The sequence below is a fragment of the Gordonia sputi NBRC 100414 genome (assembly GCF_000248055.1).
Classification (GTDB): domain Bacteria; phylum Actinomycetota; class Actinomycetes; order Mycobacteriales; family Mycobacteriaceae; genus Gordonia; species Gordonia sputi.
The window spans coordinates 1-57671 of record NZ_BAFC01000084.1 but is presented as its reverse complement, the minus strand read 5'-3'; the positions used below and the strand labels follow the sequence as shown (position 1 = coordinate 57671).

At 66.1% G+C, this 57671-nt stretch carries 46 protein-coding genes and 1 pseudogene (1 of these 47 running past the window's edge); 21 read left to right on the top strand and 26 right to left on the bottom strand.

The genetic code is table 11. From position 1 onward, the window contains the following. On the top strand, positions 1-562 hold the 3' portion of the coding sequence (locus tag GOSPT_RS14335; RefSeq protein WP_005207066.1) for a class I SAM-dependent methyltransferase. The gene continues 167 nt to the left of window position 1, outside the view; only the last 562 of its 729 coding nucleotides appear in the window; the start codon falls outside the window, past its left edge; the stop codon is at positions 560-562. 19 nt (positions 563-581) lie between these two features. Here GOSPT_RS14335 and GOSPT_RS24560 read toward each other — a convergent pair whose 3' ends face one another. The 8 genes from GOSPT_RS24560 to GOSPT_RS14295 form a co-directional block, all read right to left on the bottom strand. Beyond that, entirely contained in the window at positions 582-1424 is an 843-nt protein-coding gene (locus GOSPT_RS24560; protein ID WP_005207064.1) for a hypothetical protein, read from the bottom strand. 290 nt (positions 1425-1714) lie between these two features. After that, positions 1715-4273: an ABC transporter permease gene (locus GOSPT_RS14325; RefSeq protein ID WP_005207062.1), complete on the bottom strand. Its 2559-nt coding sequence runs from the start codon at positions 4271-4273 to the stop codon at positions 1715-1717. 3 nt (positions 4274-4276) lie between these two features. Beyond that, positions 4277-5185 carry an ABC transporter ATP-binding protein gene (locus GOSPT_RS14320; protein WP_005207060.1) on the bottom strand — a complete coding sequence of 303 codons (909 nt, stop codon included), beginning with the start codon at positions 5183-5185 and terminating at the stop codon, positions 4277-4279. A gap of 100 nt (positions 5186-5285) precedes the next feature. Then, positions 5286-6308 carry an esterase-like activity of phytase family protein gene (locus GOSPT_RS14315; RefSeq protein WP_039856082.1) on the bottom strand — a complete coding sequence of 341 codons (1023 nt, stop codon included), beginning with the start codon at positions 6306-6308 and terminating at the stop codon, positions 5286-5288. Positions 6309-6352: 44 nt separating this feature from the next. Beyond that, positions 6353-8179 carry a phosphoenolpyruvate carboxykinase (GTP) gene (locus GOSPT_RS14310; RefSeq protein ID WP_005207057.1) on the bottom strand — a complete coding sequence of 609 codons (1827 nt, stop codon included), beginning with the start codon at positions 8177-8179 and terminating at the stop codon, positions 6353-6355. A gap of 216 nt (positions 8180-8395) precedes the next feature. Further along, on the bottom strand, positions 8396-8746 hold the full coding sequence (locus GOSPT_RS14305) for a DUF6802 family protein (RefSeq protein WP_005207053.1): 351 nt from the start codon (positions 8744-8746) through the stop codon (positions 8396-8398). Continuing rightward, on the bottom strand, positions 8743-10122 hold the full coding sequence (locus GOSPT_RS14300) for a hypothetical protein (protein WP_005207051.1): 1380 nt from the start codon (positions 10120-10122) through the stop codon (positions 8743-8745). The genes GOSPT_RS14305 and GOSPT_RS14300 overlap by 4 nt, the downstream gene beginning before the upstream one ends. A 1-nt stretch (position 10123) precedes the next feature. Next, entirely contained in the window at positions 10124-11002 is an 879-nt protein-coding gene (locus GOSPT_RS14295; protein WP_005207050.1) for a hypothetical protein, read from the bottom strand. A 115-nt stretch (positions 11003-11117) separates the two neighbouring features. Here GOSPT_RS14295 and trmB point away from each other — a divergent pair, with 115 nt between their 5' ends. From trmB to GOSPT_RS14280, 3 genes are all read left to right on the top strand, one after another. Next, entirely contained in the window at positions 11118-11984 is an 867-nt protein-coding gene (gene trmB, locus GOSPT_RS14290; protein ID WP_245548724.1) for a tRNA (guanosine(46)-N7)-methyltransferase TrmB, read from the top strand. Beyond that, on the top strand, positions 11984-12793 hold the full coding sequence (locus tag GOSPT_RS14285; protein ID WP_005207045.1) for an NYN domain-containing protein: 810 nt from the start codon (positions 11984-11986) through the stop codon (positions 12791-12793). The genes trmB and GOSPT_RS14285 overlap by 1 nt, the downstream gene beginning before the upstream one ends. A gap of 136 nt (positions 12794-12929) precedes the next feature. Beyond that, positions 12930-16100: an MMPL family transporter gene (locus GOSPT_RS14280; protein WP_005207043.1), complete on the top strand. Its 3171-nt coding sequence runs from the start codon at positions 12930-12932 to the stop codon at positions 16098-16100. A 27-nt stretch (positions 16101-16127) separates the two neighbouring features. Here GOSPT_RS14280 and GOSPT_RS14275 read toward each other — a convergent pair whose 3' ends face one another. Genes GOSPT_RS14275 through GOSPT_RS14265 form a run of 3 tightly spaced genes read right to left on the bottom strand, consistent with a single transcriptional unit; the run spans position 16128 to position 19335 of the window. Next, positions 16128-16793: a response regulator gene (locus GOSPT_RS14275; protein ID WP_005207042.1), complete on the bottom strand. Its 666-nt coding sequence runs from the start codon at positions 16791-16793 to the stop codon at positions 16128-16130. Next, positions 16790-17923 (bottom strand): MacS family sensor histidine kinase, encoded by a 1134-nt coding sequence (macS, locus tag GOSPT_RS14270; protein WP_005207041.1) that lies wholly within the window; start codon positions 17921-17923, stop codon positions 16790-16792. Before macS ends, GOSPT_RS14275 begins: the two co-directional genes overlap by 4 nt. Beyond that, positions 17920-19335: an AI-2E family transporter gene (locus GOSPT_RS14265; RefSeq protein WP_141630894.1), complete on the bottom strand. Its 1416-nt coding sequence runs from the start codon at positions 19333-19335 to the stop codon at positions 17920-17922. The genes macS and GOSPT_RS14265 overlap by 4 nt, the downstream gene beginning before the upstream one ends. A 34-nt stretch (positions 19336-19369) precedes the next feature. Here GOSPT_RS14265 and GOSPT_RS14260 point away from each other — a divergent pair, with 34 nt between their 5' ends. Further along, positions 19370-20503 carry a lysylphosphatidylglycerol synthase transmembrane domain-containing protein gene (locus GOSPT_RS14260; RefSeq protein ID WP_039856079.1) on the top strand — a complete coding sequence of 378 codons (1134 nt, stop codon included), beginning with the start codon at positions 19370-19372 and terminating at the stop codon, positions 20501-20503. 68 nt (positions 20504-20571) lie between these two features. Next, entirely contained in the window at positions 20572-21015 is a 444-nt protein-coding gene (locus tag GOSPT_RS14255; protein ID WP_039856078.1) for a DUF3054 domain-containing protein, read from the top strand. Here the strand turns inward: GOSPT_RS14255 and GOSPT_RS14250 are convergent. After that, positions 20991-22925 carry an NTF2-like N-terminal transpeptidase domain-containing protein gene (locus GOSPT_RS14250; protein ID WP_210734984.1) on the bottom strand — a complete coding sequence of 645 codons (1935 nt, stop codon included), beginning with the start codon at positions 22923-22925 and terminating at the stop codon, positions 20991-20993. The two genes, GOSPT_RS14255 and GOSPT_RS14250, sit on opposite strands and share 25 nt — an antisense overlap. Positions 22926-22949: 24 nt before the next feature. On the opposite strand from GOSPT_RS14250, the gene GOSPT_RS14245 reads away from it, so the two are divergent. From GOSPT_RS14245 to GOSPT_RS14215, 7 genes are all read left to right on the top strand, one after another. Beyond that, positions 22950-23735 (top strand): pirin family protein, encoded by a 786-nt coding sequence (locus GOSPT_RS14245; protein WP_005207036.1) that lies wholly within the window; start codon positions 22950-22952, stop codon positions 23733-23735. Between the two features lie 32 nt (positions 23736-23767). Further along, positions 23768-25762: a M13 family metallopeptidase gene (locus GOSPT_RS14240; protein WP_005207035.1), complete on the top strand. Its 1995-nt coding sequence runs from the start codon at positions 23768-23770 to the stop codon at positions 25760-25762. Next, positions 25737-26282 carry a potassium channel family protein gene (locus GOSPT_RS14235; RefSeq protein ID WP_005207034.1) on the top strand — a complete coding sequence of 182 codons (546 nt, stop codon included), beginning with the start codon at positions 25737-25739 and terminating at the stop codon, positions 26280-26282. The genes GOSPT_RS14240 and GOSPT_RS14235 overlap by 26 nt, the downstream gene beginning before the upstream one ends. A 75-nt stretch (positions 26283-26357) precedes the next feature. Then, positions 26358-28514, top strand: a complete 2157-nt coding sequence (locus GOSPT_RS14230; RefSeq protein ID WP_005207033.1) for an MMPL family transporter — start codon at positions 26358-26360, stop codon at positions 28512-28514. 93 nt (positions 28515-28607) lie between these two features. Then, positions 28608-29564, top strand: a complete 957-nt coding sequence (locus GOSPT_RS14225; protein ID WP_005207032.1) for a R2-like ligand-binding oxidase — start codon at positions 28608-28610, stop codon at positions 29562-29564. 48 nt (positions 29565-29612) lie between these two features. Further along, complete coding sequence (locus GOSPT_RS14220) at positions 29613-30470, top strand: alpha/beta fold hydrolase (RefSeq protein WP_005207031.1); 858 nt, start codon at positions 29613-29615, stop codon at positions 30468-30470. A 522-nt stretch (positions 30471-30992) separates the two neighbouring features. Further along, the gene (locus tag GOSPT_RS14215; protein WP_005207030.1) at positions 30993-31709 is read left to right on the top strand and encodes a slipin family protein; all 717 of its coding nucleotides are present in this window, start codon (positions 30993-30995) and stop codon (positions 31707-31709) included. Positions 31710-31734: 25 nt separating this feature from the next. Here the strand turns inward: GOSPT_RS14215 and GOSPT_RS14210 are convergent, their stop codons facing one another. The 3 genes from GOSPT_RS14210 to GOSPT_RS14200 all read right to left on the bottom strand — a co-directional run bounded on the left by GOSPT_RS14210 (position 31735) and on the right by GOSPT_RS14200 (position 36993). Further along, a complete protein-coding gene (locus tag GOSPT_RS14210; RefSeq protein ID WP_005207028.1) occupies positions 31735-33342 on the bottom strand; it encodes an HNH endonuclease signature motif containing protein in 1608 nt (535 codons plus the stop codon). A 243-nt stretch (positions 33343-33585) separates the two neighbouring features. Then, positions 33586-35757 (bottom strand): 3-hydroxyacyl-CoA dehydrogenase NAD-binding domain-containing protein, encoded by a 2172-nt coding sequence (locus tag GOSPT_RS14205; protein WP_005207025.1) that lies wholly within the window; start codon positions 35755-35757, stop codon positions 33586-33588. Between the two features lie 24 nt (positions 35758-35781). Further along, positions 35782-36993, bottom strand: coding sequence for an acetyl-CoA C-acetyltransferase (locus GOSPT_RS14200; RefSeq protein ID WP_039856095.1), 1212 nt, complete (start codon positions 36991-36993; stop codon positions 35782-35784). Positions 36994-37119: 126 nt separating this feature from the next. Here GOSPT_RS14200 and GOSPT_RS14195 point away from each other — a divergent pair, with 126 nt between their 5' ends. Beyond that, complete coding sequence (locus GOSPT_RS14195; RefSeq protein WP_005207021.1) at positions 37120-38292, top strand: TetR/AcrR family transcriptional regulator; 1173 nt, start codon at positions 37120-37122, stop codon at positions 38290-38292. A 60-nt stretch (positions 38293-38352) separates the two neighbouring features. Next, positions 38353-39387: an adenylate/guanylate cyclase domain-containing protein gene (locus GOSPT_RS24340; RefSeq protein WP_005207020.1), complete on the top strand. Its 1035-nt coding sequence runs from the start codon at positions 38353-38355 to the stop codon at positions 39385-39387. On the opposite strand, the pseudogene GOSPT_RS14185 reads toward GOSPT_RS24340, so the two are convergent. The 4 genes and pseudogenes from GOSPT_RS14185 to GOSPT_RS14170 form a co-directional block, all read right to left on the bottom strand. Continuing rightward, positions 39369-40439: pseudogene (locus tag GOSPT_RS14185) on the bottom strand (sulfate/molybdate ABC transporter ATP-binding protein); the annotation flags it as partial. The gene GOSPT_RS24340 and the pseudogene GOSPT_RS14185 overlap by 19 nt on opposite strands. Further along, on the bottom strand, positions 40436-41218 hold the full coding sequence (locus tag GOSPT_RS14180; RefSeq protein ID WP_005207016.1) for an ABC transporter permease: 783 nt from the start codon (positions 41216-41218) through the stop codon (positions 40436-40438). The pseudogene GOSPT_RS14185 and the gene GOSPT_RS14180, both read right to left, overlap by 4 nt. Before the next feature lie 7 nt (positions 41219-41225). Further along, complete coding sequence (modA, locus tag GOSPT_RS14175; RefSeq protein ID WP_051993914.1) at positions 41226-42047, bottom strand: molybdate ABC transporter substrate-binding protein; 822 nt, start codon at positions 42045-42047, stop codon at positions 41226-41228. A gap of 32 nt (positions 42048-42079) precedes the next feature. Then, complete coding sequence (locus tag GOSPT_RS14170; RefSeq protein ID WP_005207009.1) at positions 42080-42484, bottom strand: TOBE domain-containing protein; 405 nt, start codon at positions 42482-42484, stop codon at positions 42080-42082. A gap of 170 nt (positions 42485-42654) precedes the next feature. Here GOSPT_RS14170 and GOSPT_RS14165 point away from each other — a divergent pair, with 170 nt between their 5' ends. Further along, positions 42655-43716: an ATP-binding cassette domain-containing protein gene (locus GOSPT_RS14165; RefSeq protein ID WP_005207008.1), complete on the top strand. Its 1062-nt coding sequence runs from the start codon at positions 42655-42657 to the stop codon at positions 43714-43716. Beyond that, positions 43713-44561, top strand: a complete 849-nt coding sequence (locus GOSPT_RS14160; protein ID WP_039856075.1) for an ABC transporter permease — start codon at positions 43713-43715, stop codon at positions 44559-44561. Before GOSPT_RS14165 ends, GOSPT_RS14160 begins: the two co-directional genes overlap by 4 nt. A gap of 46 nt (positions 44562-44607) precedes the next feature. Here GOSPT_RS14160 and GOSPT_RS14155 read toward each other — a convergent pair whose 3' ends face one another. Next, complete coding sequence (locus GOSPT_RS14155; RefSeq protein ID WP_051993912.1) at positions 44608-45924, bottom strand: ROK family protein; 1317 nt, start codon at positions 45922-45924, stop codon at positions 44608-44610. Between the two features lie 555 nt (positions 45925-46479). Between GOSPT_RS14155 and GOSPT_RS14150 the strand changes: the two genes are divergently transcribed. Next, positions 46480-47535 carry a sigma-70 family RNA polymerase sigma factor gene (locus tag GOSPT_RS14150; RefSeq protein ID WP_005207005.1) on the top strand — a complete coding sequence of 352 codons (1056 nt, stop codon included), beginning with the start codon at positions 46480-46482 and terminating at the stop codon, positions 47533-47535. Between the two features lie 415 nt (positions 47536-47950). Here GOSPT_RS14150 and GOSPT_RS14145 read toward each other — a convergent pair whose 3' ends face one another. Next, the gene (locus GOSPT_RS14145; RefSeq protein WP_005207004.1) at positions 47951-48370 is read right to left on the bottom strand and encodes a VOC family protein; all 420 of its coding nucleotides are present in this window, start codon (positions 48368-48370) and stop codon (positions 47951-47953) included. Between the two features lie 63 nt (positions 48371-48433). On the opposite strand from GOSPT_RS14145, the gene GOSPT_RS14140 reads away from it, so the two are divergent. Further along, positions 48434-49180, top strand: coding sequence for a histidine phosphatase family protein (locus GOSPT_RS14140; RefSeq protein ID WP_005207003.1), 747 nt, complete (start codon positions 48434-48436; stop codon positions 49178-49180). Positions 49181-49208: 28 nt separating this feature from the next. Here the strand turns inward: GOSPT_RS14140 and GOSPT_RS14135 are convergent, their stop codons facing one another. From GOSPT_RS14135 to GOSPT_RS14120, 4 genes are all read right to left on the bottom strand, one after another. Beyond that, positions 49209-50222 (bottom strand): phosphotransferase family protein, encoded by a 1014-nt coding sequence (locus GOSPT_RS14135; protein ID WP_005207002.1) that lies wholly within the window; start codon positions 50220-50222, stop codon positions 49209-49211. After that, positions 50219-51442 (bottom strand): acyl-CoA dehydrogenase family protein, encoded by a 1224-nt coding sequence (locus GOSPT_RS14130; RefSeq protein ID WP_005207001.1) that lies wholly within the window; start codon positions 51440-51442, stop codon positions 50219-50221. Before GOSPT_RS14130 ends, GOSPT_RS14135 begins: the two co-directional genes overlap by 4 nt. A gap of 137 nt (positions 51443-51579) precedes the next feature. Next, a complete protein-coding gene (locus GOSPT_RS14125) occupies positions 51580-52230 on the bottom strand; it encodes a TetR/AcrR family transcriptional regulator (protein WP_005207000.1) in 651 nt (216 codons plus the stop codon). A 4-nt stretch (positions 52231-52234) separates the two neighbouring features. After that, positions 52235-52867, bottom strand: a complete 633-nt coding sequence (locus GOSPT_RS14120; RefSeq protein ID WP_005206999.1) for a TetR/AcrR family transcriptional regulator — start codon at positions 52865-52867, stop codon at positions 52235-52237. A gap of 65 nt (positions 52868-52932) precedes the next feature. On the opposite strand from GOSPT_RS14120, the gene GOSPT_RS14115 reads away from it, so the two are divergent. Further along, a complete protein-coding gene (locus GOSPT_RS14115; protein ID WP_005206998.1) occupies positions 52933-53781 on the top strand; it encodes an oxygenase MpaB family protein in 849 nt (282 codons plus the stop codon). 15 nt (positions 53782-53796) lie between these two features. Here GOSPT_RS14115 and GOSPT_RS14110 read toward each other — a convergent pair whose 3' ends face one another. Beyond that, positions 53797-55083, bottom strand: a complete 1287-nt coding sequence (locus tag GOSPT_RS14110; RefSeq protein WP_005206997.1) for an alpha-hydroxy-acid oxidizing protein — start codon at positions 55081-55083, stop codon at positions 53797-53799. A 125-nt stretch (positions 55084-55208) separates the two neighbouring features. On the opposite strand from GOSPT_RS14110, the gene GOSPT_RS14105 reads away from it, so the two are divergent. Then, on the top strand, positions 55209-57449 hold the full coding sequence (locus tag GOSPT_RS14105; RefSeq protein WP_005206996.1) for an MMPL family transporter: 2241 nt from the start codon (positions 55209-55211) through the stop codon (positions 57447-57449). The last annotated feature ends 222 nt before the right edge of the window (positions 57450-57671 follow it).

The window sequence follows — 57671 nt, the reverse complement described above, 5'->3', positions numbered from 1 at the left end:
TCCCGGCTACTTCGCCGATGCGTTTCGCCAGCGCGGGGCGTCGTATCTGTCGGTGGAGCCCGACCCGTCCGAAATGCATGCGGGCGGTCTCGAACATCGCGGATCGGTGCGGGCGTCGGGCCAGCAGATGCCCTTCGCCGACGGCTCCGTCGACATCTGCATCTCGTCGAACGTCGTCGAGCACACGCCTGCGCCATGGGAGATGGCCGATGAGATGCTGCGGGTGACACGTCCCGGCGGCATCGTGATCATCAGCTACACGCTCTGGTGGGGTCCGTTCGGTGGACACGAGATGGGTCTGCGGCACTACTTCGGCGGCGCGAGGGCCGCGCGCTGGTACACGCGGCGCCACGGCCATCCGCCGAAGAACCTGTTCGGCACATCGCTGTTCGCCGTGACCGCAGACGACGGTCTGCGGTGGGCCCGCTCCCGACGTGGCCGCGCACGGCTCGTCGCCGCCTTCCCGCGCTACCTGCCGAGCTGGGCGTGGTGGGTGCTGCGCGTGCCGCTGGTGCGCGAGGTGGCCGCCACGAATCTGGTGCTGGTGCTCGAGCCGCGCTGAGGCCGATGCGTGCCGGGGCTCAGAGCCCCGCTGCGCAGCGCAGTGTGCCGCCGTTGCTGGTCGCCGAGGCGAGCAGTTCCTCACCGCGAAGGATGTTGCAGGTCACCGGGCCACGCACGACGACTGCGGTGAGTTCGGCATTGTCCCCGGTGACGGTGGCCTGCCGCGACCAGGGAGTGCCGGTCGCCGCGACGATCTCGTAGTCGTTGCCCTTGCGGAACCGCAGTGCGACGACGTCGCCGTTGCCGGTGATCTGGTAGGTCACGGCCCCTGCTGCGGGCGCGGGCGTCGTCGTGGTGGTGGTCTCCTCGGTGGTGGTTTCCTCGGTCGTCGTGGTGGGCGTCGTGGTCACCGTGGTGGTCGCGGGCGCTGTGGTCGCGACCGTGTCGCCGTCGCCTCCCGAACTGCGGATGATCGCGTAGGCGACGACGGCGATCAGCGCGATGACCGCGATGATCGCCACCACCAGGATCGCGGTGCGCTTGCCCCCGCCTGACGAGTCGGGGTCCTGTCCCGGCTGCTGCTCGTTCCCGTAGCCCTGCTGGTCGTAGCCCTGGTTGTCGTAGCCCTGCTGGCCGTACTCCTGGTTGCCGTACCCCTGCTGCCCGTAGCCCTGATCTGGATAACCCTGGTCTGGGTAGCCCTGCTCCCCGTACCCGTACTGCTGCTGGTCCCCGTACGGCTGCTGGTCCCCGTACGGCTGCTGGTCTCCGTACGGCTGGTTGGCGTAGGGATCGTGCTGTGAGTACGCCTCGGTGCGCGCCGTCGGGTCGCCGCCACCCGAGGGGTCCTCGCTGGGATCAAATGCCCGGGTCTCCGGGTGCTCGGCCGGGTCGTTCGGGTCCTCGGGTGGTCGCGTCATGGCGCCGATTGTGCCAAACGGGCCGTCGCCACACGTGGGACTGGTCCAAGACCTCTCGGTGTGGACAAGACCGCGGTGCGCATCTCCGGCGGTGGCGTAGCCGTTCGTCGCCCAGTGGTCATCGGGCCAAGGGTGGGCCGGTCCGCACGACAGGTCGATCCGTATGACAATCGGCACCGATTTCGGGCGCAACTGTCATACGGATCGCTGGACACTCGAGCACTCACGTATTCGAGCGCTCCCCCCTGTTGCCCGGTGGCACTACCCGCTCGCCACTATCGGCTCGACGCTCACGCCTCGGCGATCGCCTCGAGTGGTCGGGTGCGGGCGGCGCGGTTGGCGGGCCACAGCGCGGCGAGCACTCCGACGACGCCCGCGCCGATGAGCGTCACGACGATGAGCGTCCACGGCAGGACCGGATCGCCGAGGCCCCAGCGCGCCAGCGTGCGCACCAGCGCCCATCCGACGACCACGCCGATCACCACACCGACGAGCGCACCGTAGATGGCGATGAACACCGACTCGAGGTAGATGCTGCGTCGAACCTGACCGCGCACCATGCCGACCGCGCGGAGCATCCCGATCTCGCGGCGCCGCTCCACCACCGACAGCGCCAGCGTGTTGACGATGCCGAGGATCGCGATGACCAACGCCAACCCGAGCATCGCGTACAGGACGCCGAGCATCTGGTCGATCTGCTGCGACAGACTGCTCTTGAACTGTTCACGATCTTGCACCTGCACGGTGAGGAACGAATTGGTCGCGTTCTCGAGATCTGTTCGGAGCGTTGATGAGTCGACGCCGGGCTTGGCCTTGACGAATACTCCGAAGCTCATCCGCGCGGGCTCCGGCATCAATGACTCGTAGACCTTGCTGCCGACCAGCCACGGCTGCAACGATTCGTTGTCGGCGTACACCCCGTCGACCCGAGCGGGAACCTTGTCGCCGAGCGACGAGGTGAAAGTGACTGTGTCACCACGCTTCCAGCCCTTGTCGTTGCTCGTTCGCTGACTGACGAACATCCCGTTGTCCGGGAGTTGATCCGACGCGCCGTCGAGCATGTCGATGTTGGCGACGGTGCTGATCTGGCCGCCGAGTGGTGCGTAACCACTGGACTTGGTGTCGCCGATCCTCGCCTGCACCACACCGAGGCTCACCGAATCCTCAACGCCCTTCACACCTTTCACGGCCTCGGCGACCGCAGGCGAGATCGGCAGATTGTTGGTGCCGGTCACGATGTAGTCAGCGGTGATTCCCGTATCGACCGCGGTGTCGACGGTGCCCTTGAATGATGTTCCGAGCGTGCCGATCACGGCCACCAGGATCAGACCGAGCGTCAGCGCGAAGGCCGTCGCGGAGCTGCGTCGTGGATTGCGCATCGCGTTGGTCCGGGCCAGGTAGCCGATCGACCCGAAGGGTGCGCCGATGACTCGTCCGAGCACACCGACCACCGGCTGCAGTAGGGCTGGGCCCGCGAGCACGGCCGCCAGAATCGCGGCACCCGCGCCCACACCGACGATGATCGCACGCAGCATGCCCTCCCCCATGGCGCCCCACACGATCGCGACAACGGCGATCACACCGAACACCACTCCTGCGATCGTGCGGTTGCGCAACGACGACGCACGCTCGGCGTCGCTCGCTCGCATGGCTTCGACGGGTGGCACCCGAGCAGCACGCACGGCGGGAACCCACGCGCTGACCATCGTCACCACAACGCCGACGAACAGTGCGGCGAGCACCGCCCACACACTCACGTTGAGCGACGCCTGCGGCAGCCCCGACGTCGACGACGTGATCGCCTTGAGTGCAGCCGCGAGCCCGATGCCGACGCCGAGACCGACGAGTCCACCGATCACCCCGACGATGAACGCCTCGAACAGCACCGACCGCGACACCTGACGCTCGGTGGCACCCACCGCCCGGAGCAGTGCGAGCTCCCGATTACGTTGCGCCACAATCATCGAGAACGTGTTGTAGATGATGAAGGTGCCGACCACCAGGCCGATGGCGGCGAAGGCGAGCAGGATGCCGGTGAAGATCGTGAGGAACTGGTTGACGCGGTCCTTCTCGTCCTGGCGCACCTGATCTCCGGTACGAACCTTGAACGAATCCGACGCGAGGAGGTTCTTGACCCGATCGCGTAGTTCGGTGTCGCTGACGCCGCTGACCGCGGACATGTCGACCGTCGCGACGTGCTCACCGTCGGAGAGCAGTTGGCTTGCCGCGCTACGTTCGAACTGCACGTTCACGTACCCGCCGGTGTCGCCCTTGAGCTGACTGATACCGACGACCGTGACGTCCATCGGTTGACTCGAACCCTGTCCGACAACCACTTTCGTGGTCGACCCGACTTTGAGGTCGCCCTTCTCCGCCGCCGATTGGTTGAGCACCACCTCCTGGTAGCCGGTGGGTGCACGTCCGCCCGGCAGCAGTTTTCCGTCGTCGGGAGACAGCGACTCGTTCGGCGGAATGTACGCGGAGCCCAAGCTCGGCGCACCGCCGGTTTGCAGCGCCTTGCCGCGCGAATCGGCGATGGTCACCAAGCCCGTGTAGTTCGTCGACAGCTTGTCGACGCCGAGCTCCTTCTTCTGCGAGGTCAATTGTTCGACAACAGAATTCGGCACGCCGGCGGAGTTCGAATCCTCCGGGGTCACCTCGACGGACACACCTGGCGCCGCGTTGTCGAAGATCGAGTTGAACGCCTGCGAGATGGTCGACGTGAACACGATCGACCCCGCGACGAACGCGGTACCCAACACGATCGAGAAGACCGTCAGCGCGAGTCGCAGTTTGTGCGCACCCAGATTGCGCAGCGATACCTTCCGCATCACCGAGGAGGAGGCCATGTGTCAGCCCGCCTGCGTCGAATCCGCGTCGGACCCGGCGTCCGCAGCGTGCCGGCCGACGCCGGATTCTGGTGCGACAGAGCCGGATTCGTGCTTGCCGAGCTCTGCACCGCCAGTCGCATCAGCAGTCGCGCCAGCAGTCACACCGGCATCCGAGCCGGAATCGTCTGCGGGAAGGTCGTCGAGGTTCTTCATCATCTCGAACACGTCGTCCGCCGAAGGTCGAGGGAGCTCGCGGACGATCTTGCCGTCGGCGAGAAAGACGACGCGGTCGGCGTACGACGCCGCCCGCGGGTCGTGCGTCACGATGACGACGGTCTGACCGAACTCGTCGGTGGCCGCGCGCAGGATGGACAACACCTCGCCCGACGATCGGGAGTCGAGGTTTCCGGTCGGTTCGTCGCCGAAGATGATCGCAGGCCTGCCGACGAGTGCACGCGCACACGCGACGCGCTGTTGTTGTCCGCCGGAGAGCTCGCTGGGAAGGTGGTCGAGCCGGTCGCCGATACCGAGTCGGCTGATCACCGTGTCGTACCAGTCCTGGTCGACCTTGCGCCCCGCGATGTCCGACGGCAGCGTGATGTTCTCCGCGGCGGTCAAGGTCGGTACGAGGTTGAACGACTGGAACACGAATCCGATCCGGTCGCGTCGCAGAATGGTCATCTTCTTGTCGGACAGACCAGTCAGATCGGTGTCGCCGATGTGGACACGACCGCTGGTCGCGACGTCGAGTCCTGCGAGGCAATGCATCAGGGTCGACTTGCCCGACCCGGATGGCCCCATGATGGCGGTGAACTCGCCGGACCGAAATGACAACGTGACGCCACGCAGTGCGTGGACCTCCGTATCACCTGATCCGTAGGTTTTGACGAGGTCCTCGGCGCTCGCGCTTGCGCCCTGCTCTGATGTCATGGCTCAACGGTGCCATAGATTGATCGCATTGCCATCGGGTGATTCCCCCACTGCGACCACCCCGGCGCCCCTGAGATCTCAGGGTTGCCCCTGCGACGCGTCAGCGGGGCAGTTGGACCTCGAACGAGTGCACCCTGGTCGGCCCTGCGAAGGCGTTGTTCGTCACGACGAACAGGGTGCGCGTGCGGAAGTTCTGCCAGGGCAGATCGGGCTGCCAGTTACCCCATGCCATCGCCGACATGTTGCCCGTCGCGAGTCGGGGCGTGCCGTCGGTGTTGAAGATCGACTGCTTGGGCACCGCCTTCTCGGCACCCGAGAGGTTGGCTCGCCCGCCGACCTGATCGGCGCCACGCGTGGTGGCCCAGTAGATCGCCGTGCTGCGGCCCTTGCCACGCTCGAGCACGAGGAAGTCGGTGTTGTTGACCGCGATGACGTCGGCCGCGCTCTTACCCGGATCGGTGCGATACACGAACTCGGAGTTGGTCTTCCCGAACGTCAACAACCGCGCCGACGTTGCGGGATCCTGGCGGAGACCGCCTGCGGTGATCACACTGATCTGTCCGCGTGGCCCAACAGCGACGCCGGTGAGTCCACGCTGGCCGGCAAGCCCCGACTTCTTCGACGGCCGCCAGGCCGCGGGCAGACCGAGGTCACGAATGTACGTGCCGACCGGTCCTGCACTCTGCAGACGCACGAACTGATGGTCGCCACCACTGACGACGACGTAGCCGCCGCTGGTGGAGCGGATTCCCTCGTACTGCGCCGAACCCGGCAGCGGCGGGATGTTGCCCGGACCCAGCAGTACACCTCCGCCGTCGATTCCGGGATTCGACGTGAAGCCCGCGACGCCCGACGTGTAGCTGAACTGGCTCGTGAAGAAGCGTGCGGGACCGCCTCGACCGACGTCGGTCGAGATCATCGCGAAGCGGTTGGCGCCGATCCGATCGATACCCGAGATCGCTCCGAATGTCGGGACACCGTTGATGTAGGCCGTGTCGGTGTACCGGGCGATGAACGGCGTCGCCGAATGCGCCGTTCCGGCAGACATACCGGAGATACCGAGTAGAACGGACGTACCCAAAAGCGCAGAGACGATCGTTGCCCCCCACGAGCGAAGACTCATAGAGGGCAACGATACCTCAGTTACGGATGGGGCAGAAGGTGAGATCAGCCCAAGCGCTGCTTGAGGGCGTCGAGCTCGTCCTGCAGGCTCGTCGGGAGCTTCTCGCCGACGAACGCGAACAGTTCCTCGATCAGCGGCAGCTCGCGCCGCCACTCGTCGGGATCGACCGCGAGGGCAGCCTCGAGATCCTCTGCGGGCACGTCGAGTCCGGTGACGTCGATCTCCTCGGGCTTCGCGACGATGCCGACCGGCGTCTGCACGCCTTCGTTCTCGCCCTCGATGCGTCCGATGATCCACTTCAGGACGCGACTGTTCTCACCGAATCCCGGCCACAGGAAGCGGCCGTCGTCGCCACGACGGAACCAGTTGACGTAGAAGACCTTCGGGAGCTTCGACGCATCGGCGTTCTTGCCCAGGTTGATCCAGTGCTGGAAGTAGTCGCCGACGTGGTAGCCCATGAACGGCAGCATGGCCATCGGGTCGCGGCGGACGGTGCCCACCTTGCCCTCGGCGGCTGCGGTCTGCTCGGAGCCGACAGTGGCACCCATGAAGACGCCGTTCTGCCAGTCGCGGGCCTCGGTCACCAGGGGAACCGTGGTCTTGCGACGACCGCCGAACAGGATCGCCGAGATCGGCACACCCTGGGGGTCGTCCCACTCCTCGGCCAGCGAGGGGCACTGCGAGATCGGTGTGCAGTAGCGCGAATTCGGGTGTGCGGCAGGCTCATCCGAGTCCGGCGTCCAGCTACGTCCCAGCCAGTCGGTCAGGTGCGCAGGCTTCTCGCCGCCGATTCCCTCCCACCAGATGTCACCGTCGTCGGTCTCGGCGACGTTGGTGTACAGGGTGTTTCCGGCGTCGATGGTCTTCATCGCGTTCGGGTTGGAATCCAGGCTGGTGCCCGGTGCCACACCGAAGAAGCCGAACTCGGGGTTGATCGCGTAGAGACGACCGTCGTCGCCGAAGCGCATCCAGGCGATGTCGTCGCCGACGGTCTCGGCCTTCCAGCCCGGGATGGTCGGCTGGATCATGGCCAGGTTGGTCTTGCCACACGCACTCGGGAACGCAGCGGCCACGAAGTAGACCTCGTTCTCCGGGCTGGTCAGCTTCAGGATCAGCATGTGCTCGGCCATCCAGCCCTCGTCACGCGCGATCACCGATGCGATCCGCAGCGCGTAGCACTTCTTGCCCAGCAGCGCGTTGCCGCCGTAACCCGATCCGTACGACAGGATCTCGCGGGTCTCGGGGAAGTGGGTGATGTACTTGTTCGGGTTGCACGGCCATGCGACATCTTCTTGACCGGGCTCCAGCGGAGCGCCGACCGAGTGCAGACCCTTGACGAAGAAGCCGTCGTCGCCGAGTAGGCGCAGCACCTCGGGACCCACGCGCGTCATGATCTTCATCGACAACACGACGTAGGCGGAGTCGGTCAGTTCGACGCCGAGCTTCGGGTCGTCGGAGCCGAGCGGGCCCATGCAGAACGGGATGACGTACATCGTGCGGCCGCGCATGCTGCCGCGGAAGAGGGGCGTGAGGGTGGCGCGCATCTCGTCGGGTGCGACCCAGTTGTTCGTGGGGCCCGCATCCTCTTCACGCTCGGAGCAGATGAAGGTGCGCGACTCGACGCGCGCGACGTCGGCGGGATCGGACTTGGCCAGGTAGGAATTGGGCTTGTGCTCTTCGTTCAGCTTGAGCAGCGTGCCGGACTCGACGAGTTCTGCGGTGAGACGATCCCACTCCTCGTCACTGCCGTCGGACCACACCACGCGGTCGGGCTGAGTGAGCTCGGCGACCTCGGCCACCCATGCCAACAGCGCTTCGTGTTTTGTCGGAGCGGTGCCGGGTTCCAGGCCCGGAATCGTGGCGGCGGTCATATTTCCTCCTCCGAGGTGGCGACCCGCATTGGCCGCCCCGTGTGGGTTGCTTATCCCCAGGATACTGTGACCGAGCGTGCGCTAGGGCCTGGGGCTACGAGATGCGGTATAGGCCACATTCGCACACGTCAGAGGGGGTTGCAAGGTGACCCATGTCGGATTTCCGAGGACATGCAACCCACCACCACCAGGACTTTCTGCTCTATGCGAACCCACTCACTCGAGTCGACCCGAGTCCGTGGCAACCCAGATGCCGGTGTTGCGGTCGAGTGTTTGGGAGGCAAACGAGCCGTCGGAGCCCACCTGTGTGATGCGATCGACCTGACCGTCGTGGTCACTGTCGGTGTACACCGTCAGGCCTCCGGGACCACTGCGAGTCAACGAATCGGCCACTCCGTCGGCGTCGGTGTCGACGTCGGCGGGGCCGAGATCCCAGATGCGGCCGTCGTCGTGCATCAGCAGGTTGTCGGCGGGCGAACCGGGCTGCGCACCCGGGTCGGTGGAGTCGCCCCAGTCCCGGTGCTCCTCACCGGATACGTCTCCGAAGTCGAACGAGTCGATGTTCACTGCCTACCCCCACTGACTGCCCCGCCCGCTGCGCGGAGCTCTTTGAGACGTTGATCGATCTCGGCGATCTCGTCGGCGATTCGACGACCCTGGCGATCGTATGCGCGCAGCACCTGGCCGCCGATGCGTGATTCCGCCTCGGTGAGCTGCATGGCGACGCGACGCTCGACCCGGGCGCGGACGTCGGCGAGCACGTCGTTGACCCAGGTACGCACCTGCGCGCGCGTGGTTGCCGCGCGTCGCATCCGGATCACCCACACCGCCACCGCGAGTCCGAGGAGCAGCGCCGCGGGCATGCTGATCCACTGCAGCGTGTGCACCGATGCCAGCGGCGCGACCGCGAGCCTGCCGATTCCGATACCCGTCGACGCACCGATCAACAGCACCATCGCGTCCTCGCCGGTTCGTCGGCCCGACGACAGATCGCGGCGGGCGACGATCGGCTCGTCGTCGCGGTGTGCGGGCGGATCGTCGACGTCGAGTCCGACGAGAGTCGACGACGCGACGGCGTCGAGTCGGGTGTGGGTGATGGCGTCCAGGTCGGTGACGAGACGTCCGATCTCGCGGTCGAGCCAGGCGGCGTCGACCTCGACGTCGGAGCCGGTCGTCGAGGTGCCGCGGTGTTCGGCGCGCGCGACGAGCGCACGGACCCGCGCCGCGATGTCGGCGCTGCTCTGCGCACGCACGCGGACGATTCCCGCGCGAAGCGACGCCAACCGGTCGGCCCGTCCCCTGTCCCTGAGCGCCAACAACCGTGCGCGACGGATCGCCAGGGCGTCGGGGTCGACGCGGTCGCCGGAATCCACAGCGGCCGGGGTCGGTGGTTGCGGGGCGGTTGCTTGCTGGGTGCGTGCTTGCGGGTTGCGTGCAGGGGGTTCAGCGTTCGGTGTCGCGAACCAGTCGACCAGATCGCCGATGCCCGACTCGCCCACGGCACCCGCGAGCGCCGCAGCCGCCGACACCGCGAAGACCGGTAGCGCTCCGGCGGGATCGAGTTCTGACCGATATCCGCGCACGATCCGCGGCCAATCCCAGAACGACTCGATGCGGTCGCAGACCAGCGCAACGTGCCCCACCATCGAGGTCAGCTCCCGCAGCGCGGCGACGTCCTCATCGTCGACGACCGCCGATGCCGGGTCGATGACCAGCACCGCAGCATGCGTGCGCGCATTGTCGCGGTCCGGATCGAACGCTACGACGTCGATGGTCGGACCCTCCTTCGACGCCGCGACCGCCCGACACGCCTCCACCAGAGGCTCGACGTCGACACCCTCGGCGGCAGCCACGGCCACCCGATACAGCGGAATCACACCCGGGGTCGGAATCACACCCGCCGCCGAATCGGCGGCGTCGAGCGTCGACAACTCGGAACCCACGTCACACACCTCCCGTGCACAGGAGGCGTTCGACGCTGTCACGGTCGGCGCCGGCCGCAGCGGCCAGCTCGAGCGATGCGCGTACCTGCGCACCCCGATGCGCGACGACCGCGGGCATGCACGCCGCGAACGCCTCCCGCAGAGCGTCGAATCCGCTCGTCGCCCGCAGATACCCGGTGAGCGTCGACGCGCTGCCGGCCGCGGGATCGGCGACGGCCACAAGGCTCAGCGCACGCGCGACACCGGCCGCGTCGAGGCGTCGAAGCAGGTCGGCGCGCATCTGCGACTGCGCAGGCCGTGCGGGCGCGAGAAAGTGGCCGGACATCGACGGCATCACCTCATCGTCGGCGACAAGTTGGCGGAGGAACTCGAACTCGTCGTCGGACACCGTGGCGCACGCCGACAACTGCGAGACCGCGACGACGGGCCTGCCGAGCGACTCACTCGCGGCGCGGACGAGCCCGGCCACGGCATCGGCTGCGCCGGAAACGGCATCGGCTGCGCCGGAAACGGCATCGGCTGCGAGCGTGTCGGCCTTCCCGAGGACGACGACGGTCCGTTCGCGTGGCGAGGCGCCGAGCATCTCGTGGTCGGCACGTCGTGGCGCTCCGGCGAGCACATGCACTCGCAGATCGGCGCCGGCGAGCACGCCGGACCCACGCTCGGCCACGAATGCCGCGACACCGAAGCGCTCAGACAACGCACGCGCCATCGTGTCGCGACCCACCCCACGACGACCGACCACCGCAACCGACAGCGGCTGCACGTAGCGCCGGGCGGCGGCGTCGAGCGTGGCAAAAGCGGGCGAATCGGGCGCGACGAGCTGCCCGATCGATCCCGACGACAGTGCGAGCGCGAGCGGACCCGTTGGATCGATCACGCACTCACCCCCGCTCAAGACCGGCCCATCTTCCCTGGTGGAAGGGTAGTCGCAGTTGGGCGAGGTGGCGCAGCAGATTGCACAAGCGGGTGTCGAGGTGTGCATGACCGACCCGATGGGCCACGATGGACCGGTGAACTCCTCCCCCGGACCGGCCAACGGCCAAGGCGACGCGTCACGCCTCTACCCACGCGTGACCAGCTTCCGCTTCCGCCGCGGCTCGCTGACGCCGGGCCAACAGCGCAACTGGGAGACGCTGTGGCCGGTGCTTGGCCGCGACCTGGCCACCGACCCGGCCCAGACCCCGGAACCACCCATCGACTTCGACGCCCTCTTCGGGCGCGAGGCACCCCGGGTCCTCGAGATCGGCAGCGGAACCGGCATCTCGACGGCCGCGATGGCCGCGGACGAACCCGACGTCGACGTGATCGCCGTCGAGGTCTACAAGCCGGGCCTTGCACAGCTCGTCGGTCTCGTCGACCGCGCAGGCCTGACCAATGTGCGCATGATCCGCGGCGACGGCGTCGTCGTGTTGCGTGAGCTCATCCCCTCCGAATCGCTCACCGCGATCCGACTCTTCTTTCCCGATCCCTGGCCCAAATCGCGCCATCACAAGCGTCGATTCGTCCAACGGGGCACCATCGAACTCATGGCTGACCGACTCCGGCCCGGCGGCGTGCTGCACATCGCGACCGACCATGCCGACTACGCGGAGTGGATCGCCGAGATCCTCGCGACCCAGAACCCCGAGCGCGTCCACGTCGTACCCGCGACGACGGGGGTTCCGATCTCCCTCGAACGTCCGACCACCAAGTTCGAGGGTCGCGCAGAGCGCGAGGGCCGCGAGGTCAACGAGTTCGTGTACGTCCGACCCCGCGAGAAGGGGACGGCAGACGCCCCAGACAACCCCGAAACCCCTGAAGCTCCAGAAACCCCGGACAACCCCGAAGCTCCAGACACCCCGACAGGCGGCGAAGGCTGATGACCGACACCCGTGGATCGGCCGCACGCTTCGCCGACACGATCTCCGGACAGAGCGGCGCGCAGCGCGTCCTCCTGGTCTGGGACGCCCCCAACATGGACATGGGCCTCGGGTCCATCCTCGGCGGACGACCGACGGCGGCGCACCGACCGCGGTTCGACGCACTCGGCCGCTGGTTGCTGCAGCGCACCGCCGACATCTCTGCACAGGCAGCGGTCGCGGCCTACGATCACTCCGTCGGCGATGACGCCACCGATGCCTACGGCGATAGCGATGACGACGACAGCAGCGGTGACGACAGCAGCGACGACAACAGTGATGTCGACGACATTTCGACGACGGCCGACGCCGCGGTCCAGATCGAACCCGAGGCGACGGTCTTCACCAATATCGTGCCTGGTAGCGCCGACGTCGTGCGGCCGTGGGTCGACGCGTTGCGCAACGTCGGGTACGCGGTTTTCGCCAAGCCGAAACTGTCCGAGGACAGCGATGTGGACCCCGACATGCTCGACCACATCGAACTTCGCAGGCACACTGTTGGGTTAGCCGGGCTGATCGTCGCCTCCGCGGATGGTCAGGCGTTCCGGGATCCGCTGGTCGAGATCGCCGCCGAAGGCGTTCCGGTCACGGTCATCGGTTTCCGCGAACACGTGAGCTGGGCGCTCTCCACGGATGGGCTCGAGTTCGTCGATCTCGAGGAGATTCCCGGCGTCTTCCGGGAGCCACTGCCCCGCATCGGGCTCGACTCACTGCCGGACGACGGAGCGTGGCTCACCCCGTTCCGCCCGCTGCGCGCGCTTCTCCGCTGAGAGAGCGCCCGTCAGCTCGGGGCGGAAACCCCAGCACCCAGCCCCTAGCCTCATTGCCAAACCTCAGCAAGCACTCAGGCACCACTGAAACAATCTCGGCAACTATCTCGGCGAGATTTTCTCGAAAGGAGTCGGCGTGTTCGGAGCCATCGGCACATTCGTCTTCCGGATGCGCTTTGCCGTCATTGCGGTGTTGGTCGCCATCATGGGCGGCCTCGGCCTCTACGGACTCGGGCTCGGCAATCACCTGTCGCAGAGCGGCTGGTTCGATCCGACAGCCCAGTCGTCGAAGGGTTCGGTCGTCGCCGACACCGCCTTCGGCCGCGACCACCGCTCCGACGTCATCCTCCTCATCACCCCGCCCGCAGGCACGCTGGTCGACGACAAGCAGTTCGGAAGCAAGGTCGAGCAGGTCGTCGACGATCTTCTGAGGCAACATCCCGATGTGGTGCAGCGCGCCGCGGCCGCTCCCGATTCAACCGATAAGCAGGCCTACGAGAACGCGCTACGCAACAACCAGGAGATCATCGACCCCTTCTATCTGAAGGACGACACGGTCGCGCAGAAGGCCGCGCAGGACACCATCAGGTCACGGACGTTCACCGCCGACAAGAAGCAGGCCTTCATCAGTATCGGCGTCGCGGGCAACGACGACACCTCGGTACTCGCGAACTACAAGAAGATCGAACCGTTCCTGCAGGGCGTCGTCGACGATCCCGGTAAGTACGGACTCGAGGGCACCCGATTCCAACTCGCAGGCCTGCAACCCGTCGCCGGTGCGATGGCCAGCGGTATGGACGACGACATCCGACGCGCCGAGGTGATCGCACTCCCGCTCGTCGCGGTGATGCTGTTCTTCATCTTCGGCGGTGTCATCGCCGCCTGTCTCCCGGTGTTCATCGGTGGTCTGACGATCGCGGGCTCGCTGGGCATCATGAACATCATCGCCCAGCTCACCGAGCTGAATATCTTCGCGCAATCGGTGGTCACGCTGATCGGCCTCGGTATCGCGATCGACTACGGCCTGTTCATCGTCAGCAGATTCAGAGAAGAACTCGCCGAGGGTTACAGCACCAAGGCCGCGGTACGAAGAACCGTGATGACCGCGGGACAAACCGTGGTCTTTTCGGCGACGATCATCGTCGCCGCCATCGCCTGTCTGCTGATGATGCCGCAGGGCTTCTTGAAGTCCGTCGCGTACGGCGCGATCTTCTCGGTGTCGTTGGCCGCGATCCTCTCGATCACCGTGCTGCCGGCCATCCTGAGCATCCTCGGACCGAAGATCGACGCCTTCGGGTTGCCGTTCCTCCGACGCACGAAGACCAAGGCGGAGATCGAGAACGGTTTCTGGGGCCGCCTGTCGGGGTGGGTCATGCGCCATCCCATCGCCACCGCGGTGCCGACCGTCCTGATCCTGCTGGTCCTCACCATCCCGATCGGCGGCATCAAGTTCGGCGGCATCAGCGAGGCTTATCTGCCGCCGAACAATCCGAGCCGTGTCGCCCAGGAGGACTTCGACAAGGCGTTCCCGAAGGAACGCACCGAAGAGATCAAGCTCGTCATCTCCTACGACGTCAACGACCCCGACAGCGGCGCCAAGATCCAGCAGATTGCCGACGAAGCCAACAAGATCCCCGGCTTCACCAAGCAGTTCAGCCCCTCGGCCGACGACGGCGCGCTCACCGGAACCTACGGCTTCAACGGTCCGCAGGTCATCCAGATGTCGGCGGGTCTGGTCAACCGCGATACCGCGGGCGAGGCCGTCAAGGACCTGCGTGCCATCGACAAACCCGCGGGCATCAAGATGTGGGTGGCGGGAACTCCCGCACTCGTGCAGGACTCCATCGATGCCCTGCTCACCCGACTGCCGCTCATGGCGATCCTGCTCGTCCTGGTCACCGGGCTGTTGATGTTCCTCGCCTTCGGTTCCGTGGTGCTGCCGATCAAGGCCGCTCTGATGTCGGCGTTGGGCCTCGGCGCGACGCTGGGCATCCTGACGTGGATCTTCGTCGACGGCCACGGCGCGTCGATCGCCAACTTCACGCCGGGACCGTTGTTCGCCGCTGTCCTGGTGCTGATCATCGCGATTGTGTTCGGCCTGTCGACGGACTACGAGATATTCCTGTTGTCCCGCATGGTCGAAGCGAGACAGAAGGGCGCGAGCACCACGGAAGCGATTCGCGTCGGTACCGCGCACACCGGTCGGATCATCACGGCCGCCGCGGCGATCCTCATCGTCGTGACGGGCGCGTTCGGACTGTCCGAGATCGTGATGATGAAGTACATCGCCTACGGCATGATCGCGGCGCTCATCCTCGACGCCACCATCATCCGTATGCTGCTCGTCCCGTCGACGATGAAGCTGCTCGGTGACGACTGCTGGTGGGCACCGCGGTGGATGAAGACCGTCCAACGCAAGATCGGCCTCGGCGAAACGATCCTCGACGACGAGCCCGGCGCGAAGCTCGTCGGTGCAGGTGCCGGTGCCGGCACGCAGGGTATGCGTGCGGGCACGCTGATCGCCGAGGTACCGACGACCGCCATGCGAGCGGCTCCGCGTGCTGCCGCGACGGTCTCGGCGGGTGCGGCCACACGCTCCACACGCGCAGGGTCGGCACCCCGCCCGACTGCACCCCGGTCGGGCCCCACGCCCCAGCCGACACAGCGTCGTGCTGCGCAACCACCTGCCCAACCCCCGGCAGCCCAACCTCCCGCTGCCCAGCACCCAGCCGCCCAGCACCCAGCCGCGCGCACCCGGCCGTCGCAGCCGCCGTCGGATCGACGCCCCGCGCTGCGCGATCAACGTCCCGCCCAGACGCTCGACGAGATCGAGCCGGTACGTACTGCGCGCTCGACTCGCCCGTCGGCACCGCGACGTCAGAAGTCCGACCGTCCCGACACGGGCGGATGGATGCTCGGCGAAGGCGGCATCCGCCTGAACCAGCCACAGACCGGCGCCGCGGGCCCGTCGCCGCTGGGTCGACGCCCCGACCTCGACAAGACCGGCAAGCGTCCGCTCGTCGCGTCGCTGTCACCGGAGCAGGCGAGGGCGTCGCAACGGCGCGCACCCGAGGGTTCACAGTCGCCGATGGAGCGTGGACTCTCGCCCGACGCGGCACGCCGAGCGCAGCAACCCGTCGCACCGAGCGAGGATCACGAGACCCGCACCCCACCGCCGCGGCGTCAGCGGACCGACGACGGACCGAGTCGATCGTCGGATCGGCACGCGCGCGCAGACGAGAATCCCGGCGAGAACCGCCAGATCAGCGTGCAGGAGTTGTTGCGCCGCAGCCGTTCCGGCGAGTAGCGGTCAGCGCCCCGGTGGCCGTACCGCTCACTCGTCGATGCCGTGCTCTATCGCGTATCGCGTGAGTTCGACGCGGTTGCCGAGTTGCAGTTTGCGCAACGTCGACTGCACGTGATTCTCGACGGTCCGGTGACTCAGCGTCAGTTTGCGCGCAATCTGCTTGGCGCTCATACCCTTTGCGACGTAGCGCAGTACCTCGGTTTCGCGCTCGGTGAGCACGGGGGTCTGCGGCGCGCGGTCGGGTTCGGAGGACATACGGCGGAACTCGCCGAGTACGAGACCCGCTAGCCCCGGCGTGAAGACCGCCTGGCCCGCCGCGGTCGCCCGCACCGCCTCGATCAGTTCCTCCTTCGACGCACTCTTCACCAGATATCCACTCGCACCGGCCTTTACGGCGTCGAGTACGTCGTCGCGCTCGTCTGATGCCGACAGGACCAACACTCGCGTCCTCGGCGAGACCTCGAGCACCGACGCGGTCGCCTCCGCCCCGTTGCCGTCGGGCAGCTGCATGTCCATGAGGACGACGTCGGGTTGCACCGCACCGGCACGACGCCCCGCGGCCCCGACAGAATCGGCAGTTGCCACGACCTCGAACCCCTCATCGGAGAGGTCGCGCGCGACGCCATCCCGCCACATCGGATGGTCGTCGACGACCATCACCCGCAGTTGGTCGCCGTCCTGTGTCTCGCTCATCTCTTCTCCCGTGTCACCGGTACCGTCAGTTCCCATTCCGTGCCGATCCCCTCGTCGGAGTCGAGTAGTGCTCTGCCACCGAGGGATTCGATTCTCCCGATAATCGACTGTGCGACGCCGAGCCTGCCCTGACGACGCGCCTCGTCGAGCCGACCCGCGGCGATACCGACACCGTCGTCGCGGACACTCACGACAACGGCGTCGTCGAGGTCTTCGAGGAGCACATACGCACGCGCACCCGGTCCCGCGTGATGCGCGACGTTGTCGAGTGCGTTGATCACCGCCGCACTGATCTCGCGCGCCGTCGTCGCGTCGATCTCCACCGGGTCGGCGGGCGCGCTCACCGCCACAGCCTCTCCCCCGGCCGCGCGCAGCAATGCGGTCAGATCCGCGGTCCCACAGTCAGATTCGGCCCCGACATCGACGTCGGCGATCAGACGACGCAGCGCCACCTCCTGAGTTGCCGCGAGGTCGGCGAGTTGCGCTGTGGGACCACCGATCTCACGGCCGCGCTTGGAGATGAACGACAGCACCTGGAGCACACCGTCGTGCACCTCGCGGGACAGTCGTTCGCGTTCACTTGCGGCCGCTGCCACGCGCGCCGCCGCGGCCAATTCCGCCTGCGCCCGACGGGCATTGACCGCCGCGAGTCCCACCGCGACACCGGCAGCCATCATCACGATGATCGTCGCGTTGCGGCCGAAGTTCAGATCGAGCCAGCCCTTGACGAAAGCGCTTGTGCCGCCGACGACCAGACCCGCGATGAGGCCGACGATCGGCCCGGCGAGTAGTGCCGCCGAGATCACCGAGTTGGTCGCCCACAGCGTCGTCGGCCATGTCTGGTTGTTCAGTGCCCACGACTCACTGGCGACGTACGACGTCGACAACATCAGCGCGCAGGCGATCACCAGCTCAGCGCCGACCCAGTACCAATTACGGCCGAAGCCAACGTAATACGCGATACCGCAGGCAACGGTCCACACGGTGAGGAATCCGAACAACACCCACGTCACGCCCGGGTGCAGCAGGTCGTCGTCGATCGCGATCCGAAACCCGAGCGCGTAGAGGTACGACAACAGTCGCAACACCTGCGCGCCGCGCCAGAGCGGCGTGACCGGATCACTTCTCATGACGACTCGTCGGGGTCCTTCTTGGGCGCGGTGTCGCCGGCCGTTGTGTCGTCCGCCGCAGTGTCATCGCCCGTGCTGTCATCGGTCGCGGCGTCATCGGTCACGTCCACGTCGGCACCATCGCCGTCGAGTCCCCGCTCGACGTCGGCCTCGGCGTCGGCTTTCGAGACCCCGACACCCTCCTCGACCGCCACGCCCGCCGATGCGGCCGCGGCGTCGAGATCTCGGTTGTCCCAATGAGGTTCGTCGGGCTCGGCGTAATGATATGAACCTTCCCCACTCGAGATCGGTAGGTTGCGGTGACCGGCGAGATATCGCACGGCGGTGTTCGCGAAGGCGATGATCGGCACGGCGAAGAGGCCGCCGATGATCCCGGCCCCGACGATGCCCGCGGCGATCGCGAGGATCACCGCGACCGGATGCAGCCGCACCGACCTGCCGAGCAGGAAGGGTTGCAGCACATGACCTTCGAGTTGCATCACGCCGATGAGGAGCGCCAACACGATGACCGCGGTCAGCCAGCCCTGTGTCACCAACGCGATCACGACGGCGAGCGAGCCACTGATGAGCGCGCCCACGATCGGGATGAACGAGAAGAGGAAGACCACCGTCGCCAACGGAAGTGCCAGCGGAACCCGCAGGATCGCCAACCCGACGCCGATACACACGGCATCGACGAACGCGACGATCACGGTCGCACGCACGTACCCCACGAGGGTGCCGAAGCCCGCGACACCCGCGGCTGCGACCCGACCTCGGGTCTTGCGCGGGATCAGACGGCAGCAGAACTCCCAGATCTGACCGCCGCCGTAGAGAAAGAAGATCGTGAGGAACACCGTCAGCAGCGCGCCGGTGACCAGTTCGGTCGCCGTCGTCGCGGTCGCAACGGCACCGCCTGCGAGCTTGGCCTGGTTGTGCTCCATCAGGTTGATGACGTTCGACCCGAGGTTGCGCACCTGTGATTCGTCGACGTCGAGCGGACCGTCGACCAACCACTCTCGCGTGCGATCGATGGTGACCGTGATCTCGGCGGTCAGCGCGGGGAATCCGTGGACGAACGCCCGACCGACGAAGGTCAGCACCGTCGCGACAATTCCCAGCGCGACCAGCAGCATGATGACCACGGCCAGCGACCTCGGCAGTCCCTTGCGGTCGAGCCAATCGACGCCGGGAACGAGGAAGGCCGAGACCAGGATCGCCAACGCAACCGGAACGAACACCTCGTCGAACTCGAGAAACAGACGCCCGAGCACATAGACGGCGAAGACGATCAGCAGGAGTCGCCACACCCACTCGGCTGTGGCACGAACAAACGGGTGCACCTTGGAGCGGTCGAGCTCGGCCAGCGATCTCACAGACACCCCCGCCTCGGAATCTTCGGGATACTCGTCGGGTCGGGCGGCATGGTCCACGGGAGTCACACTAGCTGTCGTTACCCTTAGCCGTATGACGTCGGATACACCGGCGGTCCACGGTACCGTCCCTCGCTCTCGCTTCTGGTGGGTTCGGTGGATCCTGACGGTCGTCGTGGTGGCCATTCTGGCGGTCGAGGTCGTGCTGATCTGGCCGAAACTCGAGGAAGCAGCCCACCGGATCGGCGATCTCGACTGGGTGTGGCTCGTCGCGTGCGTCGTCGCGGCCCTGCTCTCGATGGACAGTTTCGCGCAGGTACAGCGAGCGCTACTGCGGTCGGCGGGTGTCCGTGTCTCCGAGTGGAAGTCACTGTCGGTGGTCCTCGCCGCGAACTCGGTCAGCCAGACGCTGCCGGGCGGTCAGGTACTCGCACCCGCTTTCACCTACCGCGAGACACGCAAGTGGGGCGCCACGCCCGTCGTCGCGTCGTGGCAGGTGGTCATGTCCGGGCTGCTCGCCGGTGTCGGACTCGCAGTGCTCGGATTCGGTGGCGCACTGCTCGCGGGCGCCAAGACCAGCCCGTTCTCGGTGGTCTTCTCTGCGGTTGGGTTCATCGCGGTGGCCGTTGTCCTGCAGTACCTCGCCAGCCATCCGGAGTCGCTGCAGTCCACCGGCGAACGCATCCTCGGCTGGATCAACCAGGTGCGCAGCAAGCCGTCGGATCACGGGGTGTCGCGGCTCTTGGAGACACTCGAACAGTTGCGCGCGGTCCAACTCACCCGTCGCGACACGAGCGTCGCCTTCGCGTGGAGCCTGTTCAACTGGATCGCCGACGTCGCGTGCCTGATGTTCGCGTGCTGGGCGGTCGGAGCTCATCCGAGCGTCTCCGGACTGATGGTCGCCTACGCGGCGGGCAAGGCCGTCGGTACCGCGATTCCGCTGCTCCCCGGCGGGATCGGAGTGGTCGACGCGGTGCTCGTCCCAGCACTGACCAGCGCGGGGATGCCTGCCGCCGACGCACTGACCGCAGTACTCGTCTACCGCCTCATCAGCTATGTGTTGGTCGCAGTGATCGGGTGGATCGTCGTGTTCTTCCTCTTCCGGTCGCGAATCCGTACCGACGACTCCATCGGCGAAGAGATCGATCGCGACGTCGAGTCGGGCGATTTCGACCCGGACGCGGCTCCAGAGCGGAGACAATACGGACCCGAACCGCCCCCTGACTGACATTTCATGTCTGTCGCCCGCCACCCGCAGCACGTCATCGACGATCGGTGGCGCTACCGTTGATACCCATGTCGAAGTCTGACGTGAGCGATCCGACCAGCAGTCGGCACACCACGACGTTCCCGCTGGCCGCGGCAGCGCTGTGCGATCTCGTGGCCGTCGTCGTGTTCGTGCTGATCGGCAGGGCGAACCACCACGACGGCTTCGCGCTGGTCGGAGTGCTGCAGACCCTCTGGCCGTTCCTTGTCGGCGCGGCCGCCGGCTGGTCGATCGCCTACGTCTATTCACATGTCGGGTCGAGCGAGTGGTTCGGCAGCGACTTCCGGCCCGCACGCATCGTTCCGACCGGTCTGACGATCTGGATCTGCACCGTCGCGATCGGCATGGTGCTGCGCTACCTGCTGCACCAGGGCGTCGCGCTGAGCTTCATCATCGTTGCGACCATCGCCCTCGGCCTGTTCATGCTGGGCTGGCGCGCGGTCGTCGCCTACGCGATGCGGAAGTACTTCTGAGCGACCTGTAGCGCAGCCGTCCCCGACTTCTCACCCTCCGTGTAGATCACGATGACCTTGCCGCCCTGAATGCCGATGAACCAGCCGGGACCCTGCGGCCCATTGGTTCCGACCAGCGCTTTCAGGCCGGGCGCGCGAGTGAGGTCACTGGCGTCGCCGGTCTTGGCCGTTGTCGTCATCGCCGCGAGGATCGGCGCGCTCACCGACGTGTCGATCGCCCCGAGCGAACCGCCGTCGACCTTGGTCGTGGCACCCGAGATGACCGCGGGAGCAACAGAACTCTGAGTGCCCGCGTCAGCCCGCGCCATCGACACGCCGAGCGCAGCCATGTTCAGCATGGTCGCCGTTGCCGACTGTGGCCGGTAGTCGATCGTCGCGACACCCGGCTTCGGAGAGGTCGGAGTCGACGCGCCCGGAACCGTGAACGTGACGCCGAGTCCCAGTCGGTCGAGCGCCGTGTCCGACGACTCGTTGTTCGACTTCTGCGAAGACGTGGCCTTGTCGACGGCCGAGAACACGGGATCGAGCGTCGCACCGACCGGATACTGCTGGTCGACGCTGTTGCCACGCTCGGCCGCGTAGTCGTTCTGCGCCAGACCGAGAATCCGACCCGACCCGGCGTCGAGCGCCATGATGGTCGCCGGTTGTCCGACCTCGACTGCCGCATCACCGAGAGTCAACTGCACCTGCTGGTTGATCGACGTCGCGACGTCGGGACCCGGAGGCCCCTGCTCACCCGCGAGCTTGCGCGGCGCGAGACCGGGACCCACCATCTGGACCTGCCATCCGGCGGTCGCATCGACAATCGCCTGCCAGTAGTTGGTCAGTGCGGGTTCCAGCGGCGACGAGAGTCGACGGTCGGCCATCACGAGCATGCCGGTCTTGTTGACCGACACTCCTGGAACCGCGGCCGGATCGCTGGTCATCACGCCCATGTCGGGATCGCGCAGGGTCACCGCGATGATCGGCTTGCCCGGTGCTGCCGCCAGCTTCGCGTTGATGACCTCCGGCGTGATCAACGGCGCGATCGGTGCCAGTGTCCGCGACAGTGCGCGCACCGACGCTCCCAGGTCCTTGGTCTTGGCCGGGTCGAGAACGATCTCGTTGACCGGCGCCAACACCATGAAGGGCTTGCCGGACACGCTGTTGACCGTCGGAGCGGGCCGCGCGTCGGTCCGGACCTCACGAAGGTTGCCGCCGACGGGCATTCCCTGGGCCAGGAGTGCGGGATCCCAGGTGATCTTCCAACCGGAACTCAGGTGTCGGGCAGTGCCCGACGTCGCCGACTCGAACGAGCGGTCCTTGTCCCACCGCCAGGTGGTCTTGAGGTTGAACGACGCCGTGCCGTCGCTGTACTCCTCCGGCTTGTCGACGTCGACGTCAATCGACTGGGGATTCATCGCTGTGACGGTCTGCGTCAGAGCGTCTGCGGCCTGACCGGGAGCCGTCGTAAACGACGCCGCTGCGGTTGCGTCTTTCCTGCTCAATGCCTGCGCGAACTCGCCGACCGCCGCCGCGGCACCGGTGTCGGGACCACTGGAGAGCATGCGCCAGGTGACAAAACCGCCAGCACCGACGAGGACTACGCAGGCAACAAGAGCTACCCACCGCAAGCAATACTTCATAGTCCCATTCTTCACTCTAGTCACACGAGTCACATCACTGACCTGCTTGCGGTCCGAACTCGGACTAGTCACGATCTCGTCTCGGTCCCCGTCAGCCTCTCCGTCGGTCTTACGGTCGGCCTTCCGATCGGAAGCCTCGACCAGGGACTTTGCGGCGGCAGAGTCGATGAGTTTTTCGCCGTCGGAGTCGTCGCCACGCGAAGCGGAGTCGACGAGGAGGTCTGAACCCTCTGCCACGCCGGAGTCGACCTCAGCTGCAGCGCGGTGGCGGCCTGAACTCCGCATCAGACGCGATGCCCATAATGGGTCATGGTCTTCACGGTGTTCCGAGCCGGAGTCCGGGAGGTGACGTCGACCGATTGGTTGACCTCCCGTCACTCGTTCTCATTCGGCGATCACTACGATCCATCAAACACCCATCATGGACTTCTCATTGCATGCAATGAAGAAGTTTTACTACCCGGACATGGATTCGATGCGCACCATCATTCGGATTCCGAAATCGTCACGTGGGTGGTCTCCGGCACGTTGGTGCACACCGATTCCGCGGGTCACACCGGCGTCGTCTATCCCGGTCTCGCCCAGCGCATGAGCGCCGGTTCCGGCATCGACCACACCGAACGCAACGATCCGTGGCCCGACCTGCGCGGATCTGGTTCTGCGCCGGTTCACTACGTCCAGATGTGGGTGGTTCCCGACGAGTACGGAATCACGCCGTCGTACGAGCAGCGCGACATCTCCGCAGCACTCACCGAGGGCGATCTCGTCGCCGTCGCGTCAGGCGACCCCGCTGCCGAAGCCGCGATCACGATCAGCAACCGTGCCGCGACGCTGTTCGCCGCCCGTATCGCGCCGGGCACCTCGGTCAGCATCCCCGACGCCCGATTCACGCACGTCCTCGTCGTCGACGGCCGGGCCGTGCTGTCGGCGTCAGACCAGCCCGATGACACAGACCATCCCGGCGACATCGCACTCACCGCGGGTGACGCTGCGCGCGGCGTCGACACCTCTGGAGCGACGCTGCGCACGGATGCGGGAGACGGGCCGGCCGAGGTTTTGATCTGGGCGATGAACAAAGCGCTCGGAGAGCCCTAACTCAACTGAAGGTCGCGCGGCGGCGTGACAGGATGGACGTCGTGACTGCTTCGAAGACCGATTCCCTTCCTTCCGGCATCGACCTCGAGTGGGTCGACGATGCCGTCCGCGTCCAGGACGACCTGTTCTCCCACGTCAACGGCAAGTGGCTCGATACCCACGAGATCCCCGACGACCGTTCGGTCGACGGAGCGTTCCACGTGTTGCGTGATCGTGCCGAAGAGAACGTCCGCGACATCATCACCGCATGTGCCAAGGCCGATCCGCCGAGCGGCTCCGACGCCCAGAAGATCGGTGATCTCTTCGGGTCGTTCATGGACACCGATCACATCGAGGCACTCGGGATCGGTCCGATCCGCGGTGAGATCGAAGCCATCGAAGCGGTCACGTCGACCGACGAACTCTCCGGCCGCATCGGCCGTCTGCAGCGGCACGGCGTCGGCGGACTCTTCGGTTTCTACGTCGACACCGACGCCAAGCAATCCGATCGATACCTCGTGCACGTGGTGCAGTCGGGCCTCGGACTGCCCGACGAGTCGTACTACCGCGACGACAACCACGCGGAAACCCGTGAGGCATACCGAGATCACGTCTCACGCATGTTCGCGCTCGCAGGCTACGACGACGCGGATGCGCGCGCGACCACGGTCCTCAACCTCGAGACCGCCATCGCGGGCCATCACTGGGACGTGGTTCGACGACGCGACGCCGACCTCACCTACAACCTCTTCTCGCTCGGCGAGTTCGATTCGCTCGCTTCGGGTTTCAACATCCACGAGTGGTTCGGTGGCCTCGGGACCGTCGGAGACGTCACCTTCGCGGAGGTCGTGGTCGGTCAGCCGTCGTTCATCGACGACGTCACCACGCTGTTCGCCGAGTCGCCGATCGAACACTGGAAGACGTGGCTGACCTGGCGACTGCTGCACTCGGCAGCGTCGTACCTGTCGTCAGATTTCGTCGACGAGAACTTCGCTTTCTACGGCCGCACCCTCACGGGCGCCGAGACCATTCGCGACCGCTGGAAGCGCGGCGTCGGATTCGTCGAGGGCGCAATGGGATTCGCCGTCGGCAAGCTCTACGTCGAGGAGCACTTCCCACCCGAGGCCAAGGCCCGGATGGACGAGCTCATCGCCAACCTCGTTGCGGCGTACCGCCAGAACATCTCCGACCTCCCGTGGATGACACCGTCGACCCGCGAGCGCGCGCTGGTCAAGCTCGACAAGTTCACCCCCAAGATCGGGTACCCGGCGCAGTGGCGTGACTACAGCGCCCTGTCCGTCGACCGGGGTGACCTCATCGGAAACTATGCGCGCGCAGCATCATTCGAGAACGAGCGGGAGTTCTCGAAGATCGGCTCCCCCGTCGACCGCGACGAGTGGTTCATGACGCCGCAGACGGTCAACGCCTACTACAACCCCGGCATGAACGAGATCGTCTTTCCCGCAGCGATTCTGCAGCCGCCGTTCTTCGATCCCGACGCCGACGACGCCGCCAACTACGGCGGGATCGGCGCGGTGATCGGCCACGAGATCGGACACGGATTCGACGACCAGGGCGCCAAGTACGACGGCGACGGCAACCTCGTCGACTGGTGGAGCGATGCCGATCGCACCGAATTTTCCAAGCGCACAAAGGCATTGATCGAACAGTACGGCGAGTTCACCCCTGAAGGACTCGACGACAAGTACAAGGTCAACGGCGAGTTCACGATCGGTGAGAACATCGGCGACCTCGGCGGGCTGTCGATCGCACTCGTCGCCTACCGCCTCGCCACCGAGGGCACCGAGCCCCCGGTCATCGACGAATTGACCGGCATCCAGCGTGTGTTCTACAGCTGGGCGCAGATCTGGCGCACCAAGACCCGCGACGCCGAGGCGATTCGTCGACTCTCCATCGATCCCCACTCCCCGCCCGAATTCCGTTGCAACGGTGTCGTTCGCAACATCGACGCCTTCTACGACGCGTTCGACGTCGCCGAGGGCGACGAGTTGTTCCTGCCCGATGTGGACCGTGTCCGCATCTGGTAAGTCCCCGAGTTCCGGCGGCAACTCGGCGATCAGTGGCCCACGCCTCGCGAGCGCACTGCTGCGTCCGGCGCTCGCGGGGTTGGTGCTGCTCGTCGGCTATTTCCTGCTGCCGATCAACCAGGAGAACGACGCCAAGTTCATCGGCCTTGTCGTGGGGGCACTGCTGCTGATCGCGTTCTGCGGCTGGGAGATTCGACATTTCATCCGGTCTCCGTATCCGGTCGCGACAGCCGTCGAGATGATCGCAGCACTCGCAACGTTCTACATCGTCGCCTTCGCCACCACGTACTTCCTGCTCTCCGAGTACGGCACCGACAGCTTCAATCTCCGACTCACGCGGGTCGACGCGCTCTACTTCAGCCTGACGGTGTTCACGACCACCGGCTTCGGCGACATCGCCGCGGCGTCGCAACCAGCGCGCATCGTCGTGTCGATCCAGATGGCGAGCAGCTTCGCCCTGATCGGCCTCGGCATCCGCCTTGTCACGCTGCTCGTCTCGACGAAGCGCTCGTCCGACTGAGCCGTCTCGTCCAGCTGAGCCGCTCGAGTCCCTGACTCAGCCGGGCATTTCGGGCAGCATGCCAAGATAGACGGCATGGCCAGCCCGCGGCGGACCGCGTCGTCGACCTCTCGTCTCCGCTGGCTCATCCCAGCACTCGGCATCCTCGCCTGGATCGTCGTCGGCTCGTTCACCGGACCGTTCGCGGGCAAACTCGCGTCGGTCTCCACCAACGACAACACCGCGTTCCTGCCGGCCTCTGCCGAGTCGACCCGCGTCAACGACGAACTCGCGAAGTTCCAGGACACCAGCTACATCCCCGCGATCGTCGTCGCCGAACGCTCGTCGGGATTCACCGACGCCGACGCGGCGTACCTGACCGACACCATCACACCGCTCGCGGGCACCGAGGGATTCGGCAAAGCATTCTCACCGGCGATCCGCTCCGCCGACGGCAAGGCGGCCGAGCTCATCGTGCCGATCTCGACCGCGGGCGAGCCCGCCGACACCGTCGAGAAGCTCCGCGATCTCCTGGCCAATCCGCCCAACGGACTGAGCGTCTACGTCACCGGCCCAGCCGGCCAGGTCGCCGACCTCGGCGAGGCGTTCGCGGGCATCGACGGCCTCCTGCTGCTGGTGGCGGGCGCGGTGGTGATCGTCATTCTCGTCATCGTCTACCGCAGCCCCATCCTCCCGTTCGTCGTGATCATCTCGGCGGTCTTCGCGCTCGGCCTCGCGTCCGGTGCCGTCTACTTCCTGACAAAGCAGGGCGTGTTCGACCTCAACGGCCAGAGCCAGGGCATCCTGTTCATCCTCGTGTTCGGTGCGGCGACCGACTACGCACTTCTTCTGGTGTCGCGCTTCCGTGAGGAGCTGACACAGACCGCCGACAAGTATCAGGCGATCAAGGTTGCGTGGCGTGCGACGATCGAGCCGGTCGCGGCGTCGGCCGGAACGGTGATCCTCGGCGTGCTGTGCCTGCTGTTCTCCGACCTCAACTCCAACCGCAGCCTCGGCCCGGTCGCGGCGATCGGCATCGTGGCGTCGTTCCTCGCGTCGATGACGTTCCTACCCGCGGTTCTCGCGCTCCTCGGCCGCGCCGCATTCTGGCCCGTCCGACCCCACCTCGCCGAGTCGGGCACCACCACCTCGACGCACCGCTTCTGGCACCGGATCGCCGAGAAGGTCGCGTCCAGACCGCGCGTCATCTGGGCATCCACCCTGATCGTGCTGCTCATCGGAGCCGCATTCGCCCCGATGTTCCGCTCCGACGGCATCGCCCAGACCGACTTCTTCCTCGGCAGCGTCGAGTCCGTCGAGGGCGCCGACGTCCAGGCCCGCCACTTCGACGCCGGCAGCGGCTCACCGACGTGGATCATCGCCGACGCCCCGCAGGCCTCGGCCGTTCTCGACGCTGTGAAGAGCGTCGACGGCGTCGCGCGGGCCGAGGTCTACACCGCGGGCCAGACGCCTGTGGTCCGCGACAACCGCGTGGCCATCGAGGCGACGCTGACCGACAACGCCGCCTCACTCGCCGCGCAGGACACCGTCGTGCGGATTCGCGAACGTGTCCATCCGATCGACGACGCGAACGCTGTCGTCGGCGGTACGACCGCCACCGACCTCGATACCCGCACCACAGCCGAGCACGATCGCAATCTGATCATCCCGATCGTGTTGCTCGTGGTGCTCGCGGTGTTGATCCTGCTGCTACGCAGCATCGTCGCGCCGGTCATCCTGCTCGGCACCACCGTGCTGTCGTTCGCGACGACGCTCGGCGTCGGGGCGTTGCTGTTCAACGGACCGTTCGGTTTCCCCGGCGCAGACCCCGTGGTGCCGCTGTTCGCGTTCGTGTTCCTTGTCGCGTTGGGCATCGACTACAACATCTTCCTGATGACACGCGTGCGCGAGGAATCGAAGACTCACGGCACGCGCCAGGGTGTGATCCGCGGGCTGACCGCGACCGGCGGCGTGATCACCTCGGCGGGTGTCGTGCTCGCCGCGACGTTCGCGTCGCTTGCCGTGATCCCGCTGCTGTTCCTCGCCCAGGTGGCGTTCCTCGTGGCGTTCGGAGTCCTGATCGACACGCTCATCGTGCGGACGTTGCTCGTGCCCGCGCTGTCGATCGACATCGGACGACGGATCTGGTGGCCCAGCAAGCTGTCGCGCCGAACCGGTGAGAGTGAGACCGCCGAGCGCGAGACGACCCCCAGCCAGAACGCACTCGCGAACGGCGACGCAAGTGACGCGTGAGTAACCTGAGAGTTCGCGCAATCCAACCGGTCGAGTTCGATCGCGGCGCTAACGTCAGCGTATGAGTCCCGAACGATCGCTGATCGGCGCGCCATGACTCTCGCCGATCGTCAGCCCATCACTCGTCAGGATTTCGCGTCGCTGCGACGCGGCGGCCTCAACTGGCAATCCCTACCGCTGCGCCTGTTCGTCAAGGGCAACGCACGGTTCTGGGATCCCACGGCCATCGACATGTCGCGCGACGCCGCCGACTGGTACGAGCTCGACGCCGAACAACAGCGCAGCGCAACGTTTCTCGTCGCGCAGTTCGTCGCGGGCGAGGAGGCCGTGACCCAGGACATCCAGCCGTTCATGAAGGCGATGGCCGCCGAAGGGCGGTTCGGCGACGAGATGTATCTGTCGCAGTTCTGCTTCGAAGAGGCCAAGCACACCGAGGTCTTCCGGCTCTGGATGGACTCCATCGGCCTCACCGACGACCTCAACCCCTACGTCGCCGACAACCCCTACTACCGGCAGCTCTTCTACGAAGAACTCCCCGAATCGCTTCACCGCCTCGACAACGATCCGTCGCCGCTCAACCAGATCCGCGCCAGCGTCACCTACAACCACGTCATCGAGGGCTCACTCGCCCTGACGGGCTACTACGCCTGGCAACGGATCTGCACCAGGCGCGGCATCCTGCCCGGCATGCAGCGCATCATCAAGTTCATCGGCGACGACGAGCGTCGCCACATGGCGTGGGGCACCTTCACGTGCCGTCGCCACGTCGCGGCCGACGACAGCCTGTGGGATGCGGTCGGCGTTCGGATGGGCGAACTGATGCCGCTCGCGCTCGGGATGATCGAGTGGGTCAACGCCCAATTCGACGAGCCACCGTTCGGAATCGACAACTCCGAGTTCCTCTCCTACGCCGCCGACCGCGCGCAGCGTCGACTCAGCGCCATCGAATCGGCGCGGGGCCGCCCCGTCGAGGAGATCGACGTCGACGTCTCGCCCGAACTGCTCGAAGAGCGCTTCGGCGAAGAGGACGCGGAATCCCTCGGCGCCTGAGCCGCCCAACTCGTGACAAGAAACTAGAACACGTTCTAGTCTGATCATGTGGATGTCACCTACGACGAGACCAGGCGCGAACTGAGCACCGACAACGGCGTGCTGCGCTATCACGAGGCGGGCGACCCCGACGCGCCGCCGCTGATCCTGCTTCACGGCTCCGGCCCCGGAGTCACGGGTTGGCGCAACTATCGCGGCAACCTCGGGGTCTTCGCGCAGACACACCACTGCTTCGTCCTGGAGTTCCCAGGCTTCGGCGTCAGCGATCCCTGGGAGGGCATGCCCGTTCTCACCGCAGGCAAGTCCGTGCTCGCGTTCATGGACGCGCTCGGGATTGCTGCCGCACCGATGATCGGCAACTCGATGGGTGGCGTCGTCGGCGTCAACCTCGCGATCCGCAAACCCGACCGCGTCCAAAAACTCGTCACCATCGGCGGTGTCGGGCCAAACCTGTTCAGCCCGAGCCCAAGTGAAGGACTGCGGCTACTCCAAGAGTTCGCCGACGACCCCGACCGCGACAAGCTGATCCGCTGGCTCCGCGCGATGGTCTACGACAAGGATCTCGTCACCGAGCAACTCATCTCCGAGCGGTGGGAGGCCGCGATGAATCCCGAAGCGCTCGCCACCGGTCGCGCGATGTACGGCTCGGCGTCGTTCGAGATGCAGCAGCAGTTCCTCGCGACCTCCGACATCCCGCCCTACTGGGCGATGATGCACAAGATCTCCTGCCCCACACTGCTCACCTGGGGCCGCGACGACCGCGTGAGTCCACCCGACATGGCCCTCGCCCCCATGCGTCTCATCCCCGACGCCGAGCTACACATCTTCCCCCGCTGCGGACACTGGGTGATGATCGAGGCCAAAGAGGCATTCGAGTCGACGGTCGCCGCGTTCCTCGCGCGCTGATGCGCCCCACGCTGGTTGAGCCGGCGCGAGCTCGCGAGCACCGAAGTCGAAACCACCCCACCCCCACGCGCTGAGCGCACCCCTCCGCTGGTTGAGCCGGCGCGAGCTTGCGAGCACCGAAGTCGAAACCACCCCACCCCAGCCCCAACTCCGCCCAGTAAAACCCGTTGCCCCCGCCCAACCCGCTCTGGCATCGTTACCTCTCGCACGAGAGAGCAGCCGATCCCGGGGTACCGGCGATCATGTTCTGCGCGTTGGACTCTCGAGCACCATTCACGGAAATGGCAGGGCTCCTAAAGCCCGAGGTTCAACTCCTCACCAGACGCCACCCCCGGGAACTCAAGGTCGACGCCGGTCCTGCGGTCGTCCGACGTCTGACTTCGGTCGGTCCGCGGGCGACCCCATCGACGCGATCTCCCGCGGGCGGTGTCGCCTGCCGAACATTCTGCGCCACAACCGAATACACACCTGACAACTACTTGCACACACGACATGCGCGACAAACGAAGGGAGGTTCGCACCATGTCTGCTTTCACCGAACTCCGCCTGGCGACCAAGCCCGCCAAGCGGTGGTTCCCCAAGATCTCCGTACCGATCGGGTACACGGGACTCGAGTACCGCAATGGCGAACTCTCCCTGCACCTTTCGCCCGGCGAGTATCGCAAGCGCAGGGGTGCCGTGTACACGTTCGTCGACATGCGCGAGCGCGTCATGACCCTCGCTCCGCAGGACATCCTGACGTCCGACTCCGTGTCGCTGCGCGTCACGATGGCCGTCCGCGCAACGGTTGTCGACGCGGTCGCATTCACCGAGCGGGCCAGCGACCCGTGGGCGTCGGTCTACCTCGCCGCGCAGGTGGCGTTGCGTGAAGTCTGCGCAGCCGTGACCGTCGATGAGGTGATCACCCGAGCCGACACCGTCGACACCGGGCCGATCATCGCCGCGACCGCACGTGCCGGCCGGGCGGCGGGCATCGAGGTACTCGACGTATTGGTCAAGGATGTAATCTTGCCCACCGAGATCCGGTCGGCAGCAACCGAATTGGTCACTGCCAAGGCACGTGGACTGGCCAAGCTGGAGACCGCACGCGCAGAAACTGCTGCGCTGCGTTCGTTGGCCAACGCCGGTCGCGTGCTCGACGCCCACCCCGCACTGGCGCGCTTGCGTCTGGTGCAGGATGCGCCGTACGGCACCAAGTTCGTGGTGGCGCTCAGCGACGCCGAGTCCGGCACCGACTGAGGCTGGACGATCCCAGGGAGGCCCGTCAGTAGGGTGGCGGGTTCTCTTCGTTCCACTTCTCTTCGGCGCGTGCGACTTTCGCGCGTCGTTGGGCGTGGATGGTGTCGATGGTTCGGCGCGCGGGGTGATCGGGTGGTTTGGTGGGGATGAGTTTGGGGAACAGATCGAGTCCGCCGAAGGCGTTGCCGACAAAGGTGTGTCCGGTGGGGGACACGAAAATTGCTGTCTGCAGGTCGAGTTGGTAGTCACGCCATCGACCAAACGTTTTGGTGCGGTGATGAAACCGGCACAGTGGTTTGAGGTTTTCTCGCACGGTCAACCCACCGCTGGACGGGTTGTGGTGGTCAAACGGGGTGCTGTGGTCGACGTCGGCCTGCCACACCGGGTTGGTGCACCCGGGGAACGTGCAGCACAGTTCACCCGAGCGGACCAGCGCGAGGAGCTTCTTGCTGGGCACATAGCGCAGTGCTGCGCGTGCAGCCGCGGCGTGGTCGGGGTGGCGCGGATCCAGAGCGCCGACGCCGGTGTCGAGGTAGTCGAATGTTGCGTCGGCGGCCAACTCGCGGACGGTGTCGGCGTCGATGACCCCGACACCATCGAGGTAGCCGGGCTGATCGTCCTTACCGTCAAGGGTCGATTGATTCGCCACCACATGAATCATCGCGCGCGGACCCACCGGCATCGGCATAGGCGTCGCGGTGGGTTCGGTGGTGTCGACGTCACTGGCGTCGGGGCTGGTGCAGGTGTCGCACCGGCAGGCGAGGTTGGTGTCGCCGTTGGCAAATGCGGTCAGTGCGTCGGCTCGGCGCTGTGCGTGGGTGCGGGGGTCGGCGTCGTGGACGCTGTTGGCGAGTTGGGTGAGGCGTTGGTCGATCAATACGCCGGAGGCGGCGGGCACAGTGCCGCTCAGTCGGGATTGGCCGGGAGTCCACCGGTCGGGGCGGACCTGGACGTTGCGGTCGGCGTCGATGCGGGCACGACGTCGTTTGACGGCTTCGGCATCGACTTGGGCGACAACAGAATCGACGAGCGCAGCAAATCGTGTCGTTGACAGATGATCACGTGCTGAGAGGGCGGCGGTGAGGCGGGCGTCGACCTCGTCGATGGTGTCGGAGCCGCACAGGCTGGTGCGGGCGACAGCGATGTGGAACCGCTGCAGGTCGATACGCCCGCAGGCCAGGAGTGAGGAGGTGTAGGGGAGTCGGTAGCGCAGGGCGTGGGCGTCGATGATCAACTCGCGTGCCCGACCCGGCGGTAGCGACAACACGGCGCCGACGTCGGCGATGGTGCGTTCCACACCATTGGGGCCGTACTGTGCGCGGGGGTCGTCACCGGTCTGTCCACGAGCAGCGAACTCGCGCACCGCTTCTGGTGAGTCTGCTCGGCCGTCGGTCAGTTCGCCGATCTCGACGCCGTAGTCTTCTTCGTGCTCCTCGTGGATGAGACTGATCGCCGTCAACAGGCGGAACTGTGCAGAGGCAATGGTGGAGGCGCAGTGCGCGATCACCTCGACCAGATCGGTTTTCGACAGAGATTCGTCCTCGGCGACGCGCGCGAGCACCGGCGGCTGCGACGCGGGCACGCCTGTGGCGTCGGCCGCGCCGGCCGGGTCGGAGAAGGTTTCCAAGGACATACATCGAACATACAGACGAGGTCTGACAATTCTCGCCGCTGATCTGCGGCGGATTCTGAAGCCTACTTCCCTCAGCCGACTGATCTCTCATCCCGCCGACCGTGCGCCCCATCCCGCCGACTGTGCGCTCCATCCGTCCGACTGGGTAGAGAACACAAAAGGTGGGGGAGGAAAGTTCCTCCCCCACCTCGTGTGGGTCACTTCAGACTCAGCCAGATCAGAGACCCGGCCAGATCAGAGAACTCAGTACTTCTCGCCCTTGGCGGCCTTCTCGACGAGCGAGGCAGGCGGCTCGAAGTGCGAGCCGTACTTCTTGGCCAGGTCGCGCGAGCGGTCGACGAAGCCCTGCAGTCCACCCTCGTACTGGTTGATGTACTGGATCACGCCACCGGTCCACGCGGGGAAGCCGATGCCGAAGATCGAGCCGATGTTGGCGTCGGCGACGGAGTCGAGGACACCCTCGTCGAAGCACTTGACGGTCTCGAGGGCCTCGGCGAAGAGCATGCGCTCCTGCATGTCCTCGAACGGGATCTCGGTGCTGCCCGACTTGAAGTGGTCGCGCAGACCCGGCCACAGCCGGACACGCTTGCCGTTCTCGTCGTACTCGTAGAAGCCCGCGCCTTCCTTCTTGCCCGGACGACCTTCGTCGACCAGGTAGTCGATGACCTCGAAGGAGCCGTGCTGCGGCAGTTCCTTGCCCTCGGCCTTCGCGCCGTCCTCGCTGGACTTGCGGATCTTCTGCATCAGGACGAGGTTGAGCTCGTCGGACAGCTGCAGCGGTGCTGCCGGGTAGCCGGCCTGCGTGCCCGCATGCTCGATGAACGCAGGCTCGATGCCCTCACCGACGGCGGCGATGGCCTCGTTGATGAACGTACCGATGACGCGGCTGGTGAAGAACCCACGGCTGTCGTGAACGACGATCGGGGTCTTGCGGATCTGCAGCGTGTAGTCGATCACCTTGGCCAGCACCGCATCCGAGGTCTTCTCACCGCGGATGATCTCGACCAGCGGCATCTTGTCGACCGGCGAGAAGAAGTGGATTCCGATGAAGTCCTCGGAGCGCTTCACGCCCTCGGCGAGGATCGTGATCGGCAGTGTCGAGGTGTTCGAACCGAGCACGGCGTCGGGTTCGACGACATCCTCGATCTCCTGGAACACCTTGTTCTTCACCTCGACCGACTCGAAAGCGGCCTCGATGACAAGGTCGACGCCCTTGAAGTCGGCGGCATCGCCGGTCGGGTGAATCCGACCGAGCAGCGCGTCGCTCTTCTCCTGGGTGGTCTTGCCGCGGGAGAGTGCCTTCTCCTCGAGCTTGACCGCGTAGCCCTTGCCCTTCTCCGCGTTCTCCAGCGACACATCCTTGAGAACGACGTCGATGCCTGCCTTGGCCGACACGTAAGCGATTGCGGCGCCCATCATTCCGGCACCGATCACGCCGACCTTCTTGGCCTGCCACTTCGGGTAGCCCTCGGGACGCGAGCCACCGTTGTTGATGGTCTGCAGGTCGAAGAAGAACGCCTTGATCATGTTCTGCGCGACCTGGCCGGTGACCAGCGAGACAAAGTAGCGGGTCTCGACGAGGTCGGCGGTGTCGACGTCGACGTAGGCACCTTCGATGGCAGCGGCCAGGATGGCGCGCGGCGCAGGCATGTTCGCGCCCTTGATCTGCTTGCGAAGCAGAGCGGGGAATGCGGGAAGGTTGGCCGCGACCGACGGGTTGGTCGGAGCACCACCCGGAATCTTGTAGCCCTTCTTGTCCCACGGCTGCTGTGCCTCGGGGTTCTCCTTGATCCACGCCTTCGCAGCGGGCAGGAGCTCCTCAACCGATCCGACGACCTCGTCGACCAGACCGGTCTCCTTGGCCTTGGTGGCGTTGAAACGCGGACCCTGCAGCAGCACGCCCATCAGCGCGTTCTGCATGCCGAGCAGGCGGACGGTACGCACGACGCCGCCGCCACCGGGCAGCAGGCCGAGGGTGACCTCGGGCAGGCCGACGACGGCACCCTTCACGTCGGCGATGACGCGGTAGTGGGTGTGCAGCGCGAGTTCGAGGCCACCGCCGAGGGCGGCACCGTTGATGGCTGCCACAACGGGCTTGCCCAGCTTCTCCAGGCGACGCAGCACGGTCTTCATGCCGTTGGTGCGCTCGGTGATCGACGCGGCGATCTCTTCCTTGGACTGCGTCCGCTCTGCGGTCATGTCCTTGAGGTCGCCACCCGCGAAGAAGGTCTTCTTCGCCGAGGTGATGACGACACCGGTGATGTCGTCCTTCTCGGCCTCGAGACGGTCGACGGTCGCGGCGATCGAGGCGATGAACGTGTCGTTCATCGTGTTGGCGCCCTGCGCCTTGTCGTCCATGGTGAGGACGACAACGCCGTCGGCGTCCTTCTCCCAGCCAATCATGTTGTCACTCATTGCTTTTGAAAGTCCTTCTGTAGGTCAGAGACGCTCGATGACGGTCGCGACGCCCATGCCGCCGCCGATACACAGGGTGATCAGGCCGTAGCGGCCGCCGGTGCGCTCGAGCTCGTCGAGGCAGGTGCCGAAGATCATCGCGCCGGTTGCGCCCAGCGGGTGACCCATTGCGATGGCGCCACCGTTGCGGTTGACCTTCTCGTGCGGGATGTTCAGGTCCTTCATCCACTTCAAGACGACCGCGGCGAACGCCTCGTTCAGCTCGAAGACGTCGATGTCGTCGACGGTCAGTCCGGCCTTCTTCAGCGCCAGCTCGGTGGCCGGGGTGGGACCGGTGAGCATGATGGTGGGCTCGGAACCGATCTCCGCGAAGGAGACGACGCGACCGCGCGGGGTGAGTCCGTTGCGCTTGCCTGCCTCTTCGCTACCGATGAGGACCAGCGACGCACCGTCGACGATGCCGGAGCTGTTGCCACCGGTGTGAACGTGGTCGATCTTCTCGACGCTGTGGTACTTCTGCAGCGCGACGTCGTCGAAGCCTGCCATCTCGGCGAGCGCGGCGAACGCGGGCTTGAGCTTGCCGAGCGACTCGACGGTAGAACCCGGACGACGATGCTCGTCGTGATCGAGCACGATCACGCCATTGATGTCACGAACCGGGACCACCGACTTGGCGAAGTATCCACCGTTCCAAGCGTTTTCGGCCCGCTCCTGCGACTCTGCTGCGAAGGCGTCGACGTCTTCGCGGCTGAATCCCTCGATCGTCGCGATGAGGTCGGCACCGATGCCCTGCGGCACGATGTAGTTGTCGTACGCGGTGGTCGGGTCCATGAAGAGTGCGCCGCCGTCGCTGCCCATCGGGACACGCGACATCGACTCGACGCCACCGGCGAGCACGAGGTCGTCGAAGCCGGACGCGACCTTGGCCGCTGCGAGGTTGGTGGCCTCGAGGCCCGACGCGCAGAAGCGGTCGATCTGGGTGCCGGGGACTGTCTCGGGCAGGCCGCTGTTGAGAGCTGCGGTACGCGAGATGACGCCGCCCTGCTCGCCGACCGGCGAGACGACGCCGAGGATGACGTCGTTGATGTCGGCGGGGTCGAGGCTGCCGTGACGTGCGAGAACCTCGTTGATGAGGCCGGACGCGAGGTCGACGGGCTTGATGCTGTGCAGCGACCCACCGCGCTGCTTGCCACGCGGCGTACGGATCGCCTCGTAGATAAATGCTTGATCAGGCACGAATGTTCCTTTCACATGAACCAGCGATGGTTACCTTACGAGGCTAACGCGGGATCACTTCTTTGGCTATAGCAGGTGGTCAACTAGTCGCGGAAGCGGACAGATCTGAGCTAAGGTCGATTAACAATGTCTACTCAGAAGCCACGCCGCTCACGGCCTGCCGACCGCAAACGGCAGCTGGTCGACCATGCCGCGGCACTGTTCCTCGATCGTGGCTACCCGCATGTCTCGGTCGCCGACATCGCCCGCGCCTCGGGCGTGACCGCGCCGTCGGTCTACCGACACTTCGACGACAAGCAGGCGTTGTTGTCCGCGGCCGTGCTCGCGGGCATCGACGACCTCGAGGCATGCACCGACCGCACCCTCGGCGACGGTCAACGACCCCTGAGTGAACTGATCAACGCACTCTGCGACCTCGGCGTGCACCACCCCGAATCGGTGTCGCTGTGGCGGTGGACGAGCAACTATCTGTCCGAGGACCAGAACAAGCAGATGGTCCTGCGCACCCAGCAGGTCCTGGCGCGCTGGGCGACCGCGATCGTCAGTGAGTGTCCCGGCCTGTCCGACCGAGAGGCCCGCTCACTGGGGTGGGCGGCACTGAGCGTCGCGGGCAGCCTCGCGGTACACAACTCGCGGATGTCGGCGGCCCGTGCGCGCGCCGAACTCGTCGTACTCACCGAACGCCTGCTCGACCTGCGCCCCGCGACCGCACCCGACCTACCTCCCGAGCCCACCATCGCCGGCCTCTCGTCGTCGCGGCGTGACGAGATCCTCGACGCCGCGGCCGCGCTCTTCGCCGATCACGGATACGCCGACGTGGGGGTCGACGACATCGGCGCCGCCGTCGGAATCACCGGACCCAGTGTCTACAAACACTTTTCGTCGAAGCTCGCCATCCTGCTCGGCATTGGCCAGCGCAGCGCCATGCGGCTGGAGACGGGAGTCATGGCCGCGCAGTCGACCACCGCCGACCCCGCGAAGCTCCTCGGGCTCCTCGTCGACTCCTACGTCACCGTTATCACCTCGACGCCCGACCTCTCCGTGGCGTTCAACAGCTCGGCGGTCTTCGCCGGGCAGGAGGCCGCGGCGGAGCTACTCGACGTCCAGCGACGCTACGTCCGACGCTGGATCGACCTCCTCGGCCAGATCCAACCCGACGTCCGGCCCGATCAGCGCGCGGTGGCGGTGCACGCCGCCCTGTCGATCGTCAACGACGCCGTGCGTATGCGCCGCGGCACCACCCGACCCGACTTCGCAGCCGAGATGCCCTACCTGATGAAGGGCGTCCTGGGACTATGAGGTCGGCGAACCGCTACCGTTGACCTATGCACAGGGAGCACGGCATGGGCGGGGGCGTCTGTGAGTAACCAGGAACGTTCGGGACTGAGCGCTCCCGAGCCGCGATACACGCGCGATGAACTCGTGGAAGAGCTGGGACTCTCTCCCGAGTATGCCGAAAAGATCTGGAACGCTTTCGGTTTCGCGCGACAGTCGACACCTGACAAGATCTTCACAGCGGAAGAGGTGAAGGCACTCGGACTCTTTGCCGACTCCGAGCACACCATGCCAGAGGTGGCGCAGGTCGCCACCGCACGCGCGATCGGGCAGACAATGTCACGCCTCGCCGAGTGGCAGGCCGACCAGTTGACCGAACTCGAACGCAATCCCGACGTTCCGTGGACCCGTGATCAGATGGCGAACGCATTGGGCGTGATGCAGCAGTTGATCTGGCGCAGGCACCTCGACATGTCCATGACGCGCGACGAATCCCGCGAATCCGACGAGCGGATCGAGCTCGTCGTCGGGTTCGCCGACATCGTCGGCTACACCAGCCTGTCTCGACGTACCCCTCTCGACGAGCTCGAGCATCTACTCGAGACGTTCGAGGACCGCACCTTCGACGTCGTGGCCCGGTACCGCGGCCACGTGGTCAAAACCCTCGGCGACGGCGTCATGTTCACGTTCAGCTCGTCGAATGCCGCCGCGCAGGCAGCACTCGCAATACACGAACTCAGCGATGACAAGCCCATCCCGGCACTGCGCGTCGGACTTGCGCGCGGACAGATTCTCTCCCGACTCGGCGACGTCTTCGGCGAGCCCGTGAACATAGCTGCGCGCCTGTGTGGTTCAGCGCGGCCGGGCAGCACGCTGGTCAGCGAACCTATGGCCGACGACATCGCCGACGAAAACCGCTTCTACCTGCGGTCGATCTCCCCGCTGTCGGTCCGCGGCTACCGGCGCCTACGCGCAAAAGTGTTGGAAGCCAACAAGTATTACGAATCGGACGCCAAGTCAGGAGGCGAGCCCAAGTCGGGAGACGAGCCCAAGTCCCGAGCTGAGTCGACATCCGATGGGTCGACGGCCGCCGAGTCCGCCGACGACGTCGCCTCGTAGACGCGCACCTCGTTAGCCTTGATGACCAGGTAGACCCCGCGGCCGGCGTCGAGCTCGAGATCTCCGACGGCTCCCCACGTCACCTCCGCCGAGACCACCTGCCCGTCGACGTCGCACCGCACGATCGCGTGATCGCCCTGGGGCATCACCTCCGAGACCGTTCCGCTCAAGACCGTGCGTGGACTGCCCTGCGGCGCATCGAGATACAGCGCAACGGCACGCGGCGAGAAGGTCGCCACCGCCCCGGCGCCCGGTCTGCTCACGTCTGCCGACACGCCCGTCACCCTGCCGCCGCCCGCAACCCCTACTACCGTCGCGGGTGGCTCGAAGGTCCCGACGAACATGTTGAGCCCCGTGAGCGCGGCGGTGAACGCTGTTTCCGGACGCCGCAACACCTCTCGCGTGGGACCGCGCCCAACGACCCGTCCGCGTTCGATGATCACGACGTCGTCGGCGAGTGCGACAGCGTCGACGAGGTCGTGTGTGACGAGCACCGTGCAGCCCTTCCGCTCGGTGATCAGCGACCGCAACAGCGTGCGCATCTGTTGTGCCACATCCACATCGAGCGCAGCGAACGGTTCGTCGAGGAGCAGGACGTCTGGCTCGGTCGCGAGGGCGCGTGCGATCGCGACACGCTGCGCCTGTCCCCCCGACAGCTGTTTCGGGGAACGGTCGGCGAACTCGGCAACACCGACCGCGGCGAGCCATCGTTCGGTACGGGCTGCCACCTCTTTGCGCGACAAACCCGCGGACTCCGGCCCGAATGCGACGTTGCGCGCAACGCTCATGTGGGGGAACAGACGTGGCTGCTGAGCAAGCAGCACCACCGACCGGCGATGCGGTGGCACAAAGGATTTCCCGTCCTGCAGACTGCGGCCGTCGTAGTCGACCGTCGAGTCGTCGGTGCGTCGTAGTCCGGCCAGCACGGCGAGGGTGGTGCTCTTACCCGACCCGTTGGGTCCGAGTATCGCGCAGGTCTTCCCATCTGCGACGTCGAGGTCGATCTCGAGAAATGGCGTCGCACAACGGATCGACGCCCGCAGGCCGCTCACGCACCCACCGCCGGGGACCGTCGTAGATGCACGGCGACGACGACGAACAGCGCAACAACCATCAGCACCAGAGACAGCGGGAGGGCCTCGATCGGATCGTTGATCGAGTCGAGGTAGATCTTCAGCGGTGCCGTCTGCGTGGTTCCCGGCAGGTTACCCGCGAACGTGATGGTTGCGCCGAACTCGCCGAGCGCCCGCGCAAAGGCTAGTACCGCACCGGCTGTGAGTGCTGGAAAGACCAGCGGCAGTGTGACTTTCCACAGAGTCCTCGTCGGACTCGCGCCCAGCGTCGCGGCGATCTGCTCGTAGTCCGCTCCGGCCGACCGCAACGCGCCCTCGACGCTCAGCACCAGGAACGGCATGGCGACGAACGTCTGCGCGACAACCACACCGGCCGTCGTGAACGCCAACTGGATTCCTGCGCGGTCCAGATACTGACCGACCAGCCCGTAGCGGCCCAGTGCGTACAGCAGCGCGATGCCACCGACCACCGGCGGTAACACCAAGGGCAACAACACCACTGCGCGCAGCACGCGGACAGCGATTCCCTGAAACCGAGCGAAGACAAAGGCGATCGGCACGCCGAGGATGACGCATAGCAGTGTGCTCACCACCGCGGTCAGCACACCGAGCCGCAGAGCGTCGAGAGATGCCTGCGAGGTGATGGAACCCCAGAAGTCTCCCCACGGCATTCGGACGATGATCGCGAGCGGACCGATCAGGATGAAACAGATTCCGATGACGGCGGGGACATACACCCACAGCGGAATCTGACGCATGACTTACTCAGGAGCTCGCGGGCTTGAAGCCTGCGGCAGCCAAGATCTCCTGCCCGGTCTGACCCGTCACCATGTCTTTGAACTGTGCCGCCTGCTCGGCATGCTTGGTGCCCTTGACCGTTGCGATCGGATACTTGTTGACCACCTTGGCGAACGCCGGGTCGTCGACGGTGGAGACCTTGTTGCCCGCCGACTTCGCGTCTGTCACATAGACCAGACCGGCGTCGGCCTCGCCTGAGGTGACCTTGGTGAGCACGGAGGTCACCGACGTTTCCTGGCTCACCGGAGACAACTCGACGCCCGTGTTCTTCTCGACCGTCACCGTCGCCGCCCCGCACGGGACCTCCGGCGCACAGACGACCGTCTTCACGTCGGCATTCTTCAGACTCGCGAATCCGTTGATCTGCTTGGGATTTCCCGGCGCCGTGGCGATCACCAGTGTGTTGGTGGCGAAGATGGCCGGGTCGACCGCCTTGTCGCCGAGTTTCTGCATCGTCCGTTCATCCGCGGTGGCGATCACGTCGGCGTCAGCACCCTGGTTGATCTGGGTGACCAACGCCGACGACCCCGCGAAGCTGAGCTTCACGTCGACGTCGGAGTGTGCCTTCTCGAAAGCGTCGGCCAGCTCGGTGAAGGTGTTCTTCAATGACGCTGCCGCGTACACGTTGAGAGTTACCTTCTGCCCGTCGGTACTCGAAGAAGCACCGCTCGACGAATCACTGTCCGACGAACATCCGGCGACGGCGGCGATCACGGCGATGAGCGCCGCGCAGACGGCCAGCAGACGACGAACCGGTACAGGACGAGACGACCCAGCACGCGATGACACAGCAGTTCTCACTTCTCTCCCGCGCACGCGGGTCACTTGTTCGGATCAGGACGTTCGACGATCACCGTCGTCGCCTTGACCACCGCGGTCGCGACGACGCCGGGTTCGAGTCGGAGTTCTCGCGCGGCTTCGGCACTCATCAGCGATGTGACCTCGAACGGCCCGCACTGCAGAGTCACCTGAGCCATCACGGTGTCGACGACCAGGTCCGTCACCAGTCCGGTGAACCTGTTACGCGCCGATCGCAGCACCCCGGTGCCGTCGTCGTCGGGGACGCGCGACCGGCGACGCGCAAGCGCTGCGAGACCGACGCCGTCGACGGTCGCGACTGCTTCGCCGCCACCCGGCTCGAGCTCGCCGGAGGCCAGCCAGCGTCGAACGGTGTCGTCGCTAACCCCGAGAAGCGTCGCGGCATCGCGTACTTTGATCGCCGTCACCCGAGCGAGTTTAACCGCAGTCGCGGAGAAGTGGGCTGTTGATCGACGTATGTGCGGGTCCACCGATGAATTCTCGGCCGGTCACGAGTCGACACCTGTACTCCGTTCACACCACCCGGCCCCCGAAACTCAGTCGCCGATGTCCGACTCGCCCGATACCGTGAGGAACCATGAGCCAGCCAGCGCCACCCACCACCGCAGGCCACACACCCGGCCCACCCGACACCGTCCTCGACCTCGCCGTCGAGGCCACCAACCTCGTCAAACGCTTCGGCGACTTCACCGCCGTCGACGACGTCAGCTTCAACGTGCCCACGGGCTCGGTTCTCGGTCTGCTCGGTCCCAACGGCGCAGGCAAGACGACGATCGTGCGGATGATGACCACACTCTCGCTTCCGACGAGCGGAACCGCCCGCATCGCCGGATTCGACGTCCGGACCGACCCCGAAATGGTGCGCCGCAACATGGGGCTCACCGGTCAGGCCGCCACGGTCGACGAGATCCTCACCGGCCGCGAGAATCTGCGGATGGTCGGCGGCCTGTACGGCATCACCCGAAAGGCGTTGGCCGCACGAACCGACGAACTCCTCGAACAGTTCTCGCTGACCGACGCCGCCGACAAACAGGTCCGCGCCTACTCCGGCGGCATGCGCCGACGTCTCGACCTCGCCGTCAGCCTGCTTGCCGCACCCCCGGTGCTGTTCCTCGACGAGCCGACGACCGGCCTCGACCCGCGCAGCCGCGCCGAACTGTGGGATGTCCTGCGACGCCTGGTCGCGGGCGGCACCACGTTGGTGCTGACCACGCAGTATCTCGAGGAAGCCGACCAACTGGCCGACAACATCGTCGTCATCGACAAGGGTCGGGTCATCGCCGAGGGCACCCCGCTGCAACTCAAAGAACGTGCGGGCGCGGCAAGCGTGGTCATCACCGTGTCCGACGCCGCGTCACTGCCCGCGGCGCAAGAACTGTTGCGCCGCAACGGCGGAGATGTGTTCGTCGACGAGACCGCCCGCACACTGACCTCGTCGGCTTCCGGCCTCGCCGACCTCACCCGCATCGCGGCCTGGTTCGACGAATCGGGGATCACCGTCGACGACATCGGACTCGCCCGACCGAGCCTCGACGACGTCTTCCTCTCCCTCACCGGCCACCGCGCCGAGACCACCACAGACGACGATGCCGACGCCGGCACCGACAACGCCCCCACCTCGAGCGGAGACACCCGATGAGCACCACATCGATGACATCGCAACTGGTCGAACGCCCACCGATCCACCCGACGAACGTCTGGCAACAGGCGTGGATCATGGTGAAGCGCAACATGATCCACACTCGACGCATGCCGGAGATGCTCTCCGACGTGACGATCCAGCCGATCATGTTCGTCGTGCTGTTCGCCTACGTCTTCGGACCGGCGATCAGCGCGGGCAACCCGGCGATCAACTACAAGCAGTACCTACTGCCGGGCATCATGGGTCAGACGATCGTGTTCACCGCGTTCATCGTCGCCACCGGTATCACCGCCGACATCGAGAAGGGCATCATCGACCGTTTCCGGTCGCTCCCCATCCGACGGTCGGCAGTGCTGATCGGACGCAGCATCGCGAGTCTGCTGCACTCGTCGATCGGCATCGTCGTGATGGCACTGACGGGCGTCATCATCGGCTGGCGGATCACCACGTCGGTGTGGGAAGGAACGCTCGGCTTCATCCTGGTGCTGGTGTTCGGATTCGCGATGATCTGGTTCGGCGTGATGATCGGTTCGTGGCTGCGGTCGGTCGAAGCGGTCAACGGGTTCATGTTCTCCGTGCTGTTCCCGCTGACGTTCGTCTCCAACGCGTTCGTGCCCACCCAGGCGATGCAGCCGTGGCTGCGGACCATCGCCGAGTGGAACCCCATCTCGTCACTCATCCAGGCGATGCGTGTGCTCTGGGGCAACGGACCCGCCGCGGGAGCCGACGCCGCACTCCCACTGCGCTACCCGGAGTTGTCGACGCTCATCTGGGCCGTCGTGCTCACACTGCTGTTCATGCCGTTCGCGCTGCGCAACTACGCGCGCCGCACCACGGACTGAGCATCAACGCAAAGCTCGCCGGCGCACGCCGCGCCGGCGAGCCTCCTTATGCCGTCGCGGCGAGCGCCTCGAGCGGATCGCCGTAGACGGCGTCGAGCGAGACGGCCCCCGCCGCCTGCTGCTGCACCGTCACACCCGAATGGGACACGCGCACATCGCGTTTGGGCGATACCGAGGTCTCGCGGATCGCTGCGGCAACCAGCGGCAGCGTCGACGGGTTGTCGGTGAACGCCTGCCCGCCGAGGATGATGTGGTCGGGGTTGAAGATGTCGGCCATCAGCGCCACCGCACGCCCGAGGACCGTCGCGCGCTCTTCGAGGAGTGCGCGAGCGGTCGCGTCACCGCCACGGGCGAGCGCGTGCACGCCCTCGATGTCGACGACGTCGAGTCCGAGTGCGAGCGCCGCCTCGACAACGCCGGTGTCGCTGGCGGTCGGCTCGAGGCGACCGGTGTGCTGCGGGTCGAGCAGGGTGGTCGCACCGGTCGGGAAGTGCCCGATCACCGGCGGGCCCGCGGTAGGTGTGTGCACGGCGCCGTCGACGCTGAACGCGATGCCGACCATCTCACGTGCGTAGAAGTAGAGGAAGCTCGAGCGCTTGTCGCTGGGGTTCACCACGAGCTCGGCGGCGGCCATCGCCTCGACGTGCGACGCCACCGACACGGGCAGGCCGACGGCTTCGGCGATGATGTTGCCCACCGGGGCATCCGTCCAGCCGAGACGCGGATGGTCGACGAAGCCCCCTTCGGCGACGCGGCCACCGATCGCGACACCGGCCCACAGCACTCGACGATTCGACCAGCGTCCGACGAAGCGTCGTGCGCTGTCGCCGATGGCGGTCAGCGTCTGCTCGGGGGTCTCGGCGATCGGCGTCGGGATCTGGATGGCTCCGACGACGCGATGCAACAGGTCGTGGGTCGTGATCGAGGTGACCTTGTATCCGATGTGGATACCGAGGGTCAGGAAGTCGGTCACGTTGATTTCGAATGGCAGGCGCGGACGTCCGATGGCACCGGCCGGCGCGAGGTCGGCGCGTTCACGCAGGAGCCCCGCCTTCAACAGCGCGCCGACCTGGCGGTTCACCGTCGAGATGGACAGTCCGGTTGCCTCCGCGGCGTCGTCGCGGAAGATCGGGCCGGAGAGTCGAGCGGTGCGCAACACGAGCGCTGCGGGTTTGTCGGAGAGCTCGAGGCGCGGTGTCGCGATCTGAATCGGCCGCCCCCCTCTCCTGGCACTACGTGGTTCGAGCCCGGGAACAGGCGTCGGTCGCGGCGTCGACCTGCGTGGGATCGGACGTGCGGCCGGCCGTCGGACCGGTGAGGAAAGCGTAGCTGTGCGGATGGGCTGATCAACGGTTGCGGTCATGAGTGGGTGTCCTAGGTGTCGGTGCAGCAGCGGTGTCGGTGCAGCGAATCCGGGGCGCACAGCATCGTGGGCGCCGCGCGCGATGGCGTCAGCGGCCGGAACCGGACTTCATGGCAGGCGGTCGACGACGATCGCGGGGATTCGCGTGGAATGCGGAAGGTGAAGAGTGAAGAACTCGGATCAACGCATTCGGCGACAACACAGCACACGGGCGAACGGCAGACGACAACCCAGAGCGGTGATCACGTAGGTCACCTCTGAGATCTGCGCCAGGGCGCGGTCGTGCTCGCTCGTCATGAGCACGAAGCTAGCAACTGATCGCAGCGGCCCGCAACTCCCTTGCGCATCCCTTGCCGCAGGTCACAGACCACTTCGCGCGCCCGGCAGAGGCGTCCACCGGCGAGAATAGGCTGCCGACGGCGCGGCGTCGCGGGTTATACGCACCGCGCGCAAAACTCGGGGTCCTCCGTCGGCCCACAGGAGTACTCGACCTGCGCATCCATCGAGCGTGCGCAACCGTAGAGCTTGTCGGTGCCCTGTCGTAACCTGGATCACATGCCTCCGCAGACCGCCACCACTGCGCATCTTTCCGCTGAGCCGTCGACTTCGAGCGACTCCGAATTTCACGCCGCGACCGAGCCGTTGCGCCGAGAAATCCTGGCCCATTGCTACCGAATGATGGGTTCACACCACGACGCCGAAGACCTCACCCAGGACACCTACCTCCGTGCCTGGCGCGCGTACGACAAGTTCGACGGTCGCGCATCGGTACGGACCTGGCTGCACAAGATCGCGACCAACACCTGCCTGACCGCACTGCAGAGTAAACAGCGCAGGCCGCTCCCCTCAGGACTCGGCGGCGACGCCTTCGACCCCACCGACACACTCGAGACCGACGGCGAGGTCCCCTGGCTCGAGCCGTACGCGGGCGCCGTCGACGAGATCTCCCCCGGCGACGACGCCGACCCCGCCTACGTCGTCGGTGCACGCGAGTCGATCCGCCTCGCGTTCATCGCGGCGCTACAGCACCTACCCGAGCGGCAGCGAGCCGTACTGATCCTGCGCGATGTGCTGCAGTGGCGGGCCGCCGAGGTGGCCGACACCATCGGCGTCACCACCGCAACGGTCAACAGCCTGCTGCAGCGCGCCCGCGAGCAACTCAAGAATGCTGCGCCGCAGCATGATTCGACGGAAGAGATCACCGACGACGCGAAGCGTGAACTGCTTGCACGGTATGTCTCGGCGTTCGAGCGGTACGACGTCGACGCCATCGCCGACATGTTCACCGACAAGGCGATCTGGGAAATGCCACCCTTCACCGGTTGGTACCAGGGTCCGGCAGCGATCGGCACGCTCATCCGGCACAACTGCCCAGCAGAGAAGGAGGGCGACCAGATCCTCCTGCCCACCGTCGCCAACGGACAACCCGCCTTCGGGCTCTACATGCGCGAACCCGACGGCGTGCACCGCCCGTTTCACCTCCAGGTTCTCGAACTCGGCACGACGGGCCCCGACGCAGCGCCTGCGGTCACGCACGTCGTCGCCTTCTTCGGCGACGACCTGGCCACCGACTTCGCCCGCTTCGGCCTGCCCGCCACCCCTCCCCGCTGATCGAGCCCTACCCGCTGGTCGAGCGCCTCACTCGCTGGTCGAGCCTTCCTCGCTGATCGAGCGCCTCACTCGCTGATCGAGCGCCTCACTCGCTGGTCGAGCTTGTCGAGACCGCCTCACTCGCCGATCGAGCCCCACCCGCCGATCGAGCGCCCCCACCGCTGATCGAGCTTGTCGAGATCACCCCACCCGGTCGAGCTGCACCCGCTGCTCGAGCTGCACCCGCTGGTCGAGCCTGTCGAGACCACCCCAGGTGATTTCGACTCGGCAGCTCGCTCCGCTCGCGGCCAGCTCAATCAGCGGGAAAAGGTGCCCACCCGCCGATCGACACCCCACCCGCCGATCGAGCGCCCCCACCCGCCGATCGAGCCTTCCCCGCTGATCGAGCCTTCCTCGCTGATCGAGCTTGTCGAGATCACCCCGCCTCGGGAATCGCGCCCGGGTTCATCCACACGATCTCCCAGGCGTGGCCGTCGGGATCGCAGAAGCTGCGGCTGTAGGTGAAGCCGTGGTCGTCGGGTTCGCGCAACGCACTCGCGCCGTTCGCCAGCGCGGCGTCGGCCATGTCGTCGACTTCGTGCCTAGACGACGCCGAGAATGCGAGGACCACCTCGCGCGACGTCCCCGCAGAGCACCGCCCGCCCCGACCCGCCGCTGAGTACCCCGCGAACCGCCGGGCGGCAAGTAGCACCAGCATCGTGCGCTCGTTGATCGGGAGGCACACCGTCCCGGCGTCACAGAACCATTCGTCGGCGCGGAAACCGATGCTCTCGAAGAACCTGCGCGAGCGCGCGGTGTCGTCGACGGGCAGCGTGATGAACAACGTTGACGCCATACACAGACCGACCCGGACGCCGCCCGGAAGTCATCGTTCCTCGACCGCATAGGCTCTACGAGCATGGGAGTCATCTACCTCGTACGACATGGCCAGGCCAACCCGTCCGCGTACGGGGTCGCCGACAGTGCGCCCAACGAAATGGCGCCCACCGACGACTCAGCCGCGGCCGTGAGCGACCCCGGCCCCGGCCTCACCGATACGGGTCGGGTCCAGGCCGGCCTCACCGGAACCCTGCTGTCCGCGCAGATCAGCGGTGTCACCGCCGCGATCAGCGGCGACCTCGCCCGGCAGACCGAGACACTCGCAGGCGTTCTCGCCCGCCTCGACTCCGCACCGGAACCGATCGTCGACCCGTCCTGGAACGAGTACGAACTGCCCGCGCTCGTCGGCGCAGCGACCCCAGACGAGTTCGCCGATCAGAAGTCGTATCAGCAGCGGCTCGACGCGGGCCTGGCACACTGGATCGACCAGACGAGCATGGCAGAGGCCGAGGGCGCGACCACCCCGCCCGGCTCCGGCGAAACCTATCCAGAATTCCGCTCACGGGTCACCGGGGCGGGCGAGCGCGCTGCCGAGTTGGCGGGCAGCGGACAGACCGTCCTCGTGGTGTCGTCGGCGGGCACAATCACACAGCTGATCGCCGAACTGTGGGGAGTGCCGCCGCACCGTTGGCCCGCGATGGCACGCACGATGGTCAACGCGTCGGTGACCAAACTCCTCGTCGGCCGCAGTGGGACGTCGGTGATGTCGCTCAACGAGCACGCCCATCTCGTCGACCGCGAAGGCGGCATCGCGACGTTCCGCTGAACGCTTGGGCGCAAAGTCCCGCGCGACGCTAGCCCAGCGCGGCCAGCCCCGCGGCGATGAATTCGCCCGTCGCCTCGGCGGCGTGCTCGGCGCCTTCTGACGCCGCGCCGGCACGTGCGCGATGGCTGATGCCCTCCGCGATCACACCCAGCTTGAGGTTGGCCAGCCCGAGGTAGAACGGCCAGTCGCCGAGGTCGTTGCCGGTCAACGTCGCGTAGCGCTGGGCCATCTCGTCGGCCGACGGGTAGCGGTCACTGGTCCACGCGCCGTCGAAGCCCAGAACCCGATCGAAGACGGGTGCGCGGTAGACGCACATGAGGGCCACGTCGGTGATCGGATCGCCGAGTGTCGACATCTCCCAATCGACCACTGCGGCAACAGTTCCCGGGTCATTCGACGCGAGAATCGTGTTGTCGACACGGTAGTCGCCATGCACGACGGTCGCGCGCGCCTGCTCCGGTACCCGTTCACCGAGCGCGTCGACGAGCCGATCGACGTCGGGTAGATCCCTGCCCCGGACGTGCGACCATTGCCTGGCCCACAGCTTCACCTGCCGACCCGCGAAACCCGTTGGCCTACCGAACTCCCCGAGCCCGACCGCCTCGAAGTCGACGGCGTGCAGCGCGGCAAGGGTCGAGATCAACCCCTCTGCATTGCGTGCCACCTCGTCGTCGGAAAGTGCCGAGAGGTCGTCGCCGGTCCGGATCACCGTCCCATCGACGAATTCGACGACGGTGCACGGCGCGCCGAGCACCGAACCGTCGGTATCGAAGGCGACCGGCGTGGCAACCGGGACGTCGGTACGCGAAAGCGCCGACGTGACAGCCCATTCCCGACCCATGTCGTGCGCCGAGGGTGTGAGGCCGCCGGTCGGAGGCCTGCGCGCAACCCAGCGGTGCACGCCGTCGGAGACCATGAACGTGAGATTCGACTTTCCGCCGCTGATCAACTCAACGTTGAGCGGTCCCGCGACGTCGACCCCGTTGTCAACCAGAAATCGTTGCAGCGCTTGAGGTTCGAGTACCAGCTCTGCGGTGCTCATGCGTTCTCTCCCTGCTGGGTCGATGTGCGACTCTTGCGTGCACGCCCGACGGCCCTGCGCGCAAGGGCCCAGCGATGCACCTCGGATGGACCGTCGTAGATGCGGAAGGGACGCAGTTCACGCTGAAGGCGTGCGAGCGGCAGATCGTCGGAGACGCCGAGTCCACCGCACATCTGGATCGATCGGTCGACGATTCGCGAATACGCCTCTGCGGCAAAGGTCTTGGCGATCGAGGTTTCCGACGACGCGTGACGCCCCTGATCGAGTTCATAGCACGCCTTGACCAACAGGGCACGCGACGCCGCGAGGTCGATCTCGTTGTCGGCCACCATCTGTTGGATCATGCCGAGATCGCCGAGTGTTCCGCCGAATCCGTTGCGGTGTGCGACGTAGTCGACGGCCACCTCGTGACAGCGCACAGCGACGCCGAGCCAGCGCATGACGTGCGTCATGCGCGCCGGACCGAGCCGCACCTGGGCGTAGCGATACCCCTGGTCGACCTCACCGAGCACGTCGGCGTCTGGAACGAAGACATCGGTGAAGCGCACTTCGCAGTGGCCGCCGATCATCGCGCGATCGGTGGTGTGGATGTGGCGCGTGACCTCGATGCCTGGCGTGTCACCGGGCGCGAGGAACATCGTTGCCCCGCCACGGTCGCCGGGCGCCCCCGCGGTGCGCGCCATGATGATGTAGAAGCCTGCGCCCTCGGCTCCGGTGATGAATCGCTTCTCGCCGTTGATCTTCCACCCACCGTCGACCTTGGTCGCCTCCGTGCGGAGTTGGTTGGGATCCGACCCGGCTCCCGGCGCGGGCTCGGTCATCGCGAACGCTGAACGCACGTCGCCATTGGCAAGTGGCGCTAGGTATTTGAGCTTCTGCTCGTCGTCTGCGATGTGGGCGAGCATGTGTACATTGCCCTCGTCGGGGGCTCCGATGTGCAGCGCGGCGGGCCCGAATGTCGAGTATCCACCCGCCTCGAAGACCGGCACCCGATCCGACATCGAGAGTCCGTGACCGCCCAGCTCGACGGGAGCGTGCGGCGCGAAGATGCCCAACTCCTTGGCCTGGCGATTGAGATCACGTCGCAGATCGTCGCCGCCCGCCGCGGTGATGTCGCCATCGTTCGCATTCTCGATCGGCAGGACGACCTCGTGGATGAATGCGGTCGTCCTCTTCACCAGATCGTCAACCTCGGGCGAATAGCCCAGTTCCACTGCCATCAGGTCTCCATCCTCGGGGTGCCACGCAGGTTCGACGCTCGAACGCCACGCCCGACCTCTCCGACCGAGCGCTCGTTCGGTGCCCAAGACTGCCAGAGACCGTCGACTCAGGTCAACCCATCGAGCCGCGAAGCGCTTCAGCGCTCAACGTATCCGACGGTCGCCCTCGACAAGTCCAGATTGCGTGCGATCAGCTCGTCCGGGCCCAGTTCCCCGTCGAGCTTGAACCAGGTCGAGACGCCGACGCACATCGTGGTGACCGCGCGCGCCGCATCTTTCGGATAACTCGTGCGGAAGTCGCCCGCTTCGACCCCGGCGAACACGATCTCGTCGACCATCCGCTGCTGACGGTCGCGCAGGCCGATGTAGGTCTGCTTGTACGAACTGTCGAGACTGCGAATCTCGGTCGAACCGACGAACGCCTGCTCACGCCGGTACATATGAAAGCGCAGCAACGACTCGACCACTGCGTCGAATTGGTCGACCGGTTCGGGCCCGGCCTCGGCAACAGCCTGCTCCGACCGCGCGAGCAGATCCATCATCGTCCTGTCGAGCAGACCCTGGAGTAGCGACTGCTTCGACGGATAGTGGTGGTAGAGCCCCGGAACGGACAGGTTGGCCCGCGCTGCAATCTCACGCACGGACGTGCCGTGGTAGCCATGCTCGGCGAAAGCCCCGAGTGCAGCTGCGAGCGGAACGGGCAACTCGGGCTCGCCGAAATCGCGCCAACGCCCGGTCTGCTCCTCCACTTCCGCATCCTCGACGCCGCTACTCATGGCATCCAACATATCCCTATCCCCTCTGCGTCACCGCAGGCACCAGCGACATCATCAATGCGACGCTGAGGTCGACGACCTCGTCTCGACCCAGCGGCACCTCGTCGTCGAGCCACGCCGACAGTAGGCGCGCGAGTCCCCCGACCTGGAATTGAGCAGCCCCTACGGCCTGAGGGCTGGGAGCGGTGTGCAGTGCAGCGGACGCGGTGCTGAGCGTGATGGCCGCGAAGACGGCCGTCGAATCACGTCGCTTCTCGGCAAGGACCGGACTGGTCAGTATCGGCGAGAACAACAGTCGCCCTTTGCGACGGTCGGAGTCGATGATCGAGACGATCGTCGCGACAGCGGCATGCACCTTGTCGCCGACGTCGTCGCCGGTGGCGAAGGCCGCGAGCGCGTCGTGTGAGATCTCGTCGATCACGCGGTCGTAGGTGGCTGCGACCAGCGCGTCTACCGTCTCGAAGCTCTCGTAGAAGTAGCGCGGATTGAGCGACGCCGCGCCGCACACCCCACGAACCGTCACCGACTGCGGCGGCTGTCCACCGAGCAACTCGAGCGCGGCATCCATGAGGGCGGTGCGTCGACGCGCGACGCGCTCATCCCCCTTCACCCCGCTGTAGGTGCGCAGTTCTTCGCTCACGTAGACCATCTTGACATCTGCCGCACCACCGGCGTTGAATCAGGCAACAGCCGTTACCAGATAGGAGCCGCGCGATGACGGTGCCCGACACGCAGTCCGACCACCCAGCAACTGCGCGCGACGAGATCGACAGCTCCGATCTCACGATGCTCGGCGCCGCAGCACTCGCGGGCCCGGCGAACGTGATCATGCAGCTCGCGATGCCCGCCGTCGGCTACGGCGTCTACGAGAGCCGCGTCGACTCTGGAAATCTGTTCAAGCATCCGGTCAAGCGCACAAGGACGACGCTGAGCTACCTCGCTGTCGCCGCGATGGGTTCACCTGCGGACCGTAAGGCGTACCGGCGGGCCGTCGGTCGGGCGCACGCCAAGGTCCACTCCACGGCTGACAGTCCGGTCGCCTACAACGCGTTCGACCCGGCCCTGCAACTCTGGGTCGCCGCGTGTTTGTACAAGGGTTGGGAAGACGTCCAACACATCTACGGCGGTCCGTCGATCATCTCGGAGGAGACCTACCGTGCGGGCGCGGTCATGGGTACCACCCTGCAGGTTCCGCCTCAGATGTGGCCCGCCACGCGCGCAGACTTCGAAACCTATTGGCAGAACACCATTTCCACGCTTGTGATCGACCCGCCGATCCGAGAACACCTCTTGGCGATCGCGCGTATGGAGTTCGCAGGCCCGATCGTGTCACGACTCGGCGGCTGGTGGTCGTACATCATGACCATCGGGTTCCTGCCCGAGGACTTCCGCGACAAGATGGACATCGAGTTCACCCCGCGGCAGCAGACCGTCTTCGACGTCCACAACGCTATTGTTCGACGCGTCGTGCGTCACCTGCCGAAACCGTTGCAGCAGTTCCCATTCAACGTTCTTCTGGCCGACGTACGGCGCCGCATCCGCACCGGCCGACCACTGGTCTGACACGGGCTGCGAGGCTCACGCGACAGTGGCCAACGCCTCTGGCGTGAGTTCGTCGACGCTCGTGTGTCCTGCGAGACCGAGCGTCAGGTCAAGTTCGGCGATGATGTTCGCGACGGCATCGCGAGCACCGTCGGAACCGGCGAGGGCAAGGCCGTACATATGCGGTCGCCCGATGCACACCGCGTCGGCTCCGAGCGCCAACACCTTGAAAACGTCTGCGCCGGAATAGATCCCCGAGTCGGCGAGTACCTTGATCCGACCGTCGACGACAGGCGCTATCGCGGCGAGAGCGTCGACAGAACTGATAGAACCATCGATCTGACGGCCACCGTGGTTGGAGACGATGATGGCGTCGACGCCGGTGTCGACGGCACGCCGCGCGTCGTCGGGATGCAGTACGCCCTTGAGGACGATCGGCAGCGACGTCCGCTCGCGCAGACCCTCGATCTGCGTCCAACTCAGCGAGGGTCGCGAGTAGATATCGAGGAAGGTCTGCACGCCGACGCGCGGCTCAGGTCGAATGATGTTGCGTAGCAACGATCCCGGCGTATTCCGCGCGATATTGACGAGCGTGCGCAGCGCACCGAGTGAAATCTCGGGACGCTCCGAGCTCCCCTGCACCGCACGCTCGGAGACGATCTCGTTGAAACGGGAATCCGAGGTGTACTGCGCAATACCCTCCCCGCGCGCGAACGGCAGCGACCCGATATTGAGGTCATGCGGTCGCCAGCCGAGCATCGTCGTATCAAGGGTTACCGCGACGGCCGACGCTCCGACGCTTTCGGCGCGCTGCAACAGGCTGTCGACGAGGTCGTCGTCGGTCGACCAGTAGAGCTGAAACCATCGCGGCGCGCCCGGCCGTACGCGGTCCATCTCCGCGGCGACCTCCTCCATCGCGACCCCGCCCTGGTTGGAGAAGATGTAGGGCACACCCAGTTCGGCAGCGGCGTGGCCGATCAACCTGTCGGCCCCGCGCGCGACGAGATCACCCGCTCCGACCGGTGCGAACAGGATCGGTGCGGGCAGTCGATCACCGAACAGTTCAGTCTGAAGGGTCCGCTCGGAGACGTCGCGCAGCACTCGCGGCACGATGGCGCGTCGATCGAGTGCCCTGCGGTTCGCCGCCATAGTCCGACCCGCGCCTGCGCCGCCGGCGATGTAGGCCCAGGCCCGATCCGACATCTTCGCCCGCGCGCGGCGTTCGAGTTCGTCGAAGTCGGTCGGCACGACGGGCGTGCGCCCGTGGATTCCCGCTGTGTAGATGTCGTTCTGACGGGCACGACCGGAAAGTGATGACGGCATACTCCACAGCGTATGACCCGCCTCACAGCGGTCCTCGAGCGGCCATGACCGTAATCACACACGACACCGGTGCTCGACTCTCGTTACTCTGGCGTGCGTCCAGTCGGGGAGATCAAAGGGTTCACATGGCTATCTGGTTGTACAGGCTCGGACGTTCCGCGTTTCGCCACAAGTGGATCGTGATCGCCGCGTGGATCGTCGTATTGGTCATTCTCGGTGCACTCGTCGGTACGTTGAAACCGACTTTCGCCACCAATTTCGAGCTCCCCGGCACCGACTCCGATCGTGCGATGTCGGTGATGAAGCAAGACTTCCCCGCGGCGAACGATCAGCTGTTGAAGTCGTCGACCAGCATTCTCGTCGAAGCCGACGACGGTCTCGAGAACCATATGGGCCAGATCGACGCGCTCGTCGCCAAGGCTCGGACGCTACCCAAGGTCATCGAGCCGCAGACTGTCGTCAATCCGGTGACCGCGGCCAAGGCTAATCCCGCGATCGCACCCAAGGTCCTCGGCGACAACGGCAAGGTCGGGCTGATCCAGATCAAGCAGGACATCCGGGCCAACGAACTGACCAACGACGACATGACGCAGTTCGAGGATCTGCTGTCCGAGTTCCGCGGCAACGGGTTGCAGGTCGAGGGCACCGGCTCGCTGATGCAGGTCTTTCAGCAGGGTGGGGTGTCGGAGCTGTTGGGATTCGTGATCGCGTTCATCGTCATGATCATCGCGTTCGCGTCCATCGTTGCGGCGTTCATCCCGATCATCACCGGCATCTTCGGCGTCGGCATCACCATGCTGCTCGTCACGTTGAGCGCCAAGATCTTCGACGTCCAGCAGAGCGCGACCACGATCATCACGATGCTCGGGATCGCGGTCTCCATCGACTACGCGCTGTTCATCGTGTCCAGATATCGATCGGAACTGAATCTCGGCGGGTCGCGCGAGGCCGCCACGGGTAGAGCCGTGGGAACCGCGGGCTCTGCCGTGGTGTTCGCGGGCCTGACGGTCGTGGTCGCCGTGTGTGCGCTGAGCGTCGTCGGCATCCCGTTCATCACACAGATGGGTATCTCGGCGGGATTGGCCGTCGTTGTCGCCGTGCTCGGCGCCATCACGCTGATCCCCGCACTGCTCGGCGCGTTCGGCAGGTTTGCGTTCAGCCCACGCATTCCCGGCCTGCGTCACGGCGACGAACCGGATTCGCAACCGTCCAACGGCCTGCGCGTCGCCCGTTTCATCACGCGATTCCCGCTGCCCGTCGCACTCGTCGGCCTCGTGCTGCTCGGTATCGCCGCGATCCCGATGTCGAGCATGCAACTCGGCATGGACTCGACCGGCGACAAGGAGTACGCGGCAACCAAGCTTCTCGAACGCGGCTTCGGCGAAGGCGTGAACGGCCCGCTACTCGTCGTCGTCAGTGATGCGTCGGGTGGAGATATCGCTCCCGCAGCGAATGCGGTTGTCGCACAGGTGAAGACGCTGCCGAATGTTGCCAACCCAGAGCAGGTCGTCTGGGTTGGCAATGGCCAGGACAAACAGAACCCCCAGAAGGGTGCGACAGCCGCGCTGATCTCGGTCACCCCGGCGAAGTCGCCCTCGGGCCCCGAGACGCACACGTTGATGGAACAGATACGTGACTACGGGTCGTCGAAACCTGGTGGTGCGACCGTCAACGTCGGCGGCCAGACGGCCATCATGTCGGATATCTCGAGCAAGCTCAGCAGTGCACTGCTGCCGTTCCTCATCGTGGTGGTCGGGCTCGCCTTCATCATCCTGACCATCGTGTTCCGTTCGCTGCTCGTGCCGCTGACGGCAACCATCGGCTTCTTGTTCTCGGTGTGTGCGACGTTCGGTGCGACGGTGTGGATCTTCCAGGAGGGCCACCTCGGACTGATCGACCACACCAAGCCGATCATCTCGTTCCTGCCGATCTTCCTGATCGGCGTGGTGTTCGGGCTCGCGATGGACTACCAGGTCTTTCTCGTGACCCGAATGCGCGAGGAGTACGTGCACGGGTTGTCGGCGAAGGATTCGGTGATCGTCGGCTACCAGCACGGCGCGCGGGTGGTCGCCTCCGCTGCGGTCATCATGATCTCGGTGTTCTCGGCCTTCATGCTCGCACCCGACACGATCGCGAAGATGATGGGCTTCGCACTGGCCGCCGCGGTCTTCTTCGACGCCTTCATCATCCGCATGGCCGTCGTGCCCGCGGTGATCACGATTATGGGCGACTGGGCCTGGAAGATCCCCCGCTGGCTCAACCGCATCCTGCCCAACGTCGACATCGAGGGCACCGAGATCCGCCGCATCCCGATCGACGACGAACCCGCCGAGCGGCGCGAGGCCGTCCCGGCGGGTCAGAGCTGAGGCAGCCCGCTGGTCGGGCGTCCCCCGCTGGTCGAGCCCTAACTGCTGGTCGAGCCCTAACCGCTGGTCGAGCCCTAACCGCTGGTCGAGCCTTATTCGCTGGTCGAGCTTGTCGAGACCACCCGCCGACCAGCTGTGCCGCAGGTGATTTCGACTCGGCAGCTCGCTCCGCTCGCGGCCAGCTCAATCAGCGAAAGGCCCACCCGCTGGTCGAGCGTCCCC

Excerpts from the sequence above, each read along its gene's own strand:
- GOSPT_RS14235 (WP_005207034.1), top strand. The coding sequence starts at position 25,737 with ATGTGGACCGTGTCCGCATCTGGTAAGTCCCCGAGTTCCGGCGGCAAC.
- GOSPT_RS14230 (WP_005207033.1), top strand. The coding sequence starts at position 26,358 with ATGGCCAGCCCGCGGCGGACCGCGTCGTCGACCTCTCGTCTCCGCTGG.
- GOSPT_RS14250 (WP_210734984.1), bottom strand. The coding sequence starts at position 22,925 with ATGCGGAGTTCAGGCCGCCACCGCGCTGCAGCTGAGGTCGACTCCGGC.
- GOSPT_RS14275 (WP_005207042.1), bottom strand. The coding sequence starts at position 16,793 with ATGAGCGAGACACAGGACGGCGACCAACTGCGGGTGATGGTCGTCGAC.
- GOSPT_RS14255 (WP_039856078.1), top strand. The coding sequence starts at position 20,572 with ATGTCGAAGTCTGACGTGAGCGATCCGACCAGCAGTCGGCACACCACG.
- GOSPT_RS14115 (WP_005206998.1), top strand. The coding sequence starts at position 52,933 with ATGACGGTGCCCGACACGCAGTCCGACCACCCAGCAACTGCGCGCGAC.
- GOSPT_RS14225 (WP_005207032.1), top strand. The coding sequence starts at position 28,608 with ATGACTCTCGCCGATCGTCAGCCCATCACTCGTCAGGATTTCGCGTCG.
- GOSPT_RS14140 (WP_005207003.1), top strand. The coding sequence starts at position 48,434 with ATGGGAGTCATCTACCTCGTACGACATGGCCAGGCCAACCCGTCCGCG.
- GOSPT_RS14240 (WP_005207035.1), top strand. The coding sequence starts at position 23,768 with ATGGACGTCGTGACTGCTTCGAAGACCGATTCCCTTCCTTCCGGCATC.
- GOSPT_RS14150 (WP_005207005.1), top strand. The coding sequence starts at position 46,480 with ATGCCTCCGCAGACCGCCACCACTGCGCATCTTTCCGCTGAGCCGTCG.
- GOSPT_RS24560 (WP_005207064.1), bottom strand. The coding sequence starts at position 1,424 with ATGACGCGACCACCCGAGGACCCGAACGACCCGGCCGAGCACCCGGAG.
- macS (WP_005207041.1), bottom strand. The coding sequence starts at position 17,923 with ATGAGAAGTGATCCGGTCACGCCGCTCTGGCGCGGCGCGCAGGTGTTG.
- GOSPT_RS14210 (WP_005207028.1), bottom strand. The coding sequence starts at position 33,342 with ATGTCCTTGGAAACCTTCTCCGACCCGGCCGGCGCGGCCGACGCCACA.
- GOSPT_RS14120 (WP_005206999.1), bottom strand. The coding sequence starts at position 52,867 with ATGGTCTACGTGAGCGAAGAACTGCGCACCTACAGCGGGGTGAAGGGG.
- GOSPT_RS14320 (WP_005207060.1), bottom strand. The coding sequence starts at position 5,185 with ATGACATCAGAGCAGGGCGCAAGCGCGAGCGCCGAGGACCTCGTCAAA.
- GOSPT_RS14325 (WP_005207062.1), bottom strand. The coding sequence starts at position 4,273 with ATGGCCTCCTCCTCGGTGATGCGGAAGGTATCGCTGCGCAATCTGGGT.
- GOSPT_RS14160 (WP_039856075.1), top strand. The coding sequence starts at position 43,713 with ATGAGCACCACATCGATGACATCGCAACTGGTCGAACGCCCACCGATC.
- GOSPT_RS14110 (WP_005206997.1), bottom strand. The coding sequence starts at position 55,083 with ATGCCGTCATCACTTTCCGGTCGTGCCCGTCAGAACGACATCTACACA.
- GOSPT_RS14125 (WP_005207000.1), bottom strand. The coding sequence starts at position 52,230 with ATGTTGGATGCCATGAGTAGCGGCGTCGAGGATGCGGAAGTGGAGGAG.
- GOSPT_RS14145 (WP_005207004.1), bottom strand. The coding sequence starts at position 48,370 with ATGGCGTCAACGTTGTTCATCACGCTGCCCGTCGACGACACCGCGCGC.
- GOSPT_RS14165 (WP_005207008.1), top strand. The coding sequence starts at position 42,655 with ATGAGCCAGCCAGCGCCACCCACCACCGCAGGCCACACACCCGGCCCA.
- GOSPT_RS14260 (WP_039856079.1), top strand. The coding sequence starts at position 19,370 with ATGACGTCGGATACACCGGCGGTCCACGGTACCGTCCCTCGCTCTCGC.
- trmB (WP_245548724.1), top strand. The coding sequence starts at position 11,118 with ATGGGCCACGATGGACCGGTGAACTCCTCCCCCGGACCGGCCAACGGC.
- GOSPT_RS14215 (WP_005207030.1), top strand. The coding sequence starts at position 30,993 with ATGTCTGCTTTCACCGAACTCCGCCTGGCGACCAAGCCCGCCAAGCGG.
- GOSPT_RS14285 (WP_005207045.1), top strand. The coding sequence starts at position 11,984 with ATGACCGACACCCGTGGATCGGCCGCACGCTTCGCCGACACGATCTCC.
- GOSPT_RS14105 (WP_005206996.1), top strand. The coding sequence starts at position 55,209 with ATGGCTATCTGGTTGTACAGGCTCGGACGTTCCGCGTTTCGCCACAAG.
- GOSPT_RS14315 (WP_039856082.1), bottom strand. The coding sequence starts at position 6,308 with ATGAGTCTTCGCTCGTGGGGGGCAACGATCGTCTCTGCGCTTTTGGGT.
- GOSPT_RS14195 (WP_005207021.1), top strand. The coding sequence starts at position 37,120 with ATGTCTACTCAGAAGCCACGCCGCTCACGGCCTGCCGACCGCAAACGG.
- GOSPT_RS14310 (WP_005207057.1), bottom strand. The coding sequence starts at position 8,179 with ATGACCGCCGCCACGATTCCGGGCCTGGAACCCGGCACCGCTCCGACA.
- GOSPT_RS14180 (WP_005207016.1), bottom strand. The coding sequence starts at position 41,218 with ATGCGTCAGATTCCGCTGTGGGTGTATGTCCCCGCCGTCATCGGAATC.
- GOSPT_RS14135 (WP_005207002.1), bottom strand. The coding sequence starts at position 50,222 with ATGAGCACCGCAGAGCTGGTACTCGAACCTCAAGCGCTGCAACGATTT.
- GOSPT_RS14245 (WP_005207036.1), top strand. The coding sequence starts at position 22,950 with ATGGTCTTCACGGTGTTCCGAGCCGGAGTCCGGGAGGTGACGTCGACC.
- GOSPT_RS14130 (WP_005207001.1), bottom strand. The coding sequence starts at position 51,442 with ATGGCAGTGGAACTGGGCTATTCGCCCGAGGTTGACGATCTGGTGAAG.
- GOSPT_RS14205 (WP_005207025.1), bottom strand. The coding sequence starts at position 35,757 with ATGAGTGACAACATGATTGGCTGGGAGAAGGACGCCGACGGCGTTGTC.
- GOSPT_RS14155 (WP_051993912.1), bottom strand. The coding sequence starts at position 45,924 with ATGACCGCAACCGTTGATCAGCCCATCCGCACAGCTACGCTTTCCTCA.